General features: G+C 62.5%; 37 protein-coding genes and 2 pseudogenes (1 of these 39 only partly in view). 14 read left to right on the top strand and 25 right to left on the bottom strand.

The genetic code is table 11. The features are described from left to right. Positions 1-257 precede the first annotated feature (257 nt). From BMX78_RS15245 to BMX78_RS15225, 5 genes are all read right to left on the bottom strand, one after another. Entirely contained in the window at positions 258-1,049 is a 792-nt protein-coding gene (locus tag BMX78_RS15245; RefSeq protein ID WP_091420844.1) for an SDR family NAD(P)-dependent oxidoreductase, read from the bottom strand. Positions 1,050-1,222: 173 nt separating this feature from the next. Beyond that, positions 1,223-2,035, bottom strand: coding sequence for a sugar phosphate isomerase/epimerase family protein (locus BMX78_RS15240; RefSeq protein ID WP_091420858.1), 813 nt, complete (start codon positions 2,033-2,035; stop codon positions 1,223-1,225). Between the two features lie 186 nt (positions 2,036-2,221). Next, a complete protein-coding gene (locus BMX78_RS15235; RefSeq protein WP_091420843.1) occupies positions 2,222-3,616 on the bottom strand; it encodes an MFS transporter in 1,395 nt (464 codons plus the stop codon). A gap of 390 nt (positions 3,617-4,006) precedes the next feature. Next, positions 4,007-4,549, bottom strand: a complete 543-nt coding sequence (locus tag BMX78_RS15230) for a P-loop nucleotide/nucleoside kinase family protein (RefSeq protein ID WP_091420840.1) — start codon at positions 4,547-4,549, stop codon at positions 4,007-4,009. Next, positions 4,549-5,196, bottom strand: coding sequence for a bifunctional 4-hydroxy-2-oxoglutarate aldolase/2-dehydro-3-deoxy-phosphogluconate aldolase (locus BMX78_RS15225; protein ID WP_091420838.1), 648 nt, complete (start codon positions 5,194-5,196; stop codon positions 4,549-4,551). Before BMX78_RS15225 ends, BMX78_RS15230 begins: the two co-directional genes overlap by 1 nt. A gap of 147 nt (positions 5,197-5,343) precedes the next feature. Here BMX78_RS15225 and BMX78_RS15220 point away from each other — a divergent pair, with 147 nt between their 5' ends. The 10 genes from BMX78_RS15220 to BMX78_RS23715 all read left to right on the top strand — a co-directional run bounded on the left by BMX78_RS15220 (position 5,344) and on the right by BMX78_RS23715 (position 14,130). After that, positions 5,344-6,330, top strand: coding sequence for a Gfo/Idh/MocA family protein (locus tag BMX78_RS15220; RefSeq protein ID WP_091420836.1), 987 nt, complete (start codon positions 5,344-5,346; stop codon positions 6,328-6,330). After that, positions 6,323-7,318, top strand: a complete 996-nt coding sequence (locus tag BMX78_RS15215; protein WP_091420833.1) for a LacI family DNA-binding transcriptional regulator — start codon at positions 6,323-6,325, stop codon at positions 7,316-7,318. Before BMX78_RS15220 ends, BMX78_RS15215 begins: the two co-directional genes overlap by 8 nt. Then, positions 7,315-7,881, top strand: coding sequence for a VOC family protein (locus tag BMX78_RS15210; RefSeq protein WP_091420831.1), 567 nt, complete (start codon positions 7,315-7,317; stop codon positions 7,879-7,881). The genes BMX78_RS15215 and BMX78_RS15210 overlap by 4 nt, the downstream gene beginning before the upstream one ends. A 3-nt stretch (positions 7,882-7,884) precedes the next feature. After that, positions 7,885-8,784 (top strand): sugar phosphate isomerase/epimerase family protein, encoded by a 900-nt coding sequence (locus tag BMX78_RS15205; RefSeq protein WP_091420829.1) that lies wholly within the window; start codon positions 7,885-7,887, stop codon positions 8,782-8,784. Further along, the gene (locus tag BMX78_RS15200) at positions 8,784-9,776 is read left to right on the top strand and encodes a Gfo/Idh/MocA family protein (protein WP_091420826.1); all 993 of its coding nucleotides are present in this window, start codon (positions 8,784-8,786) and stop codon (positions 9,774-9,776) included. The genes BMX78_RS15205 and BMX78_RS15200 overlap by 1 nt, the downstream gene beginning before the upstream one ends. A gap of 196 nt (positions 9,777-9,972) precedes the next feature. Further along, on the top strand, positions 9,973-11,148 hold the full coding sequence (locus tag BMX78_RS15195; RefSeq protein WP_286139050.1) for an MFS transporter: 1,176 nt from the start codon (positions 9,973-9,975) through the stop codon (positions 11,146-11,148). Positions 11,149-11,383: 235 nt separating this feature from the next. Continuing rightward, entirely contained in the window at positions 11,384-12,355 is a 972-nt protein-coding gene (locus tag BMX78_RS15190) for a Gfo/Idh/MocA family protein (protein ID WP_091420822.1), read from the top strand. 134 nt (positions 12,356-12,489) lie between these two features. Continuing rightward, positions 12,490-13,239, top strand: coding sequence for an SDR family NAD(P)-dependent oxidoreductase (locus BMX78_RS15185; RefSeq protein WP_091420821.1), 750 nt, complete (start codon positions 12,490-12,492; stop codon positions 13,237-13,239). 182 nt (positions 13,240-13,421) lie between these two features. Beyond that, complete coding sequence (locus BMX78_RS15180; RefSeq protein WP_091420814.1) at positions 13,422-13,886, top strand: VOC family protein; 465 nt, start codon at positions 13,422-13,424, stop codon at positions 13,884-13,886. A 142-nt stretch (positions 13,887-14,028) separates the two neighbouring features. Then, positions 14,029-14,130, top strand: a complete 102-nt coding sequence (locus BMX78_RS23715; RefSeq protein WP_353615446.1) for a hypothetical protein — start codon at positions 14,029-14,031, stop codon at positions 14,128-14,130. Positions 14,131-14,306: 176 nt separating this feature from the next. On the opposite strand, the pseudogene BMX78_RS23710 reads toward BMX78_RS23715, so the two are convergent. From BMX78_RS23710 to BMX78_RS15160, 5 genes and pseudogenes are all read right to left on the bottom strand, one after another. Beyond that, positions 14,307-14,510, bottom strand: a pseudogene (locus BMX78_RS23710) (IS110 family transposase); the annotation flags it as partial. Positions 14,511-14,626: 116 nt separating this feature from the next. Next, positions 14,627-15,244, bottom strand: a complete 618-nt coding sequence (locus BMX78_RS23705; RefSeq protein ID WP_353615444.1) for an IS110 family transposase — start codon at positions 15,242-15,244, stop codon at positions 14,627-14,629. Between the two features lie 374 nt (positions 15,245-15,618). After that, entirely contained in the window at positions 15,619-16,479 is an 861-nt protein-coding gene (locus BMX78_RS15170; RefSeq protein ID WP_139204988.1) for a carbohydrate ABC transporter permease, read from the bottom strand. After that, positions 16,476-17,408: a carbohydrate ABC transporter permease gene (locus BMX78_RS15165; RefSeq protein ID WP_286139048.1), complete on the bottom strand. Its 933-nt coding sequence runs from the start codon at positions 17,406-17,408 to the stop codon at positions 16,476-16,478. The genes BMX78_RS15170 and BMX78_RS15165 overlap by 4 nt, the downstream gene beginning before the upstream one ends. A gap of 48 nt (positions 17,409-17,456) precedes the next feature. Then, a complete protein-coding gene (locus BMX78_RS15160) occupies positions 17,457-18,713 on the bottom strand; it encodes an ABC transporter substrate-binding protein (protein WP_286139047.1) in 1,257 nt (418 codons plus the stop codon). A 624-nt stretch (positions 18,714-19,337) separates the two neighbouring features. On the opposite strand from BMX78_RS15160, the pseudogene BMX78_RS15155 reads away from it, so the two are divergent. Further along, a pseudogene (locus tag BMX78_RS15155) lies at positions 19,338-20,596 on the top strand (IS256 family transposase). Between the two features lie 43 nt (positions 20,597-20,639). Here BMX78_RS15155 and BMX78_RS15150 read toward each other — a convergent pair. After that, positions 20,640-21,833, bottom strand: a complete 1,194-nt coding sequence (locus tag BMX78_RS15150) for a DUF4192 domain-containing protein (protein WP_286139046.1) — start codon at positions 21,831-21,833, stop codon at positions 20,640-20,642. Positions 21,834-22,251: 418 nt separating this feature from the next. Between BMX78_RS15150 and BMX78_RS15145 the strand changes: the two genes are divergently transcribed. The 3 genes from BMX78_RS15145 to BMX78_RS15135 all read left to right on the top strand — a co-directional run bounded on the left by BMX78_RS15145 (position 22,252) and on the right by BMX78_RS15135 (position 23,118). Beyond that, positions 22,252-22,455: a hypothetical protein gene (locus tag BMX78_RS15145; RefSeq protein WP_091420808.1), complete on the top strand. Its 204-nt coding sequence runs from the start codon at positions 22,252-22,254 to the stop codon at positions 22,453-22,455. Between the two features lie 91 nt (positions 22,456-22,546). Further along, complete coding sequence (locus tag BMX78_RS15140; protein WP_286139045.1) at positions 22,547-22,753, top strand: ribbon-helix-helix protein, CopG family; 207 nt, start codon at positions 22,547-22,549, stop codon at positions 22,751-22,753. Further along, the gene (locus tag BMX78_RS15135) at positions 22,750-23,118 is read left to right on the top strand and encodes a type II toxin-antitoxin system death-on-curing family toxin (protein WP_091420806.1); all 369 of its coding nucleotides are present in this window, start codon (positions 22,750-22,752) and stop codon (positions 23,116-23,118) included. The genes BMX78_RS15140 and BMX78_RS15135 overlap by 4 nt, the downstream gene beginning before the upstream one ends. 755 nt (positions 23,119-23,873) lie before the next feature. On the opposite strand, the gene BMX78_RS15130 is transcribed toward BMX78_RS15135, so the two are convergent. From BMX78_RS15130 to BMX78_RS15065, 14 genes are all read right to left on the bottom strand, one after another. Next, positions 23,874-24,419 (bottom strand): variant leucine-rich repeat-containing protein, encoded by a 546-nt coding sequence (locus BMX78_RS15130; protein ID WP_091420803.1) that lies wholly within the window; start codon positions 24,417-24,419, stop codon positions 23,874-23,876. A 2-nt stretch (positions 24,420-24,421) separates the two neighbouring features. Beyond that, positions 24,422-25,561 (bottom strand): FHA domain-containing protein, encoded by a 1,140-nt coding sequence (locus BMX78_RS15125; protein ID WP_091420800.1) that lies wholly within the window; start codon positions 25,559-25,561, stop codon positions 24,422-24,424. 20 nt (positions 25,562-25,581) lie between these two features. Continuing rightward, on the bottom strand, positions 25,582-26,187 hold the full coding sequence (locus BMX78_RS15120) for a hypothetical protein (protein WP_091420797.1): 606 nt from the start codon (positions 26,185-26,187) through the stop codon (positions 25,582-25,584). 34 nt (positions 26,188-26,221) lie between these two features. Continuing rightward, the gene (locus BMX78_RS15115; protein ID WP_211482583.1) at positions 26,222-27,190 is read right to left on the bottom strand and encodes a WXG100 family type VII secretion target; all 969 of its coding nucleotides are present in this window, start codon (positions 27,188-27,190) and stop codon (positions 26,222-26,224) included. Between the two features lie 60 nt (positions 27,191-27,250). Beyond that, entirely contained in the window at positions 27,251-27,517 is a 267-nt protein-coding gene (locus BMX78_RS15110; RefSeq protein ID WP_091420782.1) for a WXG100 family type VII secretion target, read from the bottom strand. Between the two features lie 114 nt (positions 27,518-27,631). Then, the gene (locus tag BMX78_RS15105; RefSeq protein ID WP_091420779.1) at positions 27,632-32,104 is read right to left on the bottom strand and encodes a type VII secretion EssC family protein; all 4,473 of its coding nucleotides are present in this window, start codon (positions 32,102-32,104) and stop codon (positions 27,632-27,634) included. After that, positions 32,101-32,781, bottom strand: a complete 681-nt coding sequence (locus BMX78_RS15100) for a hypothetical protein (RefSeq protein ID WP_091420849.1) — start codon at positions 32,779-32,781, stop codon at positions 32,101-32,103. Before BMX78_RS15100 ends, BMX78_RS15105 begins: the two co-directional genes overlap by 4 nt. 11 nt (positions 32,782-32,792) lie before the next feature. Then, the gene (locus BMX78_RS15095) at positions 32,793-34,340 is read right to left on the bottom strand and encodes a serine/threonine-protein kinase (protein WP_091420776.1); all 1,548 of its coding nucleotides are present in this window, start codon (positions 34,338-34,340) and stop codon (positions 32,793-32,795) included. Continuing rightward, complete coding sequence (locus tag BMX78_RS15090) at positions 34,337-35,755, bottom strand: FHA domain-containing protein (protein ID WP_211482582.1); 1,419 nt, start codon at positions 35,753-35,755, stop codon at positions 34,337-34,339. The genes BMX78_RS15095 and BMX78_RS15090 overlap by 4 nt, the downstream gene beginning before the upstream one ends. 13 nt (positions 35,756-35,768) lie before the next feature. Further along, a complete protein-coding gene (locus BMX78_RS15085; RefSeq protein WP_091420771.1) occupies positions 35,769-36,593 on the bottom strand; it encodes a PP2C family protein-serine/threonine phosphatase in 825 nt (274 codons plus the stop codon). Continuing rightward, a complete protein-coding gene (locus BMX78_RS15080; protein WP_091420769.1) occupies positions 36,590-38,887 on the bottom strand; it encodes a transglutaminase TgpA family protein in 2,298 nt (765 codons plus the stop codon). The genes BMX78_RS15085 and BMX78_RS15080 overlap by 4 nt, the downstream gene beginning before the upstream one ends. Further along, positions 38,887-40,020 carry a DUF58 domain-containing protein gene (locus tag BMX78_RS15075; RefSeq protein ID WP_170850837.1) on the bottom strand — a complete coding sequence of 378 codons (1,134 nt, stop codon included), beginning with the start codon at positions 40,018-40,020 and terminating at the stop codon, positions 38,887-38,889. The genes BMX78_RS15080 and BMX78_RS15075 overlap by 1 nt, the downstream gene beginning before the upstream one ends. A 164-nt stretch (positions 40,021-40,184) precedes the next feature. Beyond that, positions 40,185-41,159, bottom strand: a complete 975-nt coding sequence (locus tag BMX78_RS15070) for an AAA family ATPase (protein WP_091420762.1) — start codon at positions 41,157-41,159, stop codon at positions 40,185-40,187. Between the two features lie 10 nt (positions 41,160-41,169). Next, positions 41,170-41,176 carry the final stretch of an Ig-like domain-containing protein gene (locus BMX78_RS15065; protein ID WP_091420758.1) on the bottom strand. 6,029 nt of this gene lie beyond the right edge of the window, so only the last 7 of its 6,036 coding nucleotides appear in the window; its start codon lies off the right edge, out of view; the stop codon is at positions 41,170-41,172.

Here is a 41,176-nt window from a genome sequence, read left to right as displayed (position 1 = left end):
GGCTACCGCAACCCTGCCAATTACAAAGCGGTTATTCTCTTGAGAAGTGCCGTCCTGACGGCGGCATGACACTTATCTCAGGGACCCGTTCCCCCACGAACCGCGAAGAGCCCTCAAAGCGCCTAAAGGGACTGGACCTCCACGATGAAAGCAAAACGTCAAGATTCGCCGCTCACTCACCGCGTAGATAGTTAGGTTTTTGATCAGTAGGGGTTCTCCAAACTCGCCGTTTGTCTTCGTGCGATACAGATCGGGCTTCAGGATTTGGAGCTGGGCCGGCCAGGAATATGGCTGAGAATAGACTTAGAGAAGCCACCATCAACACAGATATCTTGACCGGTGACATAACCCGAGAGCGGACTTAGAAGGAATTCGATCACGTTCGCAATGTCCATGGGATCGCCAATTCTTGCGAGCGGGATGATGTCTTCTCTTGCTTTTTTGATTTGGGGATCGGCGTACATTTTTTCGGTCATTCGTGTGTGGGTCATGCCGGGGGATACCACGTTTACACGGATTCCGTCTGGTGCCCATTCCAGCGCGAGTGTTTGGGCGAGCATGGTCAGTGCGGCCTTGGTCGGGCTGTAGGCTCCGGATCCGGCGTGTGGCTGTTGGCCGGACATTGAAGAGGTAAAACAGGCGGCACCGTGGGTTTGCTTCAAGTGCGGGTAGCTTGCTTTGGCTAGAAGCCAAGCTCCGCGGAGGTTAACGGAGAACATGTTGTCCCAGTCCTCAAGGGATACGTCGCAGATGGCTCCGGGGATTGCGATTCCGGCGTTTGCAACCAGTGCGTCCAGGCCACCGAATTCAGTTACCGCGGCCTCTACCAGTCGACCTGGTACTTCATGGTCACCGAGGTCGCCGGCCAAGGCGATGGCGGTACCGCCCATCTGCTCGATTGAACGAACGACTTCTTTTTGGCTGCTGTTTGCTTCGTGCCCAGCCACGGCAATCATCGGGTGCACACCCCGAGCCAGAGCCGCCTCTGCGATTCTCAAGCAGGTAGACGCGCCTATGCCGCTGCTTCCGCCACTGACCAGTGCTCTCATTGCACTCATTCCTTTTACTAGGGGTTTCACATGAAATCTTTTTGGACCGCAAAGGGTGACGATCAATCAAATTCTGTAAGACTGATGAGCTTTTCAGATTCACCTACGACGCGTGTCGGTAATATTATATTGGCAACAAGCATCTGCAAGTCGGCCGCACCTTTTACGCGCGGCTAATCTCCCAGATCCCAGCCTTGATTCTTGAGGTCCTGCATAGCCGTCTTGAATTCCTGCACCGGGTTCTCTTCACGAATGATCTCCAGAACTACGTTTTCGACGCCGCAGGTTTCTTTTACGGCCTTGCCTAGTCCATTCCAGTCGATTACTCCGGTACCGATTGGATCGTGGCCCCAGGTTTCGGTGCCCGTATCGGAAATATGGACAAGTCCAATCGCTTCGTGGTTGGAGAGCAGGCTATCCACGGGATCCTCTAGGATGTAGGCAGCGTTGGCGACGTCGTACACGATCTTGACTGCGTCGTCGTTGATGATGCTTACGACGCCCGCGAGGTCCTGGATGGTAGGCGTGAAGCAGTAGGGAGTGTTTTCGAAGAGCAGTCGCGTGCCGGCCTGCTTAGCCAGGGGGATGAGATTCTCCAGGCTCTCGTACATCCACCCGTAAACCCGATCGAGCGAAGGTGAAATCATTGGGCGTCGCGTGCCGGGGGAGATGACGACCTCGGGGACATCCCAAGCAGCGGCCAACTCGATCACCGACTTGATGTGGTCAACACTTTTGCGGCGCATGTTGGCGCCGGGGCTGGCCAGGTTAATGTCATATCCTCCGGCGTTCAGTGACCTGATTTTCGCACCGTATCCGTCGAGTCTCGCATAAGTTGCCGCGCGCTCCTGACTGGATATTTCATCCGGCCAGCAATGTGGTGAGCTGATTGGAACTTCAAAGGTTTCATACCCGTTGTCGACCAATTCGGCTATCGCATCAATTGCCGTAGATGACCATAGGTAGGAAAATGTATTAATAATCATTTGGTTCACTTGAAGGCATCCTCTCTGTTCTTCGCCTATGGGGAAAAGTGTTTCATTCATAACGCAATGTGCGTTGCTTCCTGCGCAGGGATCCTGGCCTTGGCTAGCCAGGCGGCTCGACGAGGCCCGGGGGCGCGCCCCTTCGTGCCCGGTCGAGCCGCCATGGGTTCCCAGGGATACGCGGGCCTACTGGGAACGCTTCGTCTCTTCGGTGCCCGACGGAGTGCTCACGAGCAGGTGCTCGCCTTCGAGGACCTCGGGGTCAGCAAGCGCCACGGTGGCACGGTCACCGCGGTTGCCGGTCTCCGGGAGCGTGGTGTACACGATGAGGCAGAGGGTGACGATGACTGTCATGTAGACCGCGACGAGCATTGGCTGTCCGGCGCCAACGAAGGCGGCGGCGATCAGTGGTGCAGTGCCGCCGAAGACGGCAATCACGATTTGGTGGGCGAAGCCGATGCCCGATACCCGTACCGCAGCTGGGAACAGTTCGGCCTGGATGGTCGGGTAGACGGACTGCCAGATACCCAGAACCACCCACCCCGACGCCGATACCAGAACGTACACGCCAAAGCCCGGCTGGTTCAGCAGCAGGAGCATGGGGTAGAAGAGAACGATCATGCCGATGGCACCGATGATGGGGAAGATTTTACGTCGGCCGAGTCGGTCCGAGAGCGCGCCGCAGGTCGGCACGATGATAACGAGCAAGGCCAGCCCGATGACGCTCCCGGCCAGAGTGGATGCCAGGTCCCGGCCGGTCGTCAGCTTGGCATAGGTGGGAAGGAAGGTAGCCCAGGTGTAGTAGGCCACAGCAGGGGCGGACAGTGCTGCTGCCTGCAGCAGCGCCTTCGGGTGTTCGCGGAGCAGGTCCATCAGGCGGGCCGGTGCGGACTTTTGATCGACGAGGGCAGTTGCCTCAAACTCAGGGGTCTCTTCTGCGCGGGCCCTCAAGATCAGGCCGACGACGCCGAGGATGCCGCCCACGACGAACGGGATTCGCCACCCAAAGGCGGCGAGGTCCGCTGGAGTAAATGCTGATGTCACCATTGCCGCGGCGCCGGTCGCTACGAGGGTGGCGAGGCCGCTCGCCATGTTGGTGAACGAACCGAACAGGCCCCTCCTGTTCGCGGGAGCGTGTTCCACCATGAATGCGATGGCGCTCTGCCCCTCACTACCGGCCGAGATGCCCTGGATAATGCGTGCAACCAGAAAGAGCGCAGGCGCCGCATAGCCGATGGTCGCAAATGAAGGTGTGAGGCCGATGATGAGCGAGCCGAGCGCCATCCCGGAGACGGACAGCGTCAGGATGAGCTTTCGGCCGAAACGGTCGGCCAGTGGAGAGATGATGATTCCGCTGAGCGGGCGTACAAAAAACCCAACCGCATAGGTGAGCAGTGCTGCGACAAGGGAAGCGAACGGGGAATCGCTTGGAAATATCTGCGATGAGAACACCGCTGCCAGCAGCCCGTAAATGTACCAGTCGTACCACTCCACGAAGTGGCCAATCGTGCCTGCCACTACGTTGCGGAAGCTGCGATCGGGCGCCTTCGGGCTGCCGAGGACTTCACTTGAGGTCTTCATTGAACTCTCCATATTTTCACGTTTGCTGCGAGGGGGTATTGAATTCCGAACACCTGAAGGGGTGTACGGGTCTCGCCCGGCTGTAACTCGGCTCGACGGACGACGGACGGCCATGACCAACAACTGGAGCAACGCCTCGGCGCTGCCTGACTTGCAGTGCAAATAGCTGGTCCAGCCGCCTTTATCTCCTAAATGAGATCGGTTGCTGAGATCGGTTGCAAGCAACGATACGGAGGAATTGTGATCCTTGTCAACGTTGCGTGTGCTCGCGGCCTGATTTCGAACATAGGCCTCGGCTTCGGGACAGACATGCAGGCCAAGGGGCGAGCCTCTGTCCGCCTCGTTGATCGTGCGCAAGTCCGCGCCGCTAATCTCCCAGGCCAGTTCACGTCAATCGACCTGAAGGGGCGCCTCATTGTTCAGGTCCTGGAAATCCACTCCGGACCAAGCGCACTCCAGGCTGCCGTATACCGACCAGTAGTCATCCCAGTGGGCAAGTTTCCACTGGTCTCGCTCCAGTCCGCGGCGGGTGAGACGCGTACGTAGAACGTCTTGAGGCACCCGGACTCGTATCACGGTTATCGCGGACGACGGCCACTGGAAGTCTTCTGCTGCACGAGTCAAATAGTCTGGGTCTCCGAAATAGGCTCCAAAGGGAGCATCAAGGACCACTGACCGGCCGAGACGCAAGTTTATCCCTGCCACGTCCATGAGAGTCTCGTACTCGAGGGGCAGCAAATTGGCGCGGTAGTAGTCGTTGGACTCGCGGTCGGTGGGATCCTGCCCGGTGGCGGTCAGTGTGAATTCAACGAAGCGGCCACTGACCCGGTCCTTGTCCAGGTACGCAGCTTCATGCCGTTGTGCTGTTTGCTGGGCAATCGTTGTTTTCCCTGAGCCTGCCGGACCGATGACAATGAAGACGCGGGGGGACATTATTTCCGGGCCTCTGCTACTGCTGACAGGAACTCCTTGGCGGCCTCCGTGACGCGGGAGAAGTCGCCATCGGGTTGCCATGCTTTTGTCACGTAGCTGCCCACGCCGACGCCTGCCACGCCCGCTGCGAACCATTCGCCCACGTTTTCCAGTGTTACGCCACCTGCGGGCATGATCGGCAGATGTGCCAGCGGAGCCAAGACGGACTTCGCGTAGGCGACTCCGCCGGCCTCGGTCGGGAAGAGCTTGAGGATGTCAGCGCCTGCCTCAGCGGAGTTGACGAGCTCGGTCGGTGTGTAGGCTCCGCTGATGGTTGGTATCTGATACCGGTTCGCGGTGCGGATCATCGCGGGGTTCAGTTGAGGGCTGACCAGGAACTGAGCGCCGGCCCGGATGCATTCGTACGCTGAGTGCTCGTCCAGCACTGTTCCGGCGCCGATTGCCACGCCGGCGGAGCCGTGTTTGGCGGCGAGCCGACGGATCACATCTACAGCCCCTGGAATGGAAAGCGTGATCTCGAGTGCACGAAAACCCCCTTCAATGGCAGCTTCTGCAACGCGTTCGGCAAGCTCCGCGTTCTCCAGCCGCACGATAAGGACGGCCCCTGACTCGCCGATGGTCTGCAGGGTGTGAAGTTTCTTATACATACTGGCCTCTCTCTGGCCGGGTATCTCTGCCTTCTTGAGCGGCCCGGCCCTTGCTGGTGTTTGGTTGTCGTTGACAAACTCTCCCACCATCCATACTGTTATTGCAACCGATCTCAGCAATCGATCTCATGCAAGGGGGTATTGCGGTTGACTCACGTACGCACAATCATTCTGGGTGCTTCCCATTGGCATGTTCCGCTTTGTGCGCAGGCTATTGCCCAAGAGCACGAGGTAATCGGAGTCGGTGATGACGACGTATCCCGCGTGCAGGTGCAGGACCTGGCCGAAGGCTGGGGGGCACCGGTTGAAGCGGATTGGCAGAAGCTGGTGGATCTTCCCGACGTCGGACTCGCCTATGTCTTCGGTCCCCATGAGGGTATGGCCGAAAAGTGTTTTGCCCTGATCGAGCGCGGTATTCCGTTCGTGGTGGAAAAGCCGTTGGGCACTTCCCTTGACGAGCTTTCCGCCGTGCGTCAAGCCGCCGAGGCAGCTGGCGTGCCTGCCACTGTCCCCCTGGTTCAGCGCGGCGGACCAACAGAGCAATGGCTTGCCAAGGCGGGCCGGCCCACTTACCAGCGAACCTCATTCATTGCTGGTCCACCATCCCGGTATCTCGCCAATGCCAATCCCTGGATGCTCGATCCGGTCAAGGCTGGTGGGGGCTGCCTGGCGAATTTGGGTCCACACTTTGTCGATCTGTTCCTCAGGGGCAGTGGTGAGACAGCAACACATGTGGACTCCCGGCTCTCATCGGTTCTTCACCACCAGGCTGTTGAGGATCATGCCAGTCTCATCATCACGACACCGGAAGGACGCGAAGCCATTGTGGAGGTTGGCTACGCATTCCCTGGTTCGCCGCTTAAGCGCTACTGCAGCTTTACCTCGGTCGGTGAGGCAGGATTCGCTTCCGTTGATTCGGACGGCACAGCTGCGTTCACTGCACTGGACGGCACCACGGAGGTCGACAAGATCAATGTGGATAGCGACCCTCTTTACGCTCCGTTCGTGCGGAGCGTCGCCCGGACGCTGGAAGATGGATTCCGGGGCCTGACCACGCTGGCCCAGCTCGAAAATGTCATGCGCCCCATTTGGCAGGCCTATGACGACCAGCAAGGAGGAAGACAACATGCCTGACTTGAGTATCGACGTCGTTGCAAAAGCTGCCGGTGTCCACCGTTCCACGGTCTCCCGGGCGTTTTCACGCCCCGAGGCGGTGAAGAGTGAAACACGCGAGCACATCCTTCGGGTCGCCGAGGGACTCGGCTACACGATGAGTCCACTCGCCCAGGCGCTCCGCCGAAAAACCAGCACCTTCATCCCGCTGATCGTCCCGGACATCACGAACCCGTTCTTCGCCGAACTTGCCAAGACGATGACGCAGGCAGCCGACGAGCGCGGCTACCAGCTGCTGCTCTGCGTCACCAACGGGGACCCGGCCAAAACCGACGGATACTTCACCGCCATGCAGGCCATGTATGCCCCCTTCGGGATCGTCGCGCCTTCCACAAAGGTCGATAGCGAGGCCCTGAAACGCTTCGACTTCGGCCACAAGGTTGTGGTGATCGACAGAGTGGAAGGGGATGATTCGGTTCCGACCGTCACCGTCGACAGCCGCCGCGGAATCATGCTCGCACTGGACCACCTGCACGCTCTGGGGCACACCTCGATCGGCTACGTATCCGGCATCGCCGGGACGCACACCGCCCAGGACCGGATGGACGCCTATCTGGAGCTCACGGCACAGAGCGGCAGCACACCCCTGGTGCTGGACAGCGGATCAGACCTGGATGCGGGGACGCGCGGAGCAGAGCATTTCCTGCAGATGGACAATCCGCCAACGGCCATCATTGCAGCCAATGACATGGTGGCCTTCGCCGTTATTTCGGCACTCGGCCGAGGCGGCGTACGGGTACCGGAAGACGTTTCGGTTATCGGCTTCGATGGTCTCGCTCTCGGTGCCCGGTTCAACCCCGCCCTGACAACCATCCAGCAGCCGATTGCCGACATGGGACACATCGCCATCGAACTTGCCGAGAAGCAGAACGCAGATGGCTCCGTGGACCATATCGTCCTCGAACCTCAGCTTCTGGTCCGCGGGTCCACCTCCGGACCACGCAAATGAGCGGGGGACAGGAGTCCACGCTCCGGCGTCTGCCAGGGCTTCAGCACACAGACCACGTCGGCCTGACGGTGCCCAATCTTGAAGACGGCATCCGGTTCTTCGTCGAAGTCCTCGGAGCTGAAGAGCTGTACCGCTCCGAACGCGGGCCCGACGAAGAATTCATGCCCACAAACTTCGAGGTCCCTGCAGATGCCAAGCTCACGCTCGCCATGCTGCGCCTGCCACCGAACCTCAACATCGAGCTTTTCGAGTGGAGCAGCGCTGATAGGCGCGATACCCCACCGCGGCATTGCGACGCCGGCGGGCACCACCTGTGCTTCGTCGTCGACGACGTCGATGCAGCGGTCGCAGTGCTGCAGAACACACCCGGGGTACGCGTGCTCGGAGAGCGCAAAGAAGTCGCCGGCGACAGCCCCCGGGTAGCCGGCAACCGCTGGACCTACTTCGTCACCCCTTGGGGATTGCTGATGGAAATCGTGGATCGAAGCCGCGTCGCATCCCCGCCCCGGCTGGTCGGTCCCGCGGACTGGACAGCAGCTCCAAACACTCCAGAAAGGACATGAACAATGCGGCTAGCCGGTCACACACTAGGCACCCCGGACCACACGGTTCCCCAAGCACTTGATCTATTCCGAGCCGCTGGGCTCGATGCCGCGGAAGTCATCTACCAGAATGACTACAAGTCTGGCTTGCCGTTAGGTGATCGTCGCGCCGCGATGGAGGCTCTAAAAGCGGCCGACGGCGCAGGCGTTCCCATCGTGGGTCTGACACCCTACACTACTGCCATCAACTCCCTGGACCACGTGGAATGGGGCAACGCAGTCAATGAATTCCGAGGCGCCATAGAGACCGCGCACCTGCTCGGCGCTGACAGGGTCCGAGTCTACGCCGGATCTTGGCACCCCGGCGATAACGACCACGCCGCGCGATGGGCAAAATTGCGTCAGGCATTGGAGACCCTGGCACCTGTTGCTGACCAGGCCGGGGTTCGACTCTGCGTGGAGAACCATTTTGGCACCATGACCCAGACCGCGGCGGACACCGCTGCCCTGGTCCGCGAAATAGCCCACCCGGCCGTCCGCGTTCTCTACGACCAGGCGAACCTCACATTCACCCACGACGAAAAGTACGACCAGGCCTTCGCTGCTCAAGGTGACCTGATCGGTCACGTTCACGTGAAGGACCTCGTCTTCACCGATCCCAATGCTGCCTTCCGCGCCACCGAAACCGCCCGAGTCGACGCATCCGAGCGGGCCGTCCGCTCCCGCGTCGTCGGAAGCGGCGTCGTTCCGTGGTCTCAGATTCTCGCTGCGTTGCTGCAGCATGGCTACGACGACGTGCTGAGCATCGAGCTCGAGTACCGCTGGCACCCGCAAGACCTCCCTGCGCCCGAGGACGGATTCAGGGAATCAGCTAATGTCCTGCGCTCAATGCTCGCTGATCTGGCTAAAGTAAGGAACGCCTGATGAACACCACCCGTCTCCGCGTCGGAGTTGTCGGCGCCGGCAACATCGCCACCATCGCCCAATTGCCCACCCTCGTACAACGCGACGACGTTGAATTGGCGGCCCTGGTGTCCCGGCGTGAGGATCCAGGCAACCTGGTCCGACGCTGGGGCTTCAACGCCGCCTACAAAACGATGGAGGACATGCTGGATTCGCAGGAGCTGGATGCCGTATTCGTGCTGACGCCACGCTCCGAGCACGCCCATGCCGTCCAGCTATGCCTCAGCCGTGACATCGACGTGTTCTGCGAAAAGCCTCTGGCACCAGCAACCGATGAAGCAGAACGCCTGGCAAATCTCGCCGACGAGCGGGGACGAATCCTGATGGTGGACTTCAACCGCCGCTACGCCCCCGTCTATACCGCCGGGCGGGAAGTCTTTGGCGCCAAAGGCGCCACCTTCTGCGTCGCCCAGAAAAACCGCCCCGGATCCGAATACCGTGCAACCTTCGAGAACGCCATCCACATGGTCGATCTCCTCCGCTGGTACTGCGGCGGCGAACCCGAACACGTCGCCGCCCACGCCGCCGGTGACGACCCCTGGGAAGAAGACGGCCTCGCAGCAACCATCCGCTTCAGCACCGGAAACACCGGCCTCCTGATGGCAGCCCGGACAGCCGGAGCCTGGAACGAAAAACTGGACGCCTACGGCGATGGAAAGACCGTCGAAGTCAGGGCACCCGAGACGGTTTCGACCACTGTCAAGGGCGTCACCACAGCGCGGGAACTCAGCGCCGAGGCCTATGGCTGGGCCACCGCGACAGACACCCTGGGATTTTCGGCCGCCGTTCACCACTTCCTGGACCGGGTGGCTGACCGGGCGCAGCCACTTACCTCCGGCCGGGAAGCCGTCCACACCCAACGCTTGCTCGACCGGATTCTCGCTGCCGCCGGTTTGCCGACTGAAGAGCAGGCCGGCCGTGAATGGGCCAGTCACGCAGTAAACGGAAGCTGACAACCAACCGAGCTCGCCCATTCTTCACTGCACCTGCAGTCCTTGATGTGAGCATCGTGGAACCGTGGCTCGAACAAACCTGATGACATACGGAGGTGCAGACATCGCTCCACTTCGCCTCCGTCAGGGCAGACCACACACCGGGGGAGCGAGAAGACAGCCTCTACGCGGCCGGCTCAGCGCGCTTGTTGGCATCTTGCTGGTCGCGTTCAGCGCCAGAGAAGCCGTTTCGGCTGTCTCTCCACTCCTTGGTCCAATAAGCCGGGACCTTCACCTCGATGCCGCAGCGACAGGGATCCTGGGGATGCTGCCGACCGCCGGTTTCGCACTGATGGGCTTCCTGACTCTGCCGCTCCTCCGGCGTATCCAGCTCGACCACCTGCTGCTGGTTTCGATCCTGCTGACAACATGTGGTCAGGTCGGCCGTGCGCTGGGATGGAACATCCCCGCATTCCTGGTGTTCACCATGATCGCCATGCTCGGGATCGGGCTGGTCAATGTTGTGATACCGCCGCTGCTGATGAAGTACTTTCCCGACAAGACCGGGATCCTCGCAGCGCTCCACATAACTCTGCTGGGCCTCAGCACGGCCGTGGCCGCCCAATCTGCCATACCCTTGGGCAACCTCTATGGCTGGCGGTTCTCCATCGGCATTTGGGCGGCCTTCAGCGCGGTCGCTGCGGTACCTTGGCTGATCCTTCTTATAGCCAAGCGGACTGTTGACCACTCCAAGACATCAGCCTCCAACGATCGGCTGTCTCCCCCCATGAGCGCGATCAAGCCCTGGAGATCATCAATTGGCTGGGGTGCTGCACTGATCTTCGCCGGTTGCTCAAGCAATACCTTTGCAGCGCTCACTTGGCTTCCGGTTGTTCTTCTCGACAGTGGAATGAGTCAGGAAACCGCTGGATCCATGCTGGCGCTCTATTCAATCCTCGCACTTCCCGTCGGCCTGATTGTGCCTCTGGTAGTGACGCGAATGCCTCGCCCGCTGCCCGTCGCAATCCTGTTTGTTGTCGCGTTCGCCATCGGCTACGGAGGCATTATCTTTGCTCCGCCAGCCTCTGCCGCGGTTTGGGTCGCCATCGCCGGACTTGGCCAAGGCGCGTACTCCTTCGCGTTCACGATGATCAATAAGCGAACACGAACGCAGACCGGATCAGGGGCCCTATCCGGGTTCTCCCAGGGAGTCGGCTACGCCCTCGCAAGCATGGGCCCCCTCGTTTTTGGTCTCCTGCATCATCCGGGGGACGGCTGGCTGCCATCGTTCGGCATGCTCGGAGCCTGGCTCCTGGTGCTTTCGGTCGGAGCCCTGATGCTCAACAAGCCACGCGTGCTCGAGGATGCCTCGCGGGAAACAGTCACGCACTAACGAAGCAAGAAGTTCTCCGCACCAAACCACAAACCCGCAAGAACCCCGCGCGGCCAACCGAGAACGTCGGACCGAACCCACTTAGATCCTTGACAGAGCCTTTTGCAAACCCTACGTTGGTTGCAACCGATCTCAGCAACCGATCTCATAAAATTCTGACCTGTACCCGATCACGAAGGAGCGACGTGATGACCAACTGGCTTATCTCCGGCCTGACCTCCTGTGGCGGCACATCATGACCCCGCGCGTGGCTGTCGTAGGAGCGGCCGGCTGGGCCGGGTCACGGCACGCGCGGGCGTTTGCCGCGACAGGTGCGAAGGTTGCCATCCTCGTCGAGAGGGACGAGCGCGGCTCGGCGCCGGCTCAGGAGCTGGGCGCACAATTGGTGCCCACTACTGCCGAACTCCGCCCCGAGGACGTGGACCTGGTCGTCGTTGCATTGCCCACCACCCTGCAACCGGTCATTTGCGCCGACCTGCTGAACAGGGGATGCCGTGTGCTGACTGAAAAGCCGGTGGCCGCAGATGCCGACGGTGCTGCCGTTCTGGCCGCCGCTTCCGGGGTGAACGACAGACTCATGGTCGGGTACAAGCTCCACCAACATCCCGCCGCAGAACTTGTCTCTCAATGGATCAGGAACAAGAACGTCATCGCCGTGTCTGTTCGTTCCGTCGCGCATAAACAAAAGGTTGACTCGTGGCGCGCTGACCCGAAGGAGGGCGGCGTCGCTGTAGTGAACGGCATTCACGCCATCGAATTAGTCTCATCATGGTTTGACGGCAACCCGAAAGTGCTGGCCAGCAGCGCCAGCAGCAGCCTCTATGGGTCGCTGGTGCCGGAGCACGTCGTTTCCACCCTCGAATTTCCTGAGGGCGTCGTCTTCAGCATGCAGAGCTACTGGTCTCCCTGGCAGGAGCCTCAAGGTCTCAACCAGGGCGACTGGAGTCTCACCGTCGATGTCCTGGCAAGTGACGGCCGGATGTTGTGGTCCAACGATTCCCTGCACGTGTGGGAGCGTGACGGTGGCCAGTACGAAAAAGCCTTTGACCCCTCGGACCTCTTCCTTCGCCAAGCAGAGGCGGCGCTGAAGTTCTGCACGGGTGGAATCCCGGCAGTCACCTTCGCCCAAGCACTCCGAGCTACAGAAATTGCCGATGCAGTCCTGGCAGCGGCGACGTCCCGCGCTGGGGATATCGTCTCCCCGTAGCATCTCCAAAACTTTGAACACCACGCGAACCGTCGACTGAACGACACAACGAAGGAACTAGACATGATGCCAGCAACTTACGCTCCGACCGCAGGAGAACCGCGGTGCAGCCGCCTCCAGAGGGGAGAGAACCGATGAGCCTCAAAGACCAGGTAGTTCTGGTGACCGGATCGAGCGGGGGAATCGGCGATGCTGCTGTCAGCGCATTCAAAGCTGCCGGCGCCGTCGTCATTGGCGCTGATCGTTCCCCCAAAGAGGACCAGGCCGTGGAGGCCTTCTATCCGCTCGACATCACCTCCGAGCAACAATGCGCAACGGTTGTCCAGGACATCAAAACCAGATTCGGCCGCATCGATGTCCTCGTCCAAGCAGCAGGAGTGCTCGGCACCACCCCCGACATCATGGATACAACCACTGAGGAATTCGACTCCATCCTGAGGATCAATGCCTCTGCAACGTTCTCGATGGTACGAGAGACAGCAAAGACGATGCTTGAGTCTGGCACGGCCGGCGCAATCGTGGTCTTATCCTCCGTCGCGGCCAAAGAAGCACGCCTCAATTACCTGCCTTACAACGCGAGCAAACTCGCAGTCCTGCACATCATGTGGTCATTTGCAGAATTGCTTGGGCCTCAAGGCATCTCCGTCAACGCCATCGCGCCGGGCCCGGTGAACACACCCATGTGGGCACAGTTCGCAAAAGATTCAGGCCCGGATGCGGTCGCCAACCGGGCGAAGCGGGCAGCCCAGCTGCCGATGCGCCGGTTTGCCGAACCCGACGAAGTCGCCCGCGCCATCCTTTTCCTGACCGATCCCGACAACCGCTACATCACCGGAGTTTCTCTCGATGTGGCCGGCGGAGCACACCTGGGAATAGGTACCTGAACCCCCTGCACAATGCCTCGCAATCACAGAGGTCCCGTCACAATGCTTTGGAAAGTGGCAACACGCGCGCGCGTACCCAGACGCCGGGAAAGTCCACCACGGACCCCTCACTGCTGCTCTGACGCCCTCATTGGGACGGAGCAAGCGAAGTTGAAGTTCTTAACCGATAAAAGGAGATAACGATGAAAACTGCAATCCGGCATCATCACACTGCCCTGCACGTAACGGACATCGAGCGCAGCGCACGGTTCTACGTGGAAGGACTCGGCCTGACCCGCGTGAAAGCCTGGACATCAGGCCCATACGTCGGCGAACTTTACGGCCGTCCTAACGTCAAGGTCCACGCACTCATGCTCACAACCGATGATGGGACCTTCAACCTGGAGTTGGTCCAGGTTGAGGATCCGCCACCCGCCGTTAACCCATCAGAGGCGCAGCCGGGGACCGCACATCTTGCCTTCACCGACATTGACGTACGCGAGGTTTATGCCAAAATGACCGCGCTCGGGTATAAGGCCCTGTCCGAGCCGGTCGCACCCGCCTCAGGCCCAGTTGCAGGAGGCCTCCTGATCTACATGCTCGATCCAGACGGAAATCGTGTGGAGCTGATTCAGACGCCCGACTGGCAGCCAAGCGACAATTCTTGAGCTATCCGCATCCGGGAAAGATGACCACGACGCGGGCCGGGGGCTTGTCAGAGTTTAGAGATTGCAGATCCGGCTAATACGAAAGTAAGGTTTGTCAGGCTAATACGAAAGTAAGGTTTGTCAGGCTGCGGTGGCTGGGGTGATGGTGACGTCGAAGCCGAGGCTGTTGAGTTTTTTGATGGCGTTGTTTTTGGTTTTGATTGGGTCCAGCCGGGTGAAGTGGTCCGCGCCGGGGTCGCTGTAGCATTCGCCGTCGGCGAGCAGGTGCCAGGCTGCCGTCAGGATGGAGTGTTCGATCGCGACGACGGCCTTCATGGGTCCTCGCCGTGCTGAGATGCGTCGGAATTTAGCGGCCAGATAGGTGTCCTTGCTCCGGGAAGCAGACAACGCTGCGGTGCCCAGGGCTGCTTTGAGATATTTGTTGCCGGGCAGGATGTGCGCGGATTTAATCCGGCCGGCGGATTCGTTGGAGCCGGGACAGACCCCGGTCCAGGATGCGAGCCGGCCCGGGGTTTCGAAGCGTGACATGTCCGCCCCGGTTTCGGCGATGATCACGTCGGCGACTTTGATCGAGACTCCGGGGATGGTGGCCAGGAATTCCCTGGCGGCACGAAAGGGTTCCATCGCTTCCTCTATCCGCCCGGTGAGCGCGTCGATGATGCGGGACTGGGCATCGATCTGGTCCAGGTGAAGCCGGGCCATAAAGGCATGGTGGGCCTTGAACCGGCCGGTCAGCGCGTTCACGAGCTCGGGAATTTTGGAGCGCAGGGTTCCCTTGGCGAGGCCTGCGAGGACCTCCGGGTCCCGTTCCCCGTTGATGAGGGCTTCGAGCATCGCCGGGAGGAGACCCCGGTCAGGTCCGAGACCACCGAGGAGAGCTTGATGCCCGAGCCTTCGAGGAACTTCTCCAGCCGCTGGATCTCCCGGGTCCGGTCCCGGGTGGCGATGGACCGTGCCCTGGTCAGGTCCCGCAGTTCACGGATGGGTTCGGGCGGGACGAACGAGGGCCGGAGCAGCCCGTGCGCTCCGAGTTGGGCAAGCCAGGCGGCGTCGGAAACGTCGGTTTTACGGCCCGGGATGTTCCGTGCGGCCTTGGCGTTGACCAGGATCACCGGCAAAGCGTCCTCCATCAGGTAGAAGAAGGGCTTCCAGTAATCGCTCGTTGCTTCCATCACCACCGTAGTCACGTGCTCGCGTTCCAGAACGTCCCGCAGCGCAAGGATCTGCCCGGTAGTCGCACCGCAGGTGGTGACCGTGGAAGTAAAGGTCCCGGCCCGTTGGCCTGGCAACCGGAGACAGACCTTCGCGTCTCGTTTGGAAATGTCCAAACCGGCAGCCCGCTCATGCACGATATCCATTGCTGCTCCTCCTGACACCTACTCGGCCTTGGTGACTTCTGCCACGGGGGAGGACAGGGAAATTCAGGAATCTAACACTCGTGCTTCAAACGCAACAATCCACGGTTCCCGTGGAAGTCCTCCGCGCCACGCTAGCTGGCAGGCTCAACTACAGCACCATAGACAAACCGGCGTCCACCGTGGCAGACACCACCATGATCATCCCAAACCCATAGCCCTGGCCAGAGCCCGGGCGAGGCGAGGGCCTACTTTCTCCCATCACGGAGCGACAGCGACGCGGGATCGCTAGCTGGTTTGAATGGGCCCGCCACATGACCGCCTGGAAGCGGTCATGTGGCGTGCTTTCTAGGTTGGCCCCAGAACTCTTGTTTCAGTTATCCCTTGACACCACCGGACGTCATCCCGGCAACAAACCAGCGCTGGAACGCCAGGAAGATTGAGAGGACTGGGATGAAAGCGACGACGATGAATGCGGCGAAGAGTCCCCAGAAGCTACCGAAGCCAGTGGTTATATAGCGCACGATGCCATTTTGGACGGTCTTCATGTCTTCTGTGGTGGCGAGGACGGTACCTACAAGGAAGTCGTTCCAAACAAACACGAAGATGAAGATTGCCACAGCAGCGATGCCGGGACGGATGAGCGGGAGGATGATTCGCCACAAGATCTGTATCCGGGAGCAGCCATCGATTGCGGCCGCTTCCTCAATCTCCACCGGGATGTTCTCGATGAAGTTGCGAAGAAACAGGATGGTTTGTCCACAAATGATCGCCGTATAGACGACGATCAGCATCGGGTAGGTATTGATGAGCGCGGTTTTGACGAACATGGAGTACAGGGCGATGAAGACGACGATCGCGGGAACCATCGACAGCACCAGGATCCCGGTCATCAGAGTTTCCATGCGGCGGCTGCGGTACCTGGTGGCGACATAGGCTGCAGGAATCGAAATTGCCAACGCGAGGGCGATCGAACCGCCAGCGTAAATGAGGGAGTTAACAAAGAATCGAATGTTCGTTGACGTCAGGAGGCCCGTATAGCCCTCGAATGAGATTGGGTCCGGAATCCATCGTGGCGGGAACTCGATGGTATCCGAGGCGGTTTTCAGCGAGGTGGACACGATCCATGCGACAGGCGGTAAAACGACCGCGGCTGAGAGGATGACGTAGGCCCAGGCCGGAACCGCCCGAAGGGCCGCGCCGACGCCGCCTCTACGACGCGGGGTTGTGGTGCTCACAGGCTTTCCTTCCGCCGGAAACGAATCGCGACAAGAGTGAGGACAATGTTGACGGCGAAAAGGAGGATGGCCGTTGCTGATGCCCCGGAGAGATCGAACTTGTCGAACATCTGGTTGTAGACCCGCATTGACAGGGTCTCGGTCGATCCGATGGGACCACCTCGTGTGGTCACCAGGATGATGGTGACCATCTGTACATAGAGCATGAGTAGAACGATCACCACGGAGACGATGGTGTTGCGTAGGTGAGGCAACGTGATGTTCAAGAATGCATGCCGGATGCCTCCGCCGTCCACCTTGAGGCTTTCGTACAATTCCCCTGGGACAGTTTGAAGGGCTCCGAGAAAGAGAAGCATGGCTTGCGGGTAGGACCACCACGCCGTCATCAGAGTGACGGCAACGAGCGCACTATTCGGGGACGAGAAGACATCAGTAGGACCGAACCCAAGGGATTTGGTGATAGCCGAGGCCGGCCCGTAATTGGGGTTGAGAAACCAAAGCCAGATTGTTCCCGCTGTGGCTTGGGACATCAGCCACGGCAATAGGAAGAGGCTGCGGACAGAGCGCTTGAAGCGATGCAGGTTATTCAACACAATCGCAGACAAAAGTCCGGCCGGCAAGGCAATAATCAATGCACCGAGCGAGAACACCAAGGTTGTCCAGATGCGACTGGGCAGGTCGGAGTCGGTGAACAGCCGGACAAAGGAATTGAGACCAGAGAATTTGCCGATCTGGTAATACGTAGTCTCGTGAAGCGCCGTCCACGCCGTGTAGATGAGCGGTCCCACAAAAACAAACAGGAAGACGGCGCTGACGGGGACGACGTATAACCAGACCATGCGGTCCCTGCGGGTCCGGCGGAAAGCTTGGACGCCTGCAGTTGGAGTGGCCCCCGGAGATGAAGTTCGGGTCGTGCTGTTTGTTGACATTATCTCTCCCTTCCGAAGGGGAGCCTGATTTCTCAGGCTCCCCGACGGCTACTTCTTGTTGGCCGCATCCTGGGCGGAACGGATAAAGTCGCTGCCCGATGAACCGTTAAGGGTCAGTTTTTGCCCGGCCTGGGAGAGACCAGTGGCAAGCGCGGTCCATGTGTTGGAATACGTGCGTGGTTCACTGTTGCTCTTGACGTAGGCGGCAATGTCATTGACGGTCTTTGCCTCGGGCGAGGAGAAGAAAGGTTGCTCATAGGTGCCGGCGCGCGTGGGTACCTCGCCACCGGTTGCCATGAGCGCCCCGGCTTCTGGGCCGGTCATGTACTCGATAAACTTCCAGGCCGCCTCAGTGTGTTTGCTGCCATTGCCTATCCCCAGGGTCCACCCAATGGTGGTGCCCGTGGTATCTCCGGTGCTTGCTTTCGGCAAGGCGGTCCACTTTAGATCCGGATTCTGGGAGGCATACGAAACTGCTCGTTCCGTGCCCATGATTGCCATCGCGACAGTACCGCTTGCCATGCCGTCAGCTACGGTGCCGTAAGTATCCGAAACGACGTTGCTGCCCAGAGCCTTTGCGTCCCGGAGCTTGGCAAGGAAGTTACCGAACTCTTCACCCTTGGCCGTCGCAAAATCTGCTTGCCCGTCTTTGTTCCAGATTTCTTGATCGACCTGGGTCATGAAGCAGTTAAAGAAGGTGCTGATGATGGCTGAGTTGTCGGTGTCCGAAAAGCCGGTTCCGAAGCCGGTGAACCCAGCGGCGGCAGCCTTTCGTGCAACGTCGACGACCTCATCGTAGGTGGTCGGAACTGCCGCGCCGATTTGAGAAAGGAGCTTCTGGTTGTAGTAGAGGGCACAGGTCCGATACTCATAGGGCACGGCGACCTGCTTGCCGTCAGGACCGGCAAGAGTGTCGGTTGGGCGCAGCCAGTCAGTCACCTTGGAGGCCGCATCAGGCAGCGGAGAGTAAACGCCGGCGGATGCCATCTGAGGAACGACGGGAGTGTACATCTTGAAGACGTCGGGAGCCTGGCCAGCTGCCGCAGCTTGCGGCAGCCTGTTCAACATATCGCCCAGTGAAACGACGGAGAGGTTGATCTTGATGTCCGGGTTCGCCGCCTCGAAGTTGGCGACGTTTTCCTTCAGGGCTTTAGAGCGCGGATTAGCTTGGCTGGGATCGAGGAAGTCCCAGTAATTGAGCGTCACCGGCCCCTCAGATTCCGGAGTTGAGGGGGAGCAGCCGCTGAGGGCAAGGCTGGCTACGACTGCTGTGGCGACTGCCAAGCCCCATCGCTTCTTGATCATGAATCTCTCCTGTTTGCTGGGTTGCTGGTGCGGGAGCATGCCGTACTCAAAACGACGCCCTGCAGAATGTCGGCCACCGAATGCTCTGGGATGAGCCATTCGATCATCGAGTCTCTCCTTTGAGATCGGTTGCATTTATTCTCACTGAGATCGGTTGCTGAGATCGGTTGCAATAAACATAGGGCCACCGGCAGGCTCTGTCAAGGATTAATGAACAGTGAATGCTGCGTGCTTGCACGGCAAGAGGTTGGCACGAATTGCGGCCCGGTCACGTTCGCAGATCCAGCGTGCAGAACGGCCGAATGCCCCCGCGAAGAAGACCAAAGTTGCCCACCAGCAGAGCTCCTCGGCGGATTCTGCCGAATCATTTACCCGGGCCTTTGTCGGTGTTCCCGCCGTCAACCGCGCGCTGACTCAACAGTTCTGACCCGCCGGAGTCCGGCGGGAAAAACACCACCAATAGCCCCCTTTTGAGGACACTCCCCCTGTTTCGAGAGCCGATAGCAAACCTTTTGTTAACCTGTGCCAACTCAGCCAGCGTGGAAGTGACTCGGGAGTGTCTGAATAACGGTGGATTCAGGGTTGGCCTGACACGCCGGCGTTGCCTGGCGGGGAGGACTGATCATGAGCGGAACCATGGATCCCATGGCGACTGATGTGGATCAGCAAGAGTTAGCGGAGCAGCTCCTGGCCCAGGTCAGGGCGCAGGGCATCGACCTCGTCGGGCCTGACGGGTTGTTGAACCGGCTTACGAAGAATGTCCTGGAGACCGCTTTGGAAGCGGAAAAGCGGAAATGGACGAACATCTCGGCTACGAAAAGCACGACGTGTCCGGGCGCGGGAGCGGGAACTCCCGCAACGGCACCCGCACGAAAACCGTGCCGACCGAGATCGGGCCCGTGGAGATCGACGTGCCGCGGGACACCGGCTCGACATTCGATCCGCAGATCATGAAAAAGCGGCAGCGCCGGCTGACCGGTGTTGACGAGATCGTGTTGTCGCTGAGCGCGAAAGGGCTCACGACCGGAGAGATCGCCGCGCACTTCACCGAAGTGTTTGGCGCCAGGGTCTCCAAGGACACCATCTCTCGGATCACCGAGAAGGTCATCGGGGAGATGACCGAATGGCAGAACCGGCCCCTGGACCGGGTCGACCCGGTGATGTTCATCGACGCGATCCACGTTAAGGTCCGCGACGGGCAGGTCACCAACCGGCCGGTCTACGTCGCGATCGGCCTCAGCGTCAACGGTGAACGGGACATCCTCGGGCTGTGGGCCGGGGACGGCGGCGAAGGGGCTAAGTTCTGGCTCTCGGTGCTGACCGACATCAAGAACCGGGGCGTGGAGGACGTCTGCATCACGGTCTGCGACGGGCTCAAGGGCCTGCCCGAGGTCATCACCACGGTCTGGCAGCTCGCTGTCGTCCAGACCTGCATCGTGCACCTGATCCGCAACACCTTCCGCTATGCACCCCGCCAATACTGGGACGAAATGTCCCGGGACCTGCGACCGGTCTACACGGCACCCTTAGAGGCCGCGGCGAAGGAGCGCTTCGTCGAGTTCTCCGGCAAATGGGGCAAGCAGTACCCGGCGCTCACCCGGCTGTGGGAGAACGCCTGGAGCGAGTTCGTGCCGTTCCTGGACTACGACGTCGAAATCCGGCGGGTCATCTGTAGCACCAACGCCATCGAATCCGTCAACGCCCGCTACCGGCGAGCTGTCAGGGCCAGAGGCCATTTCCCAACAGAGCAAGCCGCCCTGAATTGCCTCTAACCCGCCAGCCGGGCACTAGACCCCACAGGCAAAGGCAGGGCACGATGGGCCACACGATGGAAGCCGGCCCTGAACGCCTTCGCCATCAGCTTCGAGGGAAGAATCAACTAAATGCCAACCCTAGATCCACCGAAAATCGGACAGTCCCAGTGACTCACGGGAGGTCGAAGGGGAGTGATTTGTAGGCGGTGTCTTTGTTCATGTTCCAGCCTGCGACGAGGCCGGAGCCGATCATTTGGTCGCTGAGGCGGGCGAGTCGGTAGGCGGGGTCGGTGTCGAGGGCGAGTTGGAGGAATTGGTGTGCTTGGCTTCCTCTGCCTTCCCACCAGTTGATGTAGCCGATGGCTGTCAGGACGGGTGCTGCGTGTTCTGCGCTGGTGCGGGGGTAGGCGTGCAGAAGCAGTTGTTGTGCCCATTCGATGCGGGACCACTTCGGGGCGGCTTCGGTTTGAGCGAACAGGATCTGCTGCATGGGTTCGTCGACACCTGGGATGTCTGCGATGAGCCGGTCCCGGATCGCAGGGAACTGCAGGTTCGCGATCAGGACGTGGCAGTCAGCGTCGCTGGGGAAAGTGTTGGAGTCGAGCATGTCTGCCCAGAGTTTCCGGCCTTGCTGCAGCGCATCGTTGGCTGGTTGGGAGGCGATTGTGTTCATGTGGTGTTCGACGGCGGCCGCTTTGGCTGCTTCCTGGTTGGTGCTGGGGAGGGTGATCCGGTCGGTGGGTTCGATGTAGCTGCCGCGGTAGATGAATTCGGCGTTGATTGCGCTGGTTTGGGTGGAGTTGACGGGCAGGGCGAGGCTGGTGCCTGGTTCGCCGTCATAGGGGGAGAAGGTTTCGTCTCCGACGAAGAGTCCGTCCCGGATGGTGATGCCTTGTGCGGCGAGGACCCCGGTGAGCGCCGCGATGGTGCCGGCATGCGGTCTGGCCTGTCCGGGCTGAGGGATTTCGCTGGTGTAGATGGCAAAGATTATTGATGTGGCGGTGGTGTCGCTGGTGAGGTAGTGGGCGACGGTGCGTGCGTAGGGGAGTTCCTGCCCGGGTTGGCGGGGGAGGTCGATGCGGAGGGTGGCGCCGATGCTGTTCTCGTTCAGGGTGATGCAGACCAGGCTTTCCTGTGGCCAGAAGCCCAGGGTGTGTCCGATGAAGCTGAGGACATCTGATGGTGTGGTGATCGTGAGCTTTTCCATGTTCCCGTGTTTCCCTTCACCCTCGTGTTGTTGTGGCGTCTGCGGTTGTTGGTTGCGGGCGTCGTTCTGGTAGGGGACCATCCGCTGGGTTGAGGGGCCGGAGTGCAACTTGGGGAACCGGCGCCGGGGCGAAAACTTCAGCTCGAGCCGATGCTTCACCGTTCTGATGATGAAGTTTTCGGTTCGGGGTCGGCGCGGTAGCGCCCTGGTTGCGCGGAGGACCCGCCCAGCGATCATGGGACGTATCAGAATGACAAGCAGTTCGTACTTCTGCTTGTCCATCGACATCAAGTTGTCGGACGGCATGATTTAGCACGATAAGGCCGGCTCGGTTCGGAACACTCGGCGCGATAAGTGGATCGGCGTGAGCGTCGTTCCACAAAGGTGGGTCGTCAGCGGATTTTAGTACCCAAATGTCTATGGAGGTGTGAGCCGAATCTGTCAAGGCAAAGAAGAACCGCATCCCGTCGTTGCGGGCTTCGGTCTTCGATTGAACGCTGCGGGGGCGAAAATCGGGGTGTGGACATCTTCGGTACTTCCAGGGGTAGGGTTTGCCCTAGCCGACGAAGAGGTCACCATGAGCTACAAATTTCGAACTGTCCGGGTTCGCGGTACCGAGCTGGTTGGAACAATCGCGAGGAAGCACGGGAGTGCGGCTGAAATCTACGAAACGTCCAAAGACCTGAGCACATCAGTAGTTCCTGTGTTCTTCGAGGCAACGGGGGAGATCCGTTTTTTCGACAGGTCAGTGCTGGAGGACGTTGTGGCACCAGCCAGTTAGCCCGCCCAGGCAAACCGGGGCGGCCACGCCGCGAAGAGATGCAACGAGTTACCCTAAACGCCGGATGGTACTGGTTCGGTACCATTGGTGCATGGCTATGAATCTGCGTGTCCCGGAAGATCTCGATCGTCGTCTGGACCAACTTGCCGCCGAGGAACATACCTCGAAGTCGGCTTTGCTGCTGCAGGGTGCGGAGTTGGTGCTCCAGCGTCACCGGCGCACTCGCGAGATCGGTGAGGGTCTGGAGTTCGTGATGAGCCATGACGCCGAGCTTTTGACGCGCCTTGAGGATGCGTGACCGAGTACCTCGAGATTGAAGACGCGTTGCAGGTCGTTGACCGGTACGGGTTCCATATCCGGGATATCGGTCTGCTGGCCGCGGCTCTGGCCCGTCCGGCAACGATAGTCATGGGTGTGGAAGCCTATCCGCAGTTGGCGATGAAGGCGGCGGCCTTGATGGAGTCAGTGGCGCGCTTCCAGCCGCTGATCGACGGCAACAAACGCACAGCGTGGACACTGATGGTTTTGATGCTCTGGATCAACGGTCACCGGCATGACTTCAGCACCGATGCGGCATTTGATCTCATCGTCGGGGTCACCGCCGGTGATGTCTCACTTGAAGTCAGCGGCGGGTTGATTGGCAAACATCTCATCAGGCGCTAGCTAACGGTTCGGGTTGCGGTTGGGCCATTTCCGGACGCGTCATCCTGTGAGGCGGGGCCGGCCCGTTCAAGGGACGCCTGAATGGAGGCGGCAGGGACCATAAGGTCCCGGAAGCTGACCAGGACGCGAAGGTAGATCAGGCTCTTTATGGCGTCTCGTGGTTGGGAAATGGTGTGTGGACAATGTCCACATATAGGGCATCAAATCGGGTCGTATAGCCCTCGCACTGCTTCGGATTCCGCATGTTTTCGGGAGTTCCCAGCGTTAGCAAGGCGCCGAATGCAGTTCGAGTCCCACCTCGGGCACGACGTTTTGCCTCGTCAGAGGTGAATTTGCTTTAACGTGTGTACAAAGCTTGATTCGCGTCGCTCTGACGGGTTGGTGTGCAGGCTGTGGCCGGGCCGCCGCGTGGCCTGGTCAGATGTGTGGGTGGCGGGTTCAAGTCCCTGGCTGGTGGGCCTTCCGCCTGCTGCGACTGGCTTCTAGCGCTTCCTCGTTCCGGTTCTGTCAGGTAAGCCCGGGTTGGCCTACACCTATTCATGTCGCGGTGGATTGGGAACGACATGACTGTTCCGCACCTGCTCTACGCACGGCGGCGGGCGCGGCCTAAAGAACCACCCGAGAGGGCGGCCTGTGTACTTTTGTCCTCTCAAATGGCGCGTGTACAGTGTCCACACTTATGTCTGCTTTTACGCGTCAAGGATTCAGGGCGTGGCGGAAATACTGCACTTCGCCGAACCCGGCTTTGCCCACTCCTAGGTGGGATCCCGTGATTCGAGCAGACGCCGCGCGGCGACGGCTGCCTTAACCTCGGTGCTACCATACTGGTTCAACCATTCCAGCAGGGCGGGGTAGGCCGAGGGGTGCTGCGCAATCTCGGCCCAGCGGCCGTGATCCCGTTGTGCGAGTTGCATAAGTTCGGTCGAGGACAGGTTCGTAGGGATGCTCTGGGTCGACTCAGTGGGCATCCCATTGACGGACAGGTCGGTATGTGCCTCTGGCTCCGACTGGCTCATGCTGTGGCCCTGTTGGCCCACTTGAAGGGAAGTTTGTCCGCGCACCGCTTTGCCCATCACGGCGACGACGCTCAGGAGGGCGATGACAGGTGCGACCATGACGACGCCCGGATAGCGGAAGGCGGGGATGCTTGCCAGGAGCAGCGACAGGAACACGAGTCCACCGCCAATGGCGCCGGCAGTAAAGCGAGTACGGGGAGCGATCCCCTCGACCGGTGCGATGACGATGACGAGGGTGATGAGTCCTGACACCAGCATCAGGACGTCGTAGATGCTCCAGTACACGCCTACTTCCCCCTCAGCTTTACGGCAAATTCGCCGAAGGCTACGCGCCAGCCGTCGCCAGCCGGTATTCGGTTCCCTGCCGTGCCGGTAATCGTTTCGCCGGCGGGATTTGTCAATGTTGTGCCGTTTGTGGAGTGCAGGTCGGTGATCCAGACCAGTCCGTCACGGACTTGAAGCATCGCATGTGTTTTGGATACGGACTTTGTGGTGTCCGTCAGGCTGATTGCTGTGGCTCCCGGCGCGTCTGCGGGGGGCAATGGGTTGCGCCCCACGACGACAACTTCACTAATGTCGACTTTCCGTCCGTCCGGTAGTTCCATGGTCCAGCGCAAGGTCGTGCCGGTCCCGGCCCGCCTTGTTGCGTCGAGGTCTTCGTCTTCGTGAAGGTCCTGGAAGTCCATGGGCTGCGGTTCTGACGTCGCCACGACAGCGGGGGTGGCAGCCATGGAGTCCGCCGGACGGCTGTAGCCGGGGACTGCGGTGACCATCCCAAGCGACGTCGCGGGCGCCGCATGCACGGTTGCCGGGTGCAGGGACGACGATGCCGCTGCTGTCTGGATTGAGGGGGAATATGACGGAGCGCGGGGCGGCTCTGCCGGGCGGAGGTTTTCGGGGGCCGGTGGCGGTGGGGGCGGCGGTACAAAAGTCTGCATGGGGGCGGCCGGTGCCGGCGGCGCTTCCGCTCCGGTCCCGGAAGTTTCAGCACCTGCGACTTCGACTCCCTCTCTGATGCAGACGCGGGCGGACGGATCCGCGGCACGGACCTGGTCGCCGAGGTTGCGGGCGAACTGCAGGTAGGTGTGGTGCGCGACCATCCGCTTGGTTGATACGGGGATGAAGCCCCCAACTGTCTGCTGGTTGGTCATGTACCACTCGATGCGGGTGGTGGCGAAGGTGACTCCGGCTCGTTCCTCGAAGTCCAGGAAGAACACCATGAGTTTGTTGAAGGAGATCAGGTAGTCGTTGATTCTGAATTCGATCTGACGGTCGCTGGATCGTGTGGAGACGACCCGCTGTTTGCCTTTGAGCAGATCGCCTGTGCTTTCCTGAGCGGCGCGCTGGGCCATATTGGCTACCTGTTCGATCGACAAGGAAGTTTCAATGTCGACGCCGTTCCAGGCGTATTTGTGTGGCTTGCCCATGGGCGGTTTTGCTTCCTTCTTCAGGCTTGGGGTACGAGCGCCGGTGGGAGACCGTCGGTGTGTCGACCGGAGGCGAAATCAGGAGTTGAGAGGCTAACTGTGCCGGTCTTAGTTCCCTGGGCGGTGACGATTGCGAAAGTGGCTGAGTCCGCGTAACCGGGTGCCAGGAGTACTGTGGCTTTATCCTCATCGCCCGCGCTTAGCGGGGCGGAGGCAAACGCGGTCACGAATTCGCTCGCCTGGGCGGGTTCGACTTCGCTGATTTCGTTGATGCCGTTCGGCAGGGTGACGACCAGCACTTTATTGCCTTGGGGGGACCCAAAGATGCAGAACCGCAGACCGGCGACCACCCCAGGCTCCGCAGCCCGTGCGGCGTAGCCAAGATGCTCTGGTGGCGTTCCCGCGGCTCTGGAGACCAGGGCGGCGACTTCCGGCGCCAGCTCGGCGTTTCCAGCCCCGGTCAGCAGCCCGCGGAGGTACAGGCTGCGGTTTCCCCTGGCAGCTGCCCCCAGAAGATCGGCCGGGTCCTCAACACGAACAGTGGGTAGGGACGCCTTCCACTCCTTCCCCAATTGCACTGCGGCAGCCACAACTTCGTCATCGCTAAGCAGGACTTGTTTGCTCACTTCATCTCCTTTTGCATGGGTCTGTTCGCTCCCTCTAGTTCCACCACGTCAGGGCGTTCTTGCCGACGGTCAGAACGGACTCGCCGACTGTCTGCAGCGTCTCGACGGGATGCTGAACGACGTAATCGCTCACCATCGTGCGGCCCTCTTCGGAGAAGTCCGCCTTCATGGCCTCCTGAATATCGAACGAGACTGCGTTTGCTCCGAAAGCAAGGAGCTTGAAGTCCGATTTCTGCAGCTCGGGCAGGACGAAGTCCTGGCCGACCGTGAGGACGGCCTGACCCGCGGCGCCCAGGGCATCGAGGGGATGGTCCATGATGTAGTTGCCTACCGTTGCTCTGCCGGCGTCGGAGAAATCGGCCTGCAGCGCCTGCTGGCCGGCATAGGAGGCGGCATCAACCGCCACCGCTCCAAGTTCGCCCACGCCCTTGAAATGCCTGAGGCCCATGGAGACAGCATCGGCGCCGTCAAAGACGCTGAAGGTGCCATTCCGGACCTTATCGGCCAACGAGTAGATGTCCATCGCTTCGTCGATGTGCCCAACAACGGGCAGGCCGTGTCCGAGAAACTCCGCTCCATCCGCCGCGGTCTTGAGAAGGTCCCAAGGTTTAACGCCACCCGGAAGAGCTCCTCGACGGACTTCGTCGATAGCCTCCTGAATGCTGTCAAAGACCCCGCCGGCGTTCCATGCCGGCCCGGAAATGTTGCCTGCGCTCCTGGACGCCTGCAAGGCACCGCCGCCGTCGACCGCACTAACGCGTTCTTGTTCGTCGGCGTTCCGGCGCACCGTCGCGGCCGTGTCGCGAAGGAGACGGGCCGCGGTTGCCACGCGGGCATTGTGTTCGCTGTCCCATTGGCCCCGGAACCTTTCCGCGTCGGGACCAAGCCATGGGCTGTGTTGGACCGCGTTTCCCAGGAAAGTCCGGTGCTCATCGAGCTGGTCGGCCGCGCGGTCGAACTGCGCGGCGAGCGAGCGCAGTTCGGCGACGTCTGCCCCGTACATGGTCATTCCTACCTCCGAATATCAGGTGAGGGGCGGTTATGGCACCGCCCCTCACGAGGGTCACGACTGTGCAGCGTTCTCCTGCTGCGTCGCGTTGGTTGCCGCTTTGTGCGAGGCGTCCTGCAGGGCCTGGACCACCTGACGGAGGGAGCTGGAATGTGCACCGGCCCATTCGTTGCGGAATGCCGTAGCATCCGGTCCCTGCCACTGCGTACCGTCGAGGGAAGTCGTCAGGGTGCTGAGGATCGATTGGATCTCTTCGGCCTTCTGGTTGAGCTGCGAGCTCAGCTGACGTACCTGCTGGACATCAAGTCCCCACATGGCCATATGCGTTCTCCATTCTATTTAGTGGTCGGGACCGGTTATCGGTTCCGATTCGTTTGCTGCGCGTGCGATGCAGCAAAACTATCTGCGTCCCGGCTGGGGGTCGATGGGGATCAATCACCATTCCGCCGCGGCTCCTGCCTCGGCCACCTGAAGCCGCGAGGCACGGCCCTTGGCGATGAGGAATCCACGGCCGGGCGGGAAATCGCTGCGCCGGATCCGTCCCAGCGGGGCGCCGAGCAGGTCGCCGTCCAGATCCCCGGGCATCAGCAACAGGCCCCGGCGTCCGGACTTGAAATGCGGGGTTATTGACCAGGCCTGGGACCACGTGGACACTTCGGCTTCACCCACCACAAACTGGTCGGTGCTGACCGCCAGCTTGATTAGCCGGCTGAGGTCGGCCTCTGCCTCGGTTCCTTGGAACTCGGTGGCGCTTTCTATCAGGAGGGCCAACCTGGGTCCACCGTCGGCCGTATCTTCCAGGCGGCTGATGAGCCGGGCACAGAGCGCTGCGACGTCGCTGGGCCGGTCCGCTGAGGCGGTCCACCCACGACGTCGGGACAGCGGCGATGGGCGGGGACTGAGCAGCACCGTGTCCATCCCCGACCCGCTGCGGCGGACCGCGGCGGCCAGTGTGGCAAGCGCGGTGGACCGGCCGCTTCCGGCCGGGCCCGAAACCATGAAGGGGCCGCTGAGCTCGATGGCCGCCGGCCCGAGTGCGATATCGTCCACGCCGATGACTGCCCGGCGCTCGTAGAGTTCGGGCAGGGCTGAGAGCTCGACCTGGTCCGGGAGCTTGCCGATGGGCTCCGGGCGCTTGCTGCCGCCCCTGCCGATGCTCGCGGCCAGGTGCTGCACTTCCCGTGTCTGCAGGGCGAGGTTGGCGTGTCCGCCGATAACCGCGAACTGCAGCTCGTTACCGTCAAGGATTCCGCGTCCTGGGGGCGATGCCGGGGAGAGTACGTCCTTGGCGACGCCCAGGAGTGCGTATTCGTCCTCTGCCGCGAGCCGCAGGACGATGCGGCGCTGGACCGTCGCCGCGATGGAGGTGGGCACAGCGTTGGGGCGGTCGGCCGTCATCACGATGTGGACGCCGAGTTGGCGTCCGTCCGCGGCGATCTGGTTGAACGCGGCGAACCATGCCGCATTCTGTGCGCTGCCGAACTCGTACTGTTCACGGAAAACGCCGACGCCGTCGATGAGTAGATAGATTCTGGGCTCTTCGGGTGCGTTGGCCAGTTGGCGGTATTCGCCGATTGTGCCGGCACCTGCTGCTGCGTATCGGACGGCGCGGTCATCCACGATTTCCCGCAGCCGCCGCAGAACCCGAATGACGCGTTCCTCGTCGTCGCCGGAAACTACGGCGGCAACATGGGGGAGGGCCTCGAGCATTCTCAATCCGCCGGCCCCGAAGTCGAGGCAGTAGACGTGCGCCGTGCCGCCGCGCGTGGTGATGGCCGCGGCTGCCGCGATGGTGCGCAGTGCTGTGCTCTTCCCGGAGCCTCCCGTTCCGAAGATGGCCATGTTGCCGTCCCGGTCGGGTTCATAGAAAACAGGCCGTTGGGACTGGATATCGGGCTCGTCCAGCACGCCGATGGGAACGCGTTCGTCGGTGCGGGGGTTCGGTAACTTGCCGAGGCTGTAGATGGAGGCCAGCGTGTCGAGCCAGGGGCGCCGGGGTTGGGGCACGCCGGCGGACTCGGCGGCCGTTGTGATGGTGTCGACGAGGCGTGCGATGTCGTTGGGCCCCTGTTCGGCTTCCTCCGTTGAGTTCGCCGCTTCCGGGGACTCCCACACGGTGGGAACGCCGAAGGTGAGGTCCTCGACGTCGATCTGGGGTGGGGGCGCTACTGAGGTTGTATGGCCGCCCAGATAGCCTGTTTGGAAGGTACGGAGGCGACCGGGGCCGGTTTTGGCGGCGCCGCGTCCAGGGATTCCGGGGTCGAAATGTGCGGCCAGGGTGCTGTCGAGGATGTCCGTGGAGTCTGCTGCGTCCGCCATTCTCAGTGCAATGCGCAGGTTGGTGTTGGCCCTCAGGTTGTCCTTGATCACGCCGGCGGGCCGTTGCGTTGCAAGGATCAGATGAAGCCCGAGCGAACGTCCGCGTTGTGCGACATCGACCACCCCGTCGACGAATTCGGGCACTTCCTGGACGAGGGCCGCGAATTCGTCAACGACGATGACCAGGCTGGGTGGGCATTCCGGATCCCCGGTCCGTTCCAGGGAGATGAGGTCCTTCTTTTTCTTTCGTTCGAGCAGCCGCTCCCGGTAGCGAAGTTCGGCCCGCAGGGACGTCAGTGCACGGCGGACCAGGTGTGGTGAGAGGTCCGTGACCAGGCCGACGACGTGGGGCAGCTTCACGCAGTCGGCGAAGGCAGCGCCGCCCTTGTAGTCCACGAACAGGAAGGTGAGCCGGTCGGGGCTGTTCGCTGCGGCCATTCCGAGCACCCATGACTGAAGGAATTCTGATTTTCCGGAACCGGTTGTGCCGCCCACCAGGGCGTGCGGACCGTCGCGCCGAAGGTCAAGGTAGAAGGGTTCCGAGCCTGCGTGACCGACCAGGGCGCGCAGGTTGCCATCCTTCCGGCGGCGGACGGGGGAGCCGTCACGGACGGTGAGTGAGGCGTTTTCCTGCCAGCGCTCCACGAAACGGCCGGGACTCTCCAGCAGTTCCAGGCCGGCGAGCACGGGATACGAGACTTGCCTGGGAAGGTCGGAATCGTCGTCCTCCGGCGAACCGATGTCGACCACCGGGGCGAGCCCCCGGGCCACCTGTTCCAACTGGACCGGGTCGACGTGGTCGGCCGCTACCGGCATCGTCCGTGCACCCAGGCGGACCTGGCCGACGACGGCGCCGGAATCGGTCCCGTCAAGGGCCACGTACATCCGGCACACGGCGGGCAGGCGGTCGACGGTCGGGGCGCACCAGATGACGTGGACGCTCGCGTCGGCGCCGCGTTCGGCCAAACGCGTCAGGCGTCCTCGGTCGACAGGGGCGTCATGTTCGACCACAACCACCACCGCAGGGAGCGTCGGCGGGCCAAGTTCCTCGGCACGGTCTGGATCCAGCGGTCCGCGGACGGGTAGACCGGTGCTTGAGAGCGCGTCGCGTCGGGCCTCGACGAGCCCTTCGAGCTGGGAGAGCAGGGCGGAGGCGGCTGCGGGACCGTCGGCCAGCAGGGGCCCGTCGATTGGGCTGTGCGGTGAGGTAGAGTGTGGCATCCACTTAAGCCATTCCCACGCCTGGCGCGAGGCCGGGGCCAGCATGCCGGCGACGACAACTTCCGCGGGGGAGTGGCGGGCCAGGATTTGGAAGACTGCCCCGCTGGCCACCGCTTGGCGTTCGTTGGCGCGGCCGGCGAAGCCCAGGGCCCCAGAGCTCCGGAGCTGGGCGACGATCGGCACGCGGTCGACGGTGGAAAACTCGGCCTTGAGCTGCAGCAGCTGTTCCCAATATTCGGGTCTGGTGTCGTTGCTCTGGGGCAAGGCGAGCGTATTGCGGGACTCTGCCCGTCCCAGACCGAGGTTCACCGCGAGGAAGGTCGGGTGCTCAGCGCGTTCGCTCCACAAAAGCGGTCCGAGGTGCCTGGCCGCGTCCAGCAGCTCGCCGGTCCCCGGAAGCTCGGCCGTACGGGTACGCCGCTCGGCGTCCCGGGACTGCTCCATCCGCTCCTGCAGCTGCAGCATCGCCCCTTCGAAGCGGACTCGTTCCGTCTTGGAGGTGTGGCGGGCGGACAGTGCGTTATCGACATAGGTTCCGACCAGCAGCAGTGGACTCATGGCCATCATGACGACTCCCAGCAGCTGCTGGGTAAAGAGAAACAGTACGGCGCCGGCTATGAGTGGGGCGATCATCGCCAGGTACGGGAATCGCTGCCGCTGCGGCGTGCGAGGCGGCGCCGGGGCAGGGAATTCCTCGCCGCGGTGCCGGGAAACAATACGCGGGGAACGGATGAAATCGACGACCGCGCTTCCTCCCGGGGCGCTGGCCGTGCTTTGAAGGGGAACGACGCACATTGAAGTGTCGCCCAGCACGACGACGTCAGCAGATGTCACCACGGCCCGGGCTACCGGCGCCCCGCCAATGACCACGCCGTTGGAGGAGTTCAGGTCGATGATCTCAATGGCTTCACCGACATTGATTCGTGCGTGGCGCTTGGACACGAGACCATCCGCCAACCGGACATCGACATCACGGTCACGGCCCACGACGCTGGCGCCAAACGGAAGCGCCTGCTCACGCCCGGCATCTGGCCCGGAAAGAATCCGCAGGACAGCTGCTGCCGGTCCCCGGTCAGAACCCGCTGGTTGGAACTGGCTGGTCAGGGGGAAAAGCTCGACAAGGGCTCCTGAGCGCAGGCCGGACTCTCCAATGAGCGCACCAGGCTCGAGGTCGGTCATCCGGTTGGTACTTCCGGGCTCGGTGATCCGGAGCGAGTATCCTGCATCGGCTGCCCCTGAGAGGCTACCCGCAGTGGAAGGATCGGCGGCCAGCCGGGCCGCGACGTCGCCCACTGTCGCTGTTGCGTCTGCGGTGACGACGACATCGGATACGCCGTTGCTGCGCCGCAGCGAGATTTTGAGCCTCATTGAACCCCTTTTTCCAAAAGTGCGAGATCAGCCCGGGTCACGAGCCGGGAGGTGATGGCGTATTCGACGAGCCGGATGCGCCGGTTTGTCGCGTAGGAACTGACGTCACCGCGCATGCCCTGAACGCCGATGCGGTCTAACTTGTCGCACACGTTGTCGAGCTTGCGGTTGAAGCGGGTCAGGGCCCAGCCCAGCCGCTCGGAAGCCTTCGCGTTCGTCGGAATCTCGCCCCGGCCGCTGCCGTCAAAGCGGAGCATCTGCTCCGCCAGCGCCACGATCAGGACCCGCTGCGATTCGGTGAGGGTCACCGACCCAACCGTTGTTGCGCCTTCATGGAACGAGACGTCGGTGTACGAAAACGGGGGCTCCGCCGCATGCAGCGACAATTCGTAGGTTGTTGGACCGGCCGTGAAGACGACGGTGGTGCGTGCAAAAACGAGTGGCAGACGGCCGCCGGGGGCGAGCCAGGACTGCAGGCGGCCCGCACCGTCAGTCACCGTCACGGCCATGCGCGACCCGATGTTTGCAAGCACCCAAAAGCCCTCGAACCAGGAAACCTGGAGCAGCCGACGGTGGAGGAAGGGATTCTCATCCACCACCAGGTCAGCGTCCCGCCCGATGGTGTAGGTCGCTTCCCGTGTCACCGGATACCATTCGCCGCAGAACTCGATCTGCATGTCGGCGCTGCTCACGGGACGCACCCCAGTGAGGCCTCATCGGACGTCCGTCCGGATGAACGGCGCAGGAGCACCTCAACACAGGTGCGTCCGTTGGCAGCAACCGGAACAGTGACGGTGGGGTCGTTCGTGCCGGCCAGCGGGCTAGATGACCCCTGTTCCACGGTGCGCCATAAATAGCTGTCGCCGTCCTTGGGGTCCGGGTTCTTCCACGAGAAGATGACGCTTTGCCCTTCGGCCTTGCCTGTGACCGCTGCTATGGCGGGCACCGCGCCGCCGACCGGGGCGATCTCGACCGGCGCCGCCGTAGTGGGCCGGTTCTCGGCTTTAGGGCTGTTCAGCACGCCGGACGCGGCGACTACAGCGGCCAGTGCCCCGCCCGCCAGCAGGCTGCCGGCACCGATTCCTATCGCAGCCCACTTGCGCCGCCGACTGGGTTCTGCCGTGGCATCGGCCTGTGGTTCGACAGACACGGGGCGAAGCATGGTATCCGGGACTGGCGGTGCCGCCGGCGCGACGACGGCCGCGGGGCGTGCAACGGCCGGAGGCCGCCTCAGCGTGACTCCGTCGAGCAAGTCCGTATCGTGATTCGCAGGATTCGCCGCCACAGACGGCTGTGCCGGGATCGAGACAATGTTGCGGATCCGGGTTCCGTCGTCGTCATCAGAGGACTGCTCAAGGATGAGCTCTTCCTCCACGACGTCGATCCCTGTGGCTTGCATACCCAGGCCGATCTGGGTCCTTTGCAACTCGAGCGCGAACGCCATGGCGGACGGGTACCGGTCGCTGGGCGACTTGGACATCGCCTTTCGCAGGACCTGCTCCAAAACGCTGGAGACGTCGGGCCGGCCGATCGGTGGAACGGAGGCCGTGGTGATGCGGCTGATCAAGTCCACATGCGTATTCGACGCCCCCGGGACCTCGAACGGTGACCGCCCGGCCAGCAGGGTGTATAGCGTGGCCGCTAGGGCGTACACGTCCGAGGTCGCGTCACTCCGCGCAGGCGCGGCGAACGATTCCGGTGGAGACCAGGGGACCGACATGCCGCTGGCCTCGTCACCCGATCCGGTGGTGGCCGCGATACCGAAGTCCGTCAGCGCAGGCCTGCCGTAGTCGGTGACCAGGATGTTCGCAGGCTTAATGTCGCGGTGAAGGATGCCGGCCCGGTGAGCCGTCTCCACTGCCGCCGCGATCTGCACTCCGATGCGCAGTGTCTCGGCTTCGGAGAGCCGTTCACGGCGGTACCGCGCCTGCAGGTTTGGTTTGGAGCAGTACTCCATCACCAGGTACGGCCTGCTGTCCTCGGAAATTCCGGCCTGATGAATGGAAACAATCGAGGGGTGCGTGGCCAGTTGGGCCATGAGGTTCGCCTCGTCGGTGAATTCGGCGATCGTGTCGGTCCCGAGTTTGTCGAAAAGCATCACCTTGACAGCCACCTGGCGGCGCGGAAGTTGTTGCTGGTAGAGGAACACATCCGCGAAACCTCCCGAGCCGAGCAGCTCGAGATACTCGAATCCCGGCAGCGCCGGTGCGGTGGACGGCGGCCGGCGGGCGCTCACCGCAGCCCCTCGAATCCAAGTTCTATCCCGTCACCAAGGTCCAGCGTGTCACCGGCGACCAGGATTGTGGCGTCCCCCGGCTGCAGACGGACAGGGTCGGTCCCGGGGCGAAGCAGCCGGGTTCCGTTCATGGTGTTCAGGTCAACGGCCAGCACGTCCTGGCCGACGACGCGCAGCTCGAGATGACTGCGGGAGATGTCCTGGTTCGGGCTGGGAACCGTGACAAGGCGCGGAACATTGCCGCCCTGGACCCGCACGAGCTGGGGGCGCCGGCCGACGACGGCTCCGCGGTCGAGCGTGACCCGCTCGCCCGTAGACACCACGAGTGTGGCCGGGGCGCCAAGGGCAGGAGCCACGGGGCCGGGCGATGCGGCTGTCCCTGGTTGTCCCGACGAATTTCCCAACAGAGCCTGGAGCTTGGCTGTCGAGATTGTCTCGTCGTCGTGATCGCCCAGCCTGTCCTGGTGGGCAGGTCCGGGCGGGGCGGCGGCTGCGAACTGCGGCAGCCCCGAAATCATTGCGGTCGGAATGGGACGGGCTTCAGCTGGCGATTCGGTCACGGCACGGATGGCGGCGCCTTCCACCGATTTCTTCGTCGTCTCGCCGTAGAGCAAGTTGTCATAGTCCTCGGTGGCGGGCAACTCCTCAGAGGTTGCGGCCTCCCGGGAAGGATCGACGGTGAGCGGCGGCGCGATGGTCGTTTCGCCGGTTCCGGAGGGTTCCCCGAGTGCTTGCGGCTCTGTTTCCGCGTTGGGATCGTTCGGGCTGAGGTCCTGAAGTTCCGGCACCGGCTGAAGTGTCTCGGACTGCTCATCCGCCGGTTCCGGAGCCTGCGGGGCTGGTGCTTCGATACTTGGTTCCTCCGGGGCCGGTGCTTCGATACTTGGTTCCTCCGGGGCGGGGGCTTCAAATTCCGGCTCAGCCGCTTGCCCGACGTCGGCGGGCTGGTTTTTGGGAGTCTCCGGCACTTCAAACACTGAAGGGGCTGCAGGAGGCGGGGGAGTTGTCAGGCGATTACCGAAGGTGAACGCGATCTGGCTGGCGAGTACGACGCCGTCTTTCATAGGCAAGCGCGGTGCGTCGGCGCCCGGGATTCCGACTGTGATGGACTCTGCTCCCTCGATGCCGCGTTCGGTCCAGGTGGCAACCCCCATACCGCCGACCACAATGTCTCCCGCCGCCGACACGGCCTGGACCTCAAGGGGTCCCCGAACGGCGACCTGTACTTCGTCCCCGTGCGCGGTGCGGGAGACGACGGCGAACGACGGCAGAGCTGAAAGGCTCGTGCCTGAACCGCTGACGATGCCATCGAGGACGGCTGCAAGCCCGCCGCCGGCGCCCAGCGCGATCCAGACACTCTCCGCGAGTTCCGGTGAAACGCTGGCGGGCAGCATCGCAACACCGTCGTTCGTCACGAGTGCATACCAATCACCCGAACTGTATCGGCGCATCTCCGGTCCTTTCCTTCACACTGATTACCCGTGGCATGGTGTCCTCGTCCGGCACATCCAGGTTGGTGTCGTCGAGGTCACCTCCGGGGGCTTGAACCGCATCCACGACCACGACCGTGACGTTGTCGCGGCCGCCATGAAGCAGTGCTTCGTGAACGAGCCGCGTAGCGGCAGCCTGCGCAGACTGTTCTTCGCCAAGCACCTGGGCCAACCGGGCTGCGTCCAGTTCCTTGCTAAGACCGTCCGAGCAGACCATGATGCGGTCTCCTTGGGCCACCGGAATGAACCAGTAGTCGGGCTCGTCATACGAGCCGGCACCAACGGCCTTCGTGATGACGTTTCGTTGTGGATGGCGCTCGGCTTCCGCGGAGGAGATTTCGCCCCGATCCACCAGTTCCTGAACCTCGGAATGGTCCACGCTGATCTGTTGGAGCACACCCGCGGCGAGACGGTACGTGCGTGAATCTCCGATGTTAACGACCAGCCAGTAGGGCTCGCCGCCCTGCTCAGTGACCGCCACTCCCGAGATGGTCGTGCCGGCAGCGTCGGCACCGGTGGCCAGGCCCGCGACTTCCCGCACCGCACTGGCGTAGGCGCGTTCGACGTCGTCGAGCGCTATCAGTGGAAGCGTGCGAAGCTGCGCGAAGGCTTCAATAGCGGCGGCACTGGCGCGGTCGCCCGCCGCATGCCCGCCCATGCCGTCGGCGACGAAGAACAGCGGCGGCTCGGCGAGGAAGGAATCCTCGTTGAGGGGCCGTCGTCGACCGCGGTCCGAGTGTGCTCCCCAGGACAGTTCGATCATTGGTTTTTTGCTTTCTTCAACGAATTGTTGATGCGGGGAATAGGGAACTTTGCCCGCAGCGGCCCGAAGTCGCGCATGGCGGAGCGAGCGAAATATCTCGCCGCCAGGCGCCGACGCCAACCCACTGAGCGCCGGATCCTCCGTGCTGCGGTTTCAACATCCGCCCAGTACGCGGCGATTTCAGCGTCGCTGGGCTGACCGGTCCCGAAGGCGGCGTGATCAGCGCGGACGGCCAGGGGAGCGATTGCTTCTGACGGGAAGCGTTCGCCGAGCAAGGCCGCTTCCTCACGGCGCGTTGCCCCGGCAGGAACATCGGCGCCGTGGTCGACGACCAGGTCAACCAACTCTGACCAGCCTCCGCTGATCCTGTCCGGTGCGCGCGCCGCGGTCCGGCGTTGACGGCGCCGCCGCCAGCGCACCCAGGCAGCCAGAGCCGCGGGGGCCGCCAGGAGTGCAAGGATCCCGACGCCGGTCCCCGCCCAGCGCAGTGCGGCCAAGAGGGCGGCAAGGTCGTTGGGGGTGGAACCGTCGGAGGCCTCCTTGACGGGCGGGGCCGGTGGGAGTTCAACTGGCGGCACCACCGGGGGCGGCGGCTGCTGTACCTGCGGCTGTGGCTTCTGCTGACGCTGCGGCACTTCCTGCTTGGGCACCTGGTCAGTGGGGGGTGTTGGGTTGAAGCTCACCCAGCCAATCTGCTCGAACGGCACTTCCACCCATGCGTGCACGTCGGCTCCGGTGATGGTGCCGGCCGCGGAGGTGGGGTGGTCCTGGCGGAAGCCCATCACGACGCGCGCCGGGATACCAAGTTGCCGAGCCATCAGCGCCATTGCTACCGCGTACTGCTCGTCATCGCCCACCATCTGGGTTCCCTCGAGCAGTGTGGAAATGCGCTCAGCAGTGTGTCCGGCCCGTGACCGGGCCTCGCCTTCGAGCCCGTGGCTGAAGAACCCGGCTGTATGGAGTTTGGCTTCGATGGCTTTCAGCTGGTCCCAGGGGGTGGAGGCGCCGGCGGTGAATTGCGTGGCAAGTGTGTCGACAATTTCGGGAACATTCTGCGGTGCAGGAAGTGTGACCGGAGAAACGCGGGCGGCCGCGAGGACAGTGTCGTCCGGGGTTTGCGGGATCACGGCTTCGGCCGTGTACTGGTCTCCCTGAGCGACGCCGCCGACCGTCACAGCGGTTCCGGTGGCCGGGTTGTAGTTGAGTCCGTTCCTGCGGTCCCTGGGGATGCTGTCGTTCAGCGTCAGGGAGTTCAAGTAGCCCGCACCGGGCATCCAGACGCCGGTTAGTTGGTCGAGGGTCACCGAATAGGCAACCGGGTTGCCTTTCGTGGTGTTGGTAATGGTGCGTCCAATGCGGGTGAACTGGCCGGCACCGGCTGAGCCGTTGGTGGCGACCCGGTAGACGATGCCGTCGTACTGGTCCAACGTTGCCAGGCGGATGGCTGTGCCTTGCGGGAGCCCGTCAACAGTGAAGAGTTTCAGTGATTCTCCGCCGGTGGTGAACTGCCGGAAGGAGGTCAGCGGACTCGCGAGGTCGTGGACGTCCAGGGGAGGGACGACGGCGTCCCGCAGGACTGCGCGGTCGTTGGGGAGCGGGGCGATCGCCCCGGCGCCGAGCCCGACACCGAGCGCGACAACGAGGGTCGCCGCTGCCATCGCGGCGCGGCTGCCGCCGGGCGCGTTTCCGAGGGCCAGGTTGCCTGCCCCGCCGGTGTGTCCGCTTCGGAGGGCCCAGGCTGCCAGGCCGACTGTCAGCACGGCACCAACCACGGCGGGAGCGAAGGGCGTATAGGTGCTGAGCGTGATGGCAGCGAGCATGAGGGCGCCCACGGGGAGGGTGGCCCACTGGGGCCGGGCCCCGCGCAGTGTGATGCTTCCCGTGATGACGCTGCCGAGGATCGCGAGGAGGTAGGGGGCGAGCAGCAGAGAATCCATGCCCGACACCGGGGTCGCCGCCGTGAGCATGCTCTTCCAGACCTGGATCGGGCCCAACGCGAGCGCTCTGAGGACGTCCAGCGTTGGTACCGTTCCGAAGAGGCTCTCCGAACGCATCACGAGGAAACCGCCTGCGGCGAAGTACACCGCTGCGGCGGCCGCAGTGGTGCGGAGCGGCCCGAGACGCCAGCATGCTCCGGCAACGGCGACGAGACTGCCGAGGAGCACTCCACCACCAAGGGCCAGCCAGAAGTCATAGGTCCCGTAGACGGGATAGAGAGGAAGAAGGGCGAGGATTAATCCGACGGCTGCAATCGCCGCACCTGTCGCCCTGCTCCGGGATGGTGCCGAAGCCATCAGATCCCCTTCCGAAGAGCGGTGGCGAGATCTTCCAAGGTCGGGACTGTCAGGAGCGTCAGGTCGCCTGAAGTCCGGCGGCGGAGTGTGGAGTTCGGGTCCACGGTGATGGCAAGGCGGTGCGCTGCCACTGGCAGGCGGGACGAGGCACGGCTGAGCTGTTCTGGGCTGACCGGTGATCCGGTGACGAGGACGACGATTGACGCGCCGGGGGCGTGGGCGGCGATTGTCCCGGCCTGGTCCTGGAGTGGCCGGGCCCGGTCGTTGAGTTCCACGGCTGAGAGGCCATCGAGCAGTTGTCCCTTGGTATGACGCGCCGTTGCGCGGTGGGGTCCGAGGAGCGTGATCGCTTTCCCGTCGGCCAATGCGTGCACGCCAAGGGAGCCGGCGGTGCTGACGGCGAGCTCGAATTCGTCCGGGTCGGCGTACTCGCCGGGCCGGGCTGCCAGCAAAATGGCCAGTTGTGAGCGGCGGGTTTCCTCGAACTGGCGCACCATCAGGTTCTGGGTGCGGGCGCTGGACTTCCAATGGATGTGTCGGCGGTCATCCCCGGGCGCGTACTGGCGCAGGGCATGGAAGGAGATGTCGTCGTTGGAGATGGTCTGCCTTGCCAGGCCTTCGAGGTCCCGCAGGAGCCCAGTTGAGGAGTTGGCGAGCTGCACGATGCGCGGATGCACGTAAAGCTCAGCAGGGTCGTTGAGTCCTGCGGTGCGGCGCAGCAGGTGCAAGGGATCTGACTTTACCGACCGGACCGGACCCAGTTGCAGGACGGCGCGGCGCTGGGTGGGGACGGTGAACAGCTCCTCGAGCTCCTCGCCGGGGCCCAGGCGGGGCACCTGGAATGTTGCCAGGCCGCGGCCTACGGGGAGTTCGACCTGCGCGGGAGCGATGGTGCTGCTGCCCGGGTTGCGAACAAGGAGGCGCCCCACGGCCTGTTCGCCGACGACGACCCGACGGCGCGCGAGATCGACGGTAACGTCATACCTGGCCTTGCCCAGGACGAAGCCGACCGCCGTCATGAACAGGACGGCAAGAACACATGCTGATGCCCAGAGTTCCCGCCAGCCCAGGGCAAGCGCGAGCGTGAGGGAAATGGCCAGGACCGCAAGGCAGATCCATCCGCGCTGGCTCACCAGGCCGAGTTTTGCGCGCAAGACGGTCCATGCAGGACGGAGCCGCGCCGTGGTCGTGAAGAGGGATTCGACGACCGGATCTGCCGCTTGCCGTAACTTCAGGTTCACGGGATGCAGAGCAGGCGGCAGCAGCCGTCTAAGCGGCCGCCTCGCCGCTGCCTGGCTCATGCTGCCGCGCCTCGTGTCTGTGGCGCGGCGACGTCGGCCAGGACACGGGCCAGAACGGATTCGGCGGTGACCCCGGCGAATTCCGCGTCTGGGTCCAGAACGAGCCGGTGCTCCCACACAGGCAGGGCGAGGGCCTTAATGTCGTCCGGGAGCACGAAGTAGCGGCCCTCCGTGGCTGCCCACACCTTGGCAGCGCGGATGATCGCCAGCGACCCGCGGACGGAGACGCCGACCCGGACGTTGGGGTCATGCCGGGTTGCTTCGGCCAGTTGCGCCGTGAAACGTAGCACGGCCGAATCCACGTGGACCCCGTCCACAAGGCCTGCCATGTCGGACACGGCGCTGGTGGTGATGACGGCATTGACCGTTGATGAGCGGTCGCGCGTGGAGGCTGCGCCCAGGATCGCCTCGGCCGCCTGGAGGTCCGGGTAGCCGATGCTTGTCTTGATCAGGAAGCGGTCGAGCTGGGCCTCGGGAAGGCGGTAGGTGCCGGCCTGCTCGATGGGATTCTGGGTGGCGATGACCATAAAAGGCCGGCCCACGTCGTGTCCCACACCGTCGACGGTGACCCTGCCCTCTTCCATCACTTCAAGGAGCGCGGACTGGGTTTTCGGCGATGCACGGTTGATCTCGTCGGCCAGGACGATGGACGCGAAGACCGGGCCTCGGTGGAACTCAAACCGGTGGGTCTGCTGGTCGTAGACGGTGATGCCGGTGACGTCGGAGGGCAGAAGGTCCGGAGTGAACTGGATCCGGTGGTGCGTTCCGTGCACCGTGGCCGCCAGCGATTTAGCCAGCTGGGTCTTGCCCGTACCGGGCGCGTCCTCGAGCAGCACGTGCCCCTCGGCCAGCAGCGCGGTGAGGACGAGCCGGATGACCTCCGGCTTGCCGAGCACAGCTTGCCCGATGTTGTCAGTGAGCTGCTGGAAGGTTCCGGCGAACCATGTGGCCTGTTCCTGAGTGATTGTCATGGGTAGCTCCTTATACA

Origin of the sequence: Arthrobacter sp. OV608 (genome assembly GCA_900110595.1) — a bacterium.
GTDB lineage: Bacteria > Actinomycetota > Actinomycetes > Actinomycetales > Micrococcaceae > Arthrobacter.
The sequence above is the reverse complement of the archived record's forward strand: the minus strand, read 5'-3'. Positions and strand labels throughout refer to the sequence as shown.

What these genes read in the sequence shown, in the direction of transcription:
- BMX78_RS15190 (WP_091420822.1), top strand. Translation starts at nt 11,384, where the DNA reads ATGACCCCGCGCGTGGCTGTCGTAGGAGCGGCCGGCTGGGCCGGGTCA.
- BMX78_RS15165 (WP_286139048.1), bottom strand. Translation starts at nt 17,408, where the DNA reads ATGTCAACAAACAGCACGACCCGAACTTCATCTCCGGGGGCCACTCCA.
- BMX78_RS15070 (WP_091420762.1), bottom strand. Translation starts at nt 41,159, where the DNA reads ATGACAATCACTCAGGAACAGGCCACATGGTTCGCCGGAACCTTCCAG.
- BMX78_RS15210 (WP_091420831.1), top strand. Translation starts at nt 7,315, where the DNA reads ATGAGCGGGGGACAGGAGTCCACGCTCCGGCGTCTGCCAGGGCTTCAG.
- BMX78_RS15200 (WP_091420826.1), top strand. Translation starts at nt 8,784, where the DNA reads ATGAACACCACCCGTCTCCGCGTCGGAGTTGTCGGCGCCGGCAACATC.
- BMX78_RS15080 (WP_091420769.1), bottom strand. Translation starts at nt 38,887, where the DNA reads ATGGCTTCGGCACCATCCCGGAGCAGGGCGACAGGTGCGGCGATTGCA.
- BMX78_RS15230 (WP_091420840.1), bottom strand. Translation starts at nt 4,549, where the DNA reads ATGTCCCCCCGCGTCTTCATTGTCATCGGTCCGGCAGGCTCAGGGAAA.
- BMX78_RS15185 (WP_091420821.1), top strand. Translation starts at nt 12,490, where the DNA reads ATGAGCCTCAAAGACCAGGTAGTTCTGGTGACCGGATCGAGCGGGGGA.
- BMX78_RS15235 (WP_091420843.1), bottom strand. Translation starts at nt 3,616, where the DNA reads ATGAAGACCTCAAGTGAAGTCCTCGGCAGCCCGAAGGCGCCCGATCGC.
- BMX78_RS15110 (WP_091420782.1), bottom strand. Translation starts at nt 27,517, where the DNA reads ATGGCCATGTGGGGACTTGATGTCCAGCAGGTACGTCAGCTGAGCTCG.
- BMX78_RS15180 (WP_091420814.1), top strand. Translation starts at nt 13,422, where the DNA reads ATGAAAACTGCAATCCGGCATCATCACACTGCCCTGCACGTAACGGAC.
- BMX78_RS15240 (WP_091420858.1), bottom strand. Translation starts at nt 2,035, where the DNA reads ATGATTATTAATACATTTTCCTACCTATGGTCATCTACGGCAATTGAT.
- BMX78_RS15145 (WP_091420808.1), top strand. Translation starts at nt 22,252, where the DNA reads ATGAGCTACAAATTTCGAACTGTCCGGGTTCGCGGTACCGAGCTGGTT.
- BMX78_RS15115 (WP_211482583.1), bottom strand. Translation starts at nt 27,190, where the DNA reads ATGTACGGGGCAGACGTCGCCGAACTGCGCTCGCTCGCCGCGCAGTTC.
- BMX78_RS15125 (WP_091420800.1), bottom strand. Translation starts at nt 25,561, where the DNA reads ATGGGCAAGCCACACAAATACGCCTGGAACGGCGTCGACATTGAAACT.
- BMX78_RS15085 (WP_091420771.1), bottom strand. Translation starts at nt 36,593, where the DNA reads ATGATCGAACTGTCCTGGGGAGCACACTCGGACCGCGGTCGACGACGG.
- BMX78_RS23715 (WP_353615446.1), top strand. Translation starts at nt 14,029, where the DNA reads ATGGTGACGTCGAAGCCGAGGCTGTTGAGTTTTTTGATGGCGTTGTTT.
- BMX78_RS15205 (WP_091420829.1), top strand. Translation starts at nt 7,885, where the DNA reads ATGCGGCTAGCCGGTCACACACTAGGCACCCCGGACCACACGGTTCCC.
- BMX78_RS15245 (WP_091420844.1), bottom strand. Translation starts at nt 1,049, where the DNA reads ATGAGAGCACTGGTCAGTGGCGGAAGCAGCGGCATAGGCGCGTCTACC.
- BMX78_RS15225 (WP_091420838.1), bottom strand. Translation starts at nt 5,196, where the DNA reads ATGTATAAGAAACTTCACACCCTGCAGACCATCGGCGAGTCAGGGGCC.
- BMX78_RS15100 (WP_091420849.1), bottom strand. Translation starts at nt 32,781, where the DNA reads ATGCAGATCGAGTTCTGCGGCGAATGGTATCCGGTGACACGGGAAGCG.
- BMX78_RS15215 (WP_091420833.1), top strand. Translation starts at nt 6,323, where the DNA reads ATGCCTGACTTGAGTATCGACGTCGTTGCAAAAGCTGCCGGTGTCCAC.
- BMX78_RS15105 (WP_091420779.1), bottom strand. Translation starts at nt 32,104, where the DNA reads ATGAGGCTCAAAATCTCGCTGCGGCGCAGCAACGGCGTATCCGATGTC.
- BMX78_RS15140 (WP_286139045.1), top strand. Translation starts at nt 22,547, where the DNA reads ATGGCTATGAATCTGCGTGTCCCGGAAGATCTCGATCGTCGTCTGGAC.
- BMX78_RS23705 (WP_353615444.1), bottom strand. Translation starts at nt 15,244, where the DNA reads ATGGATATCGTGCATGAGCGGGCTGCCGGTTTGGACATTTCCAAACGA.
- BMX78_RS15160 (WP_286139047.1), bottom strand. Translation starts at nt 18,713, where the DNA reads ATGATCAAGAAGCGATGGGGCTTGGCAGTCGCCACAGCAGTCGTAGCC.